The 57671-nt window shown below is 53.0% G+C and carries 47 protein-coding genes and 2 tRNA genes (1 of these 49 running past the window's edge); 32 read left to right on the top strand and 17 right to left on the bottom strand.

Annotation, left to right across the window (positions count from 1 at the left end; all coding sequences use genetic code 11):
- The 4 genes from feoB to BLW97_RS11180 form a co-directional block, all read right to left on the bottom strand.
- Window positions 1–1353 carry the 5' portion of a Fe(2+) transporter permease subunit FeoB gene (feoB, locus tag BLW97_RS11195; RefSeq protein ID WP_075323193.1) on the bottom strand. 996 nt of this gene lie to the left of the window's left edge, so only the first 1353 of its 2349 coding nucleotides appear in the window; the start codon lies at window positions 1351–1353; its stop codon lies off the left edge, out of view.
- Complete coding sequence (locus BLW97_RS11190; RefSeq protein WP_031573216.1) at window positions 1350–1613, bottom strand: FeoA family protein; 264 nt, start codon at window positions 1611–1613, stop codon at window positions 1350–1352. The genes feoB and BLW97_RS11190 overlap by 4 nt, the downstream gene beginning before the upstream one ends.
- Before the next feature lie 27 nt (window positions 1614–1640).
- Complete coding sequence (locus BLW97_RS11185; protein ID WP_075323192.1) at window positions 1641–2891, bottom strand: carbohydrate porin; 1251 nt, start codon at window positions 2889–2891, stop codon at window positions 1641–1643.
- A 216-nt stretch (window positions 2892–3107) separates the two neighbouring features.
- Entirely contained in the window at window positions 3108–3740 is a 633-nt protein-coding gene (locus BLW97_RS11180) for a thioredoxin fold domain-containing protein (protein WP_077218391.1), read from the bottom strand.
- A 438-nt stretch (window positions 3741–4178) separates the two neighbouring features.
- On the opposite strand from BLW97_RS11180, the gene BLW97_RS11175 reads away from it, so the two are divergent.
- Complete coding sequence (locus BLW97_RS11175; RefSeq protein WP_075323190.1) at window positions 4179–5279, top strand: C40 family peptidase; 1101 nt, start codon at window positions 4179–4181, stop codon at window positions 5277–5279.
- 124 nt (window positions 5280–5403) lie between these two features.
- Here BLW97_RS11175 and ccsB read toward each other — a convergent pair whose 3' ends face one another.
- On the bottom strand, window positions 5404–6573 hold the full coding sequence (gene ccsB, locus BLW97_RS11170; protein WP_077218389.1) for a c-type cytochrome biogenesis protein CcsB: 1170 nt from the start codon (window positions 6571–6573) through the stop codon (window positions 5404–5406).
- 226 nt (window positions 6574–6799) lie between these two features.
- Window positions 6800–7123, bottom strand: a complete 324-nt coding sequence (locus tag BLW97_RS11165) for a hypothetical protein (protein ID WP_075323189.1) — start codon at window positions 7121–7123, stop codon at window positions 6800–6802.
- A gap of 84 nt (window positions 7124–7207) precedes the next feature.
- Between BLW97_RS11165 and yoaA the strand changes: the two genes are divergently transcribed.
- The 6 genes from yoaA to katG all read left to right on the top strand — a co-directional run bounded on the left by yoaA (window position 7208) and on the right by katG (window position 14854).
- Window positions 7208–9121 (top strand): DNA repair helicase YoaA, encoded by a 1914-nt coding sequence (yoaA, locus tag BLW97_RS11160; RefSeq protein WP_077218387.1) that lies wholly within the window; start codon window positions 7208–7210, stop codon window positions 9119–9121.
- Entirely contained in the window at window positions 9118–9783 is a 666-nt protein-coding gene (tsaB, locus tag BLW97_RS11155; protein ID WP_075323188.1) for a tRNA (adenosine(37)-N6)-threonylcarbamoyltransferase complex dimerization subunit type 1 TsaB, read from the top strand. Before yoaA ends, tsaB begins: the two co-directional genes overlap by 4 nt.
- Window positions 9780–10250, top strand: coding sequence for a ribosomal protein S18-alanine N-acetyltransferase (rimI, locus tag BLW97_RS11150; RefSeq protein WP_075323187.1), 471 nt, complete (start codon window positions 9780–9782; stop codon window positions 10248–10250). The genes tsaB and rimI overlap by 4 nt, the downstream gene beginning before the upstream one ends.
- 8 nt (window positions 10251–10258) lie before the next feature.
- Window positions 10259–11881 carry a peptide chain release factor 3 gene (locus tag BLW97_RS11145; RefSeq protein ID WP_051690695.1) on the top strand — a complete coding sequence of 541 codons (1623 nt, stop codon included), beginning with the start codon at window positions 10259–10261 and terminating at the stop codon, window positions 11879–11881.
- A 27-nt stretch (window positions 11882–11908) separates the two neighbouring features.
- Window positions 11909–12352 (top strand): SEL1-like repeat protein, encoded by a 444-nt coding sequence (locus tag BLW97_RS11140; RefSeq protein WP_031574014.1) that lies wholly within the window; start codon window positions 11909–11911, stop codon window positions 12350–12352.
- 312 nt (window positions 12353–12664) lie between these two features.
- Window positions 12665–14854, top strand: a complete 2190-nt coding sequence (gene katG, locus BLW97_RS11130) for a catalase/peroxidase HPI (RefSeq protein WP_075323185.1) — start codon at window positions 12665–12667, stop codon at window positions 14852–14854.
- Between the two features lie 26 nt (window positions 14855–14880).
- Here katG and BLW97_RS11125 read toward each other — a convergent pair whose 3' ends face one another.
- The 4 genes from BLW97_RS11125 to BLW97_RS11110 are packed head-to-tail and all read right to left on the bottom strand — an operon-like array spanning window position 14881 to window position 19076.
- Window positions 14881–16392, bottom strand: a complete 1512-nt coding sequence (locus BLW97_RS11125) for a YifB family Mg chelatase-like AAA ATPase (protein WP_075323184.1) — start codon at window positions 16390–16392, stop codon at window positions 14881–14883.
- Window positions 16393–16395: 3 nt separating this feature from the next.
- On the bottom strand, window positions 16396–16659 hold the full coding sequence (locus BLW97_RS11120) for an accessory factor UbiK family protein (RefSeq protein ID WP_010637786.1): 264 nt from the start codon (window positions 16657–16659) through the stop codon (window positions 16396–16398).
- Window positions 16660–16669: 10 nt separating this feature from the next.
- Window positions 16670–17857 (bottom strand): FAD-dependent monooxygenase, encoded by a 1188-nt coding sequence (locus BLW97_RS11115; RefSeq protein ID WP_075323183.1) that lies wholly within the window; start codon window positions 17855–17857, stop codon window positions 16670–16672.
- Entirely contained in the window at window positions 17847–19076 is a 1230-nt protein-coding gene (locus tag BLW97_RS11110; protein WP_075323182.1) for an FAD-dependent monooxygenase, read from the bottom strand. The genes BLW97_RS11115 and BLW97_RS11110 overlap by 11 nt, the downstream gene beginning before the upstream one ends.
- A 140-nt stretch (window positions 19077–19216) precedes the next feature.
- On the opposite strand from BLW97_RS11110, the gene BLW97_RS11105 reads away from it, so the two are divergent.
- From BLW97_RS11105 to ubiD, 5 genes are all read left to right on the top strand, one after another.
- Entirely contained in the window at window positions 19217–20026 is an 810-nt protein-coding gene (locus BLW97_RS11105; protein ID WP_077218384.1) for a TatD family hydrolase, read from the top strand.
- A complete protein-coding gene (locus tag BLW97_RS11100; RefSeq protein ID WP_075323181.1) occupies window positions 20027–20773 on the top strand; it encodes a tRNA threonylcarbamoyladenosine dehydratase in 747 nt (248 codons plus the stop codon). It begins immediately after the preceding gene.
- An 84-nt stretch (window positions 20774–20857) separates the two neighbouring features.
- Window positions 20858–21247, top strand: coding sequence for an SCP2 sterol-binding domain-containing protein (locus BLW97_RS11095; protein WP_010637778.1), 390 nt, complete (start codon window positions 20858–20860; stop codon window positions 21245–21247).
- A 13-nt stretch (window positions 21248–21260) separates the two neighbouring features.
- The gene (locus BLW97_RS11090; RefSeq protein ID WP_010637777.1) at window positions 21261–22133 is read left to right on the top strand and encodes a phosphate/phosphite/phosphonate ABC transporter substrate-binding protein; all 873 of its coding nucleotides are present in this window, start codon (window positions 21261–21263) and stop codon (window positions 22131–22133) included.
- Window positions 22134–22157: 24 nt separating this feature from the next.
- The gene (gene ubiD / locus BLW97_RS11085; RefSeq protein ID WP_075323180.1) at window positions 22158–23630 is read left to right on the top strand and encodes a 4-hydroxy-3-polyprenylbenzoate decarboxylase; all 1473 of its coding nucleotides are present in this window, start codon (window positions 22158–22160) and stop codon (window positions 23628–23630) included.
- A gap of 58 nt (window positions 23631–23688) precedes the next feature.
- Here the strand turns inward: ubiD and BLW97_RS11080 are convergent.
- A tRNA-Gly gene (locus BLW97_RS11080) sits at window positions 23689–23762 on the bottom strand.
- Between the two features lie 114 nt (window positions 23763–23876).
- Here BLW97_RS11080 and BLW97_RS11075 point away from each other — a divergent pair.
- From BLW97_RS11075 to BLW97_RS11025, 11 genes are all read left to right on the top strand, one after another.
- The gene (locus BLW97_RS11075; RefSeq protein ID WP_024893036.1) at window positions 23877–24179 is read left to right on the top strand and encodes an ArsR/SmtB family transcription factor; all 303 of its coding nucleotides are present in this window, start codon (window positions 23877–23879) and stop codon (window positions 24177–24179) included.
- A gap of 199 nt (window positions 24180–24378) precedes the next feature.
- Window positions 24379–25806 carry a TolC family protein gene (locus BLW97_RS11070; RefSeq protein WP_075323179.1) on the top strand — a complete coding sequence of 476 codons (1428 nt, stop codon included), beginning with the start codon at window positions 24379–24381 and terminating at the stop codon, window positions 25804–25806.
- Window positions 25806–26885: an efflux RND transporter periplasmic adaptor subunit gene (locus BLW97_RS11065; RefSeq protein WP_075323178.1), complete on the top strand. Its 1080-nt coding sequence runs from the start codon at window positions 25806–25808 to the stop codon at window positions 26883–26885. Before BLW97_RS11070 ends, BLW97_RS11065 begins: the two co-directional genes overlap by 1 nt.
- Window positions 26878–30180 carry an efflux RND transporter permease subunit gene (locus BLW97_RS11060; protein WP_075323177.1) on the top strand — a complete coding sequence of 1101 codons (3303 nt, stop codon included), beginning with the start codon at window positions 26878–26880 and terminating at the stop codon, window positions 30178–30180. Before BLW97_RS11065 ends, BLW97_RS11060 begins: the two co-directional genes overlap by 8 nt.
- 6 nt (window positions 30181–30186) lie before the next feature.
- Window positions 30187–30408, top strand: coding sequence for a YgaP family membrane protein (locus BLW97_RS11055; protein ID WP_010637351.1), 222 nt, complete (start codon window positions 30187–30189; stop codon window positions 30406–30408).
- Window positions 30409–30411: 3 nt separating this feature from the next.
- Window positions 30412–30837 carry a rhodanese-like domain-containing protein gene (locus BLW97_RS11050; RefSeq protein ID WP_075323176.1) on the top strand — a complete coding sequence of 142 codons (426 nt, stop codon included), beginning with the start codon at window positions 30412–30414 and terminating at the stop codon, window positions 30835–30837.
- Entirely contained in the window at window positions 30834–31112 is a 279-nt protein-coding gene (gene grxC, locus BLW97_RS11045) for a glutaredoxin 3 (RefSeq protein WP_010637355.1), read from the top strand. Before BLW97_RS11050 ends, grxC begins: the two co-directional genes overlap by 4 nt.
- Before the next feature lie 26 nt (window positions 31113–31138).
- Window positions 31139–31573 carry a thioredoxin TrxC gene (trxC, locus tag BLW97_RS11040; protein WP_031572233.1) on the top strand — a complete coding sequence of 145 codons (435 nt, stop codon included), beginning with the start codon at window positions 31139–31141 and terminating at the stop codon, window positions 31571–31573.
- A 113-nt stretch (window positions 31574–31686) separates the two neighbouring features.
- Complete coding sequence (locus BLW97_RS11035; protein WP_029315977.1) at window positions 31687–32673, top strand: N-acetylmuramoyl-L-alanine amidase family protein; 987 nt, start codon at window positions 31687–31689, stop codon at window positions 32671–32673.
- Between the two features lie 72 nt (window positions 32674–32745).
- Window positions 32746–33405 (top strand): PAQR family membrane homeostasis protein TrhA, encoded by a 660-nt coding sequence (trhA, locus tag BLW97_RS11030; protein WP_075323175.1) that lies wholly within the window; start codon window positions 32746–32748, stop codon window positions 33403–33405.
- A gap of 49 nt (window positions 33406–33454) precedes the next feature.
- A tRNA-Glu gene (locus BLW97_RS11025) sits at window positions 33455–33530 on the top strand.
- 40 nt (window positions 33531–33570) lie between these two features.
- Here BLW97_RS11025 and BLW97_RS11020 read toward each other — a convergent pair.
- A complete protein-coding gene (locus BLW97_RS11020) occupies window positions 33571–34812 on the bottom strand; it encodes an HD-GYP domain-containing protein (protein ID WP_207650591.1) in 1242 nt (413 codons plus the stop codon).
- A 316-nt stretch (window positions 34813–35128) separates the two neighbouring features.
- On the opposite strand from BLW97_RS11020, the gene dapA reads away from it, so the two are divergent.
- From dapA to purL, 5 genes are read left to right on the top strand one after another with little or no spacing between them, the layout of a single operon-like run.
- A complete protein-coding gene (dapA, locus tag BLW97_RS11015; protein WP_024893042.1) occupies window positions 35129–36004 on the top strand; it encodes a 4-hydroxy-tetrahydrodipicolinate synthase in 876 nt (291 codons plus the stop codon).
- Between the two features lie 37 nt (window positions 36005–36041).
- Window positions 36042–37166 (top strand): outer membrane protein assembly factor BamC, encoded by a 1125-nt coding sequence (locus tag BLW97_RS11010; protein WP_075323173.1) that lies wholly within the window; start codon window positions 36042–36044, stop codon window positions 37164–37166.
- Window positions 37163–38470: an adenylosuccinate lyase gene (purB, locus tag BLW97_RS11005; RefSeq protein ID WP_024893043.1), complete on the top strand. Its 1308-nt coding sequence runs from the start codon at window positions 37163–37165 to the stop codon at window positions 38468–38470. Before BLW97_RS11010 ends, purB begins: the two co-directional genes overlap by 4 nt.
- Window positions 38467–39177, top strand: a complete 711-nt coding sequence (gene purC, locus BLW97_RS11000) for a phosphoribosylaminoimidazolesuccinocarboxamide synthase (RefSeq protein ID WP_075323172.1) — start codon at window positions 38467–38469, stop codon at window positions 39175–39177. Before purB ends, purC begins: the two co-directional genes overlap by 4 nt.
- A gap of 46 nt (window positions 39178–39223) precedes the next feature.
- On the top strand, window positions 39224–43084 hold the full coding sequence (gene purL, locus BLW97_RS10995) for a phosphoribosylformylglycinamidine synthase (protein WP_075323171.1): 3861 nt from the start codon (window positions 39224–39226) through the stop codon (window positions 43082–43084).
- Between the two features lie 352 nt (window positions 43085–43436).
- Here purL and BLW97_RS19460 read toward each other — a convergent pair whose 3' ends face one another.
- The 5 genes from BLW97_RS19460 to BLW97_RS10970 all read right to left on the bottom strand — a co-directional run bounded on the left by BLW97_RS19460 (window position 43437) and on the right by BLW97_RS10970 (window position 49371).
- Window positions 43437–43595, bottom strand: coding sequence for a transposase (locus BLW97_RS19460; protein WP_075323170.1), 159 nt, complete (start codon window positions 43593–43595; stop codon window positions 43437–43439).
- Between the two features lie 413 nt (window positions 43596–44008).
- Window positions 44009–45265 carry a TolC family protein gene (locus BLW97_RS10985; protein WP_235179986.1) on the bottom strand — a complete coding sequence of 419 codons (1257 nt, stop codon included), beginning with the start codon at window positions 45263–45265 and terminating at the stop codon, window positions 44009–44011.
- Window positions 45266–45480: 215 nt separating this feature from the next.
- Window positions 45481–47679, bottom strand: coding sequence for a peptidase domain-containing ABC transporter (locus BLW97_RS10980; protein WP_024893047.1), 2199 nt, complete (start codon window positions 47677–47679; stop codon window positions 45481–45483).
- Window positions 47676–48965 (bottom strand): HlyD family secretion protein, encoded by a 1290-nt coding sequence (locus BLW97_RS10975; RefSeq protein ID WP_024893048.1) that lies wholly within the window; start codon window positions 48963–48965, stop codon window positions 47676–47678. The genes BLW97_RS10980 and BLW97_RS10975 overlap by 4 nt, the downstream gene beginning before the upstream one ends.
- Window positions 48966–49179: 214 nt before the next feature.
- Complete coding sequence (locus BLW97_RS10970) at window positions 49180–49371, bottom strand: hypothetical protein (protein ID WP_024893049.1); 192 nt, start codon at window positions 49369–49371, stop codon at window positions 49180–49182.
- Between the two features lie 679 nt (window positions 49372–50050).
- On the opposite strand from BLW97_RS10970, the gene galU reads away from it, so the two are divergent.
- The 4 genes from galU to BLW97_RS10950 form a co-directional block, all read left to right on the top strand.
- Complete coding sequence (gene galU / locus BLW97_RS10965) at window positions 50051–51034, top strand: UTP--glucose-1-phosphate uridylyltransferase GalU (protein ID WP_065975280.1); 984 nt, start codon at window positions 50051–50053, stop codon at window positions 51032–51034.
- A gap of 45 nt (window positions 51035–51079) precedes the next feature.
- Entirely contained in the window at window positions 51080–53362 is a 2283-nt protein-coding gene (gene bcsA, locus BLW97_RS10960; RefSeq protein ID WP_024895217.1) for a UDP-forming cellulose synthase catalytic subunit, read from the top strand.
- A 14-nt stretch (window positions 53363–53376) separates the two neighbouring features.
- Window positions 53377–55455, top strand: a complete 2079-nt coding sequence (locus BLW97_RS10955; protein WP_065958177.1) for a cellulose biosynthesis cyclic di-GMP-binding regulatory protein BcsB — start codon at window positions 53377–53379, stop codon at window positions 55453–55455.
- A partial coding sequence (locus tag BLW97_RS10950) for a hypothetical protein (protein WP_207650590.1) occupies window positions 55452–57671 on the top strand: 2220 nt, incomplete at its 3' end. The genes BLW97_RS10955 and BLW97_RS10950, both read left to right, overlap by 4 nt.

The raw sequence follows: 57671 nt of genomic DNA, 5'->3' as shown, positions 1-57671 counted from the left end.
GTAGATGGTGAGACGCGCCGAGCAGGACATGAAGGGTTGCATCAACACGGTCAAAATGCGTCCACGCGGATCCTCGATAATACGCGCACCCATAATGGCCGGAACATTGCAGCCAAAACCAATGACCATGGGCACCAGCGCGTTGCCGGGTAAGCCCATGCGTCGCATCAGGCGATCCATGGCATAGGCGGCGCGCGCCATATAGCCGGAGTCATCCAGAAACGCCAGAAAGAGAAAAGTAAGACCAATGGGGGGAATAAAGGAAATCACCAGATTGAGACCGCCGCCAACCCCGCCGGCAATCACCGAAATCAGCCAGTCCGGTAACCCCGCCAGCAACAGGAGATGACCGGTTCCATGGATGAGCAGGGCCGCAGAAGCTTGATCAAAAAAATCCAGGAAAATATTGCCGCCACTGAAACTCACGACAAATACCAGATAAAGAACCAGCAAAAATATCGGTACACCCAGCCATTCATTGAGAACAATGTGATCCAGATGGTGATTGATTTTTTCACGCAGCCCCTTTTTTCCATGAGCTTGCAGGGCAATACCCGCCATGTCGTGAGCCCAGGAAAAACGCCGGTCCATGACCAGGTCAGCGGGATCCTCATCACTGATCAACTCAATATGCCGGCGCAAGTCTTTCAGGATTTTCGCGTTCTGCTCTGAAGAGGGTTGCGCAGAGCCATCCAGCAGACGCAGAGCGTCCACCCTGGTTTTGGCCGTATTTGGTCCGCTTATTGCTGTCCCCAGTGTTTGCAGTGCTTCTTCCACAGGGACCGGATAAACGATTGGATGACCCTGCGGCTTTTTTTGCAAGGCCTCAATCATCCTCTGGAGTAAATAGTCTCGACCTTTGTTTTTTCGCGCTACCATAGGCACTACGGGAATTCCCAAAGCATTTTCCAGCTCAGCACAATGTAACTTCCAGCCTCTGGCTTCTGCCTCGTCCGTCATATTCATGATGAGCAGCATGGGGTGGCCGGTTTCCAGCAATTCGGCGGTCAAGGCGAGATGGCGTTCCAGATTGGAAGCATCAACAATGTTGACAATCAGGTCTACCGGGGTATCCAGCAGAAAATCCCGGGCGACCCGTTGATCCTCTCCGCCACCACCCATCAGGCTGTAAACGCCGGGAAGATCGATAACCGAAACTTTCTTCTTGGCAAGCTGCAGGCTGCCGCTGCGTTTTTCTACCGTGACCCCCGGCCAGTTGCCGACCTGCTGGTGAGCGCCGGTGAGCAGGTTGAACACCGTGGTCTTGCCACAGTTGGGATTACCCGCAAGAACAATGCTTTGTTCGGACAGGACTGGGGCTGCTCTTCCCTGATTTTCATGACAGGCGCTCATGCGGATAGCTCCGTAACCCATATTTTCTGAACCATGCTGTTGCCGATGGCAAAACGCGCCCCGTTGATTTGAATGACTACCCCACGTTTGTTGGGGCCGTGGACAATATGCAGTGCGACGCCCGGACGAATACCCAGCATTTGCAGACGTTGCTGCATGGTCCGATCACCAGCAATTCGGTCAATGCGCGCGGAGGCAGCGCCGGGTAACTGATCGAGGCTGCGTGAAGGATTTTCAGAAGTAAGATTGTGCATGTTCATGGATGAATAGGCTTCCTGATTCAACATTCAAAAAAATTCGAGGTGCAGACGCAAAATACCGACCAGAGCATCCGGGTAATAACCGGAAGGATGCTGGATGTATTGCAAATCCGGCTGAATATTGATGTGCTCCGTTACTTTTGCCAGATAAGTGAGTTCATAGCTGGTTTCAGCGGGATGGATGCTGGCTGGTTCCACATCCAGTCCCGCAGCGACGGCCTCAGGGCGTAACCAGGCTCTGGCCATACCAATGGAAATGCTGTCGTCCGGGCGGTCTGCAAAGGGATGCCCGAGCCGCAAGCCCACGCCCAGGTACCAGGGGACGGGATTGAAGTTTTGCGGCGCTGCCCCGGCCTGCACAAATGCGCCGAGCTGGCGTTCACCCGGCAGTGTCCAGTTTCCTTCGACGATGCCATAGGCACCGGCGGTGCTGGGTGATAAGCCATAAAGTTCGGGATTAGCCTGCTGGTAGTGCCAGGCACCGATTTTTAATTCATATTGGCCATATTCATCGGTATTGTCCTCCATGTCTTCGTCGGCTTTGTGACCCCAGTGCAGAGCGCCTTCCCACAGGGCCATGTAGCCTCGTTCAAAAGCAGAAGTCTGATGCTGTGGGTCACCCTGAAAAATTGCTAATTTGTTACTCACATTTTGCGTGTGTGTGCTGACCAGTAGGCCGAGGCCGGAATAGGGATAGGTGGCAGTGCCGGGGACGTTGACCGTGATGGTGGGCGACATGCCAAAGGAGCTGTTGATCAATTGCAGGGCATTGGCGGCAACATCAAAATAATAGTTGACGTCCATGTAACCGACCCGGGTGTTGAGCCAGTCATTCCAGCGTTGCCGATAGGCGGCATCGTAAAAACGGACGGCATTGGGCGCCCAGATATTACTGGCAGTCTGAATATCACCACTATAGTTTTGCTGAATGCCACTACTGTAAATGCCCATCAGGGAGAGGGTGAATTTGCCACCCTTCCAGAGACCAGCTTTGTCGGTGTCATATTCAGCCCCGATTTGTCCGACAATATTGCCTTCACTGCCCTGCTTGATTCCTCCCGAAAAGTTGGAAAAAATCTCGCTGTCCAGATGTCCCGCCCAGGATAGCCCGTTGCCGATATGGGTGTAAGCAGGTAAGTACTTGGCAGAAAGTCCGGGGGTGTTGGGTATGGAGGATTCCGGGTTGCTGTCAGCAGCATCAGCGCAACCTATTGCAGGACAGCCCAGAAAAGACGCCGCACAAAGTGCAGTCGCCACGGAAAAAGTCAGGCGAGACATTGCAGATACGCTCCGTTATTAGAATATTAACGATAATGATTCTTAATATTATAGAGACTGTTAGCAATGTCAATATTTTCGGATTATTTTTTGCGGGAAGCTGGAGCCGATGCCGGGCCGGGAAGCTTTGCCGCGACTTTGGGCCGCGCCTTAGAACAACAGGCAAGGGACGTTGGAGCAAAAAGCTTCCCGGCCCGGCATCGGCTCCAGATTTGGCTAGTGAAGTCCCTTTAGGGTCTGGGCGAGATTTTTAGCATCCAGAACCTGCCAGACAATTTGTGGCTGATTGTGGCTATCCATGTAAAGCATGGTAGGGACAGTTTTCTGGCCGGTGGCTTCGAGTATGCTCAGGTTGTTTTTCAGTGCTTTTTCAGTTGCCGTACTGGGCAGAATTTCCTGGATGGCACCATCATGACCTTTTTCCGTAAACCCTTTTTCATTTTCCCATAGGGCCTTCAGTGGGTTTTTCGCCTCCAGAATCGCGGCAGCCTTGCCGGTACTGGAAGGTTCCAGAAAGCCCACGGGAACATAGCGTATGCTGAGTTGATCGGGTTTGATCAGGGATTGCAGTTCCTGGATGAGAAGATGGCAATAGGGACAGTTCGGATCAAATATCAGATAAATGATGTGTGGCCCCGAACCTTGGACGAACCAGCGGGCATGATTGAGCCGCTGCCAGATCTGTGCAGAGCTGGCCACTGTGCGCTTTGGGGCAAAACTGGCTGCCATCTGGCCCAGCGTCGAGGCTTGGCCAGACGGGCTGAAGCCGCTGGTCATGAGGGTCATGGAAAACGCTAAGCCTATAGAATAAAGCCAACTTTTTTTGCTCATTAAGACAGAAGAGAACATGCATGCGCTCCTTGATTTTTGCTATCTTCTTGTATTAAAGCAATACTCAGGCCAGTTTTAAGTATTTTTCGGAAATCAGAAAAAAAATTGCTTTTCAGACCTTGCCTGTCCCGGCAATTCCACCTATATTCCCAAATACGGACTATGGAGCATCGATTTTACTAATGGCTAATATTCGAATTGATTCGGGAGAAGACTGTCTGGTTATTTGGGGCTTGGCGCCCCAAGCTGCCGGCAGTTTTGATTCGGTGTCGGCCCGCGTGTTCCGTTGTCCGGGTAATTCTCATCGAGCCGAACCAACGTTCGGCTTTTTTATTGGGTTCAGGGGGTAGCCTCGAAGTTTCTCTTTCAACTTTATGAGAAATGGCAATGTCTCTGCATAATCAGCCCTTGGGCAGATTACGCAGCGGCGATTCCCAGGTGATTCTGGAGATAAGAATGAAGAAGAAGCATCGCTGGCAGATTGCTTTGGCGGTATGTTTGTGTACAGGAGGTGTTGCTGTGGCTCAGGCCGCGCCACATCATGTTAAGACGGCAGCTCATCGAGTGGATGCGCATCGGTATCACCGGGAGACCTCTTCCAGGCATCCCTATTCGAGACATTATCATGCCGTCAAATCGGTCCGAAAAGTTTCGCATAGGCATAAGGCTTTACCAGTCGAAGCAGCCGATTATACGGCTTTGACGCCAACGGCCCTGCAGTTGATGCATCTTTCCCCGGTGGAATTTGCGGGAGTGGGTGCAGCACCTCAGCCGGTAACAAATTACCAATTTCCTGTTCATTCGTTTCCGGATACCCCTGACAATTCGGTCACCAGCCCCGACTTTGTGGATCAATCCCTGGTGCTGGTGAAAACCGGTCTCGCAGCCAGCACGATGACTACAGATTCTCCGGCCAAGCCAGCGGCAGCCCCGGTGGATGCAGTGGTCGCCACTTCCGCGCCGGAACAGTCACATCTGCGCATTGCCCTGGAAATGTTCGCCAGTCAGGCCTATCACTGGGCCCGTCATCCGCTGCAGGCTTTAGAGTCCAGCGGCGACGCCGCCAGCGGGCCTCAGGCTGCTGCTGAATTGGCAGACGATATGGCCCAACAACAGGCGGATCAAACTAATACCGGGAGCAATGCTTCGTCGTCCTCGGGCGATTCCTGGCTTTCGCCCCGGGCCATGGTGGTTTCGGCCTTGAAGTTTATTGGTGCCCCCTATCGCTGGGGCGGGATGAGTCCGGCTTCAGGTTTTGATTGCAGTGGCTTCGTGAAATACATACTGGCCAAATTTGACATTCAGGTGCCGCGCACTTCTTATGCCCAGGCTGCGGAGTTGCACAAGGTGTCCCGGGAAAACCTCAAGCCCGGAGATCTGGTGTTTTTTGATACCATGCATCGGGCTTATTCTCACGTAGGTATATACATCGGTCACCAGCGTTTCGTCAGCGCCCAGACACCCAGCACTGGCGTCCAGATTGGCAGCCTGAATGATCCTTATTGGGCAGCGCATTATGACGGCGCGCGCAGCTTGCCGGTAGCCAACTCTTATTAAGGTTGCTTTACCGACAGAGCATTGCACAAAAAAACCCGCAGACTTGAAGCTGCGGGTTGTGCTTTTTTGATGTTTGGCTTTACGGTTCACCGTAAAGGCGGCCGTGGGCCGTCTGTCTGACAATTCAGAGTTTGCCGTAGGAGTGCAGCCCACCTAGGAACAAGTCGACGCCGATGAAACAGAAGGTAACGACGATCAGACTGATAAATGCCCACCAGGCCATGGGGCGTCCTTCCCAGTTGCGCTGACTACGGGCGTGCAGGAAGCCGGCATAATTCAGCCAGACAATCAGTGCCCAGGTTTCCTTGGGGTCCCAGGACCAGAATCCCCCCCAGGCCTTGGCAGCCCAGACTGCACCGAGAATGGTGCCGACCGTAAAAAACAAAAATCCGAAGGCGATGGTTCCGGAAAAGGTCTTGTCCAGTAATTCCAGGCTGGGCAGGCGATCACGCAGAAAGTTGCCGCTGCTGATGGCGCGTTCTTTCAGCAAATAGGCCAAACCGGCCATGGCTGAAATATAAAAATTAGCGTAGGCAATGAACATGGAGGGTACATGGATTTTCATCCAGAAACTCTGCAGTGCCGGAATCAGTGGTTGAATACGGTTCAAATGATAAGCCGCACCCACCCAGATCAGAAAAATATCAGCGACCAGCACCAAAGGCAGAACAAAAGCCCCCAATCCCCGGTTTTCTGTGCGATTTTCGTGAAACAAGTAAAACAGGATGGTGGTCGCACAAAACAACACCATCACATCAAATATATTGCTGACGGGAATATGTCCCCAGGATGGGTGGCCGATATAGGTTTCTCGCCAGCGAATGGCCAGACCGGCAAAGCCCAGAACAACGGCAATCCAGGCCAGGCGATGCCCCCAGTTGCCCGCATTCTGGTTACCGGCAAACAAATACAAATAGTAGCCGGCGGCACTGAGCAGAATCGCGCCACTCATCCAGTAAAACATTGCATTACTGTGGAAAAAATAACGTATTGCGAGGCTGTTGTGCGTTGTGAAACCCCATTGATAAAGCCCTACCCCGGTGCCGGCAATGGCCATGACGACCAGAAACAAAGCCCGGAAAGCCGGCCATTTCAGACCAAACCACATAAGCCCGGCATACCACATACCGAGGATGAGGAATTGCCACATCCAGAATTCGGCACGAAATACGGCCCAGGTGGCAACGGCGCCGACGCTCAGAAAAATGGCCCAGGCAATACGCTGAGCTTTGGAGTTTTCTATGGATGCGGGCTCTTTGAGTGAAAAATAGGGTGATTGGAGTTGCGCTGACATCTTGTTGGCTCCTGTTTCGCGGTAGTGTTTGGCATCTGTTTACAATTTTATAAGGGCTTTAAGCAATAATTAAGCCCGAACAGTCAGGGCTTTTTATCTATCCGCAAGGGTCAAGATGCTCGCTTTCAGAATGCGCTAACTTACACATAATTTTAAACTTTTGGGCCTAATCGAACAATCGGGACAATACGCCTGGTTCCGAAAGGGCCAGCTTGTTCACCCGGGCTCAGGCTTGCGGCGGTGTACTTTGATCCAGTCTGGCCAGTAAGCGAAAACCGCCGATGACACCCAGAATGCGTTCTCGCAGGTTATTTTCAGGATCCGTGGAGGAAACTGGCCAGAATTTGCATTGGGTATGAGTTGCCCGTTCCAGATCAGGGATCCCATCACAGTCCAGCGCAATAATCAGATCGGGCCATAAGTATTCTGCCGAATTGGCTTTGGCGATCAGCCACTCACCGCCAAGTTCAGCAGCTAACTGGGCAGCAAGTTGGGCCTTTTCAGGTTGGCTCGGATGCCAAAAGAGTATGTGTGCACGTCGTTTATACATGAATGCCCTATTTATGGCGGAATTGTGTAAAAATAGCAGGACAGAGCGCGCAGCGGGAGTAGGCATGAAATTCAGGCGTTGTCAGTGACAATAACAGACTGGTCAGAAAATCTGGGACAAAATGGGGCCTTGGCACAACGCTTGCCGCAGTTTCGGGCGCGTGCCCAGCAGCAGACCATGGCCGCGCAGGTTGCCCAAACCTTGCAGCAGGGTGGGGTGGCATTGATTGAAGCGGGTACGGGTACAGGTAAAACGTTTGCCTACTTGTTGCCCGCCATGCTTTCCGGACGCAAGGTGCTGGTTTCCACCGGGAGCAAGGCGCTGCAAGACCAGATTCTCGAAAAAGATATTCCCTTGCTCACGGATGTGGTGGGTAAGCCGATGCGCGTCAGCCGTCTCAAGGGGCGGTCCAATTATCTTTGTCTGCACCGTCTCCAGCGTTTCAGCAGTGAGGGCGTCGCGCCATTGCTGGCGGCTCCTCTCGCCAAAATTGTGGATTGGGCGGGGCGCACCCGGGAGGGAGATATTGCGGAAGTCAGTGGGGTTTCGGAAGACTCGGCGGTGTGGCCGCTGGTGACTTCAACCCGGGATAATTGTCTGGGTAGTGAATGTCCTGATTACCAGCGCTGTCATGTCGTGGAAGCGCGGCGCAAGGCCCAGGAAGCCGATCTGCTGGTGGTGAACCACCACCTGCTTTTTTCCGATCTGGCACTCAAGGCCAATGGTATGGGAGACCTGCTGCCCCGGGTGGAAGCGATGGTGCTGGATGAGGCCCATCAGGTTTTTGACCTGGCGGGGCGCTACTTTGGGCGGCAACTCAGCAGTCACCAGTTGTGGGATTGGGCCAGGGACAGTCGTGCGGAAGCCCTTGGCGAAGCGGCAGATGATGCGCCTTTACTGCTGGCCGCAGCCGGGGTGGAGACGGCGACCAGTGCCTGGCGCACTGCCCTTGGGGCGGGTGAGGACCGGACTCAGTGGGCACTGACACCAGGGTCTCCCCAAGAGGCGGCTTTTATCCATTTGCGTCAGGCTGGACTTACGTTGCTGCAAGCCCTTCAGCAGGCCTCCGCCCGAGGCAAGGGACTGGAACAATGTGCGGAACGGGGCGCGGCGCTGTTGGCCAGCGTCGAGTTTTTTCTGCTGCATAATGCCCCGGAAATGGTGTTCTGGCAGGAGAAGAGAACGCGTACCGTGCAGTTACACGCCACCCCCCTGGATGTGGCGGGACCGCTGCAAAAATATCTGCTGGAGCCTATCGAGGCATTGGTGTTGACCAGTGCAACCTTGCGGGTGGGAGACAGTTTTACGGTCATTGAGCGGGCGCTGGGTCTTAGTGGCGCACAGACTTTCAATGCCGCCTCACCCTTTGATTATGCCCGCCAATCTTTACTGTATTTACCCTCTGGCCTGCCTGAGCCCAGTCATCCAGGTTATACGTCGGCGTGTTTGCAGGCTGCCATACCAGTGATTGAGGCCAGTGCCGGGCGGACTTTTATCCTGTTTACCAGTCATCGCGCCCTGCAGGAGGCTGCATCCTTTCTGCCCCGCCAACTGGGGTTTCCCGTGCTGGTACAGGGCAGCATGCCGCGTTCGCGCTTGCTGGACCGGTTCCGCAGTCTGGGCAATGCCGTGTTGCTGGGCGCGGCGAGTTTCTGGGAAGGTGTTGATGTGCAGGGAGAGGCCTTGTCCTCGGTCATAATTGATAAACTGCCTTTTGCCAACCCATCTGATCCGATTTTGCGTGCGCGTACCGAACAATGTCAGGCAGCGGGCGGCGACCCCTTTCGCGAACTGCAAATACCCCAGGCCGTCATTGCCTTGCGCCAGGGCGTAGGGCGCCTGATACGCTCAGAAACTGATCGTGGTGTGCTCATGCTCTGCGATCCGCGTCTGCGCAGCAAAGCTTATGGCAAGATTTTTCTGGAAAGTTTGCCACCCATGCGGCGCGTGAGCGATCTGGAGGCCGTGCAGCAATTCTGGAAGGCATCGCTGTCATGAGTGATCCGATTATTCTCGCGATAGATACGGCTACCGAAGCCTGCTCGGTCGCCGTGAATGGCGTTGCGGAGTGTCAGGTGGCGGCAAACGCCCACAGCCAGATCTTGTTGCCGATGATCAGCAGGGTATTGCAGCGTGCCGGACTGGTTCTTGCCGATCTGGATGCGATCGCCTGCGGAGTAGGACCCGGCGGCTTTACTGGTGTCCGTATTGGGGTCAGTACCGCCCAGGCTCTGGCGATGGCGCGGGGGTTGCCCGTATATCCGGTTTCCAGTTTGCAGGCGTTGGCGGCAGCGACCGTCCAGCCATCAGTTTTGACGGCCCTTGATGCGCGTAAAGGCGAGGTCTATGCCGCCGTCTATGTGCAGGATGAGCGTACCGGGCTGCCAGTATTGCAGGGCGAGGAGCGCGTTTGCCCGCCCGGGGCAGTGGCCTGGCCCCATGAGGGCGGGTATTGGGGGCTGGGTAGCGCTTGGCCCCTGTATCATTCTGAATGGCAGCAGGATAACGTCCTGGGATGGACGGAAGACGCCTATCCGCAGGCAGAAGCGGTTCTGCGTCTGGCACTGGCCCGTCATCTCAGAGGCGAAGACGGTTGTCGTCCTGACCAGCTCGAACCCCATTACATCCGGCCCTTTCTGCCCCAGGACCAACAAAAATGAAGTTGCGACCGATGCAGGCGGAAGATCTGGATGCGGTGGCGGCACTGGAGTCGCACATTTCCCCTGGACCCTGGACGCGGGGCATATTCCGGGATTGTATGCAGGCCGGATATGATGCCTGGGTGCTGAAGGATGAAACGGATCTCCTGACTGCCTTTGGTGTCCTGTCTACCGGAGCCGCTGAAGCGCATGTGCTGAATCTGGGGGTGAGTCCGGCACAGCGTCGACGTGGTTATGGGCGTAAAATGCTCATGCACCTTTTGTCGCGTGCCGGGCAACTGGGTGCAGAACGCGCCTTTCTGGAGGTCCGGGTATCCAATACGGCCGCCCAGCAGTTGTACCGCTCGGCGGGTTTTCATGAAATCGGGGTGCGCTTGAATTATTATCGAAATACCGAGGGTCGCGAAGATGCTCTGGTTTTGTCCATGTCTTTGGTTCGTGATGTGCATTTTTTCAAAGAAGGTTAAAAAAGCTTATGTCTTCCTCACCTGAAGCACTGGTTCCGTCAGTGGATGCCTTTCTGGAGGCTATTCAACGGCGCCGGACTTTTGCGATTATTTCCCATCCTGATGCGGGTAAAACTACCCTGACGGAAAAACTGTTGTTGTTTGGCGGTGCCATTCAACTGGCAGGGACCGTCAAGGCGCGTAAAAGTAGCCGCCATGCTACCAGTGACTGGATGGCTATTGAAAAAAATCGCGGTATTTCCGTGGCGAGTTCGGTGATGCAGTTTGAATATGCGGATCATGTGATCAATCTGCTGGATACGCCCGGTCACCAGGACTTCTCCGAAGATACTTATCGGGTGCTGACGGCCGTGGATTCAGCCCTGATGGTCATTGACGGCGGTAATGGTGTGGAAGCCCAGACCATCAAATTGCTGGAAGTGTGCCGGTTGCGCGATACGCCCATCATCACCTTCATGAACAAGTTTGACCGCGAAAGCCGGGATCCTACGGAACTGATGGATGAAGTGGAGTCGGTGCTGGGCATTCAATGCGCCCCCGTCACCTGGCCGATTGGTATGGGCAAGCGTTTTCGAGGGGTCTACCACCTGTTGCGGGATGAAGTATTGGTGTTCGCCCCTGGTGAGGAAACCCGTGAGCATCAGCTGGAATGTATAGCTGGCCTGGATAATCCGGAGCTGGACCGGCGCTTTCCTGAGGAAATGCCCGAGTTGCGGGAACAGGTGGAGCTGCTGCGGGCCGCTTCCAACCCGTTTTCACTGGAAGATTTTCTGGCGGGACAGCAGACCCCGGTATTTTTCGGCTCCGCCATCAACAATTTCGGCGTCCGGGAATTACTCGGAGCCCTGATTGACTGGGCACCCTCGCCGCGTCCAAGACCAACGACTGGCCGTGCGGTGCAACCCGATGAACAGGCTTTCAGCGGCTTTGTATTCAAAATACAGGCCAATATGGATCCCCAGCATCGCGATCGGGTAGCGTTTTTGCGGGTTTGTTCCGGTCATTTTCAGCGTGGCATGAAAATCAAGCATCTGCGTATAGGGCGTGATATTCAGGTGCACAATCCCATCACTTTTCTGGCCCAGGAAAGAGAGCTGGTGGAAGACGCCTATGCCGGAGACATCATCGGCCTGCATAACCATGGCAGCATTCAGATTGGTGACAGCTTCAGCCAGGGCGAGGCGCTGCAATTTACGGGAATACCCTATTTTGCGCCGGAATTGTTCCGGCGGGTGCGGCTGCGCAATCCGCTCAAGGCCAAGCAACTGCAAAAAGGCCTGCAGCAGTTGGCAGAGGAGGGCGCGACCCAGGTTTTCAAGCCACTGCAGGGTGGCGATATGATTCTGGGGGCAGTGGGCGTGCTGCAATTTGATGTGGTGGCAGAGCGCCTGAAAACTGAATACGCGGTGGAAGCCATTTTTGATCCGGTTACCGTCCAGACGGCCCGCTGGATTCAATGTGAGGATGCCAAAATCCTCGCAGAATTCACCCGTAAGCATGAAGATCATTTGGCTGAAGATGCGGGGGGGCGCCTTGCCTATCTGGCCCCCTCGCGGGTGAATCTGGATTTGACCATGGAACGCTGGCCGCAGGTCATCTTCCATGCCACCCGGGAGCATGCGGATACCTGAGATTATAGACAAAAGGAGATTGCACGGATGAAAAAATCCACCCTGATGGTCCTGATGCTGCTGATTTGGCCCCTGGCAGCGGCCGCCCAGGACCTGGAGTCATTGCGCAATCAGGCCGAGTCTGATCCGGCCACTTTAGCACAGTTGCAGGCGCTCGCCCGTGGGCATGATGCCAAGGCGGCATTTTATCTGGGGACCCTGTATTCACCGCTGATCACCCGTAAGGAAGTCACCGTCCATAAAGGCTGGCCAGAAACCCTCCATTGGTACCGTAAAGCTGCAGGATTGGGTCTGGCTCGTGCTGATTTTGACCTGGGTCTTGCTTACGAAGAAGGCCTGGGTGTGCGCAAAAATCCGCAACAGGCCAAGGCCTATTTTGCGCGCATGGCCCATATTGCCCAGCTTGAAACAGCCCTGCCAGCCGCTGCCCAGGTTCCCGCAAACCCGCAGGAGTCAGCGCGGCAGGATTGATGGTTGTTGTGACTGGTCGTATCGCTCATTTGCGCGTCAACAGAAAAACCACTATCCCGAAAAATACCAAGCCTCCTGATAAAGCCAGTAATATTAAAGGATTGCTTAAGCCTGCGAAGGGACTGGCACCGTACATGATCGCTCCTCTGATAGTAAATGCGGAAACTGACCTATACTGAATTTTATCACAGAAGCGCAAAGCATTTGACAACGATTTATAATTAGTCTAAATATATATTTAGTTTCATTTGTGATCTGGGTAATGTGTCGAGGTTCGTGGCTGTCTGTCTATATCAATAAGGAGGATGTGATATGTCTGAAGAAATGACTTGTCCGTTTCGTAAAACCATGGCTACCGGTGATGTACAGTCAATTCGCGATTGGTGGCCAGAGCGCTTGAATCTTGGGCTCCTGCGTCAAAATTCGGCTTTATCCAACCCCATGCCAAGCGATTTTGACTACGTCAAAGCGTTTCAGGCGTTGGATCTGGAAGCAGTCAAGGCAGATCTCCGTACTTTAATGACAGAATCCCAGGATTGGTGGCCAGCCGATTTTGGTCATTACGGACCTTTTTTCATACGCATGGCCTGGCATTCAGCGGGTACTTATCGTACGGGTGACGGGCGGGGTGGTGCGGGTGCTGCCCAGCAGCGTTTTGCCCCCATCAATAGCTGGCCGGACAATGTCAACCTGGACAAGGCCCGGCGTTTACTTTGGCCGGTCAAACAAAAATATGGGCACAGCATTTCCTGGGGTGATCTCATGATGCTGACCGGCAATGTGGCTCTGGAATCCATGGGCTTTAAGGTATTTGGTTTCGGCGGTGGACGTCGGGACGTTTGGGAGCCTGATGAATCGGTTTACTGGGGTGCAGAAAATACCTGGTTGGGCGATCAGGATCGTTACACCGGCAAGCGAGACCTGGAAAATCCTCTGGCAGCGGTGCAAATGGGCTTGATTTATGTGAATCCGGAAGGCCCGGGAGGCAATCCAGATCCGGTGGCAGCCATTGAAGACGTCCGTGAGACCTTTGCACGCATGGCCATGAACGATGAAGAGACTGTAGCATTAATTGCCGGCGGGCATTCTTTTGGGAAGACACATGGGGCCGGACCGGCCACCCATGTTGGTCCGGAACCAGAAGCCGCACCCATTGAAAATCAGGGTTTGGGCTGGAAAAGCAGCTTTCGCAGTGGCAAGGGAGAAGATCAGATTGGTAGTGGTCTGGAAGTCACCTGGACGAAAACCCCCACGCAGTGGAGTAATAATTTTTTCGAAAATCTGTTTGGCTTCGAGTGGGAACTGGAAAAAAGTCCAGCGGGGGCCCATCAGTGGGTTGCCAAAAATGCTCCCGAAATCATTCCCGATGCCCATGATCCATCAAAATTTCATCGTCCAACCATGTTGACGACGGATCTCGTCCTGCGCTTCGATCCCGTTTACGAGAAAATTTCGCGGCACTTTTACGAGCATCCGGAAGCTTTTGCCGATGCTTTTGCGCGCGCCTGGTTTAAGCTGACGCACCGGGACATGGGACCTAAAAGCCGGTATTTGGGGCCTGATGTGCCGCAAGAAGATTTGCTTTGGCAGGATCCCATACCGGATGTGAATCATCCATTGGTGGATGATCAGGATCTAGTTGCTCTGAAGAGCAAAATCATGGATTCAGATTTGACGGTTTCGGAAATGGTGACAACCGCCTGGGCATCTGCCTCAACTTTTCGTGGGTCTGACAAACGTGGTGGTGTAAATGGAGCGCGTATTTGTCTGGAACCGCAAAAGCAATGGGAAGTCAACCAGCCCGCGCAATTGATCAAGGTATTAAATACACTTGAAGGTATTCGTGCCGACTTCAATGCCAAGCAAAGCGGGGGCAAACAAATATCCATGGCAGATCTGCTTGTTCTTGCAGGTAATGCAGCGATAGAAGACGCAGCCCGCCAGGCTGGTCACCAGATAACGGTGTCGTTTACTCCGGGACGCATGGACGCTACCCAGGAGCAGACGGATGTGGTCTCCTTTGCCGTATTGGAGCCAGTCGCAGACGGTTTCCGTAACTACCGCAGTGCCCGTTGTTCCAACATCCCAGCAGAGGCTCTGTTGCTGGACAAAGCTCAATTATTGACCTTAACTGTTCCGGAAATGACGGTTCTGTTAGCTGGTTTGCGTGTATTGGGCGGGAATTTTGCCGCAGCCGAACACGGTGTGTTTACAGACAGGCCCGGTGTTCTCAGTAATGACTTTTTTGTGCAGCTTCTGGATATGCGGACAGAATGGAAAGCAGATGCGGAGGAGGCTGAAACCTTCACCGGCTATGATCGTAAAACGGGGGCTCGCAAGTGGTCTGCGACCCGGGTGGATCTGGTTTTTGGATCGCATTCCGAGTTGCGGGCAGTGGCTGAAGTGTATGCCAGCGCCGATGGGCAAGCTCAATTTGTGGAGGATTTTGTAAAAGCCTGGACCAAGGTCATGAATCTCGATCGTTTTGATTTGGCTGGATAAAAACTGGCAGGCAGGCTCAGGTCAGATTAATGAATGAACCTTTGCGCCAGCCGCCGATACTGGATGGCCTCGGACAGATGCTGCAGGCTGATCGTGGCGCTTTCTTCCAGATCGGCAATGCTGCGGGCCAGACGCAAAATGCGGTGATAGCCACGGGCGGAAAGATGCAGGGTGTCAGCGGCGCGCGTCAGTAAGCGGGCGCCCTCGGGCTGTAGTGCACAATGCTGGTCCAACGCTTCGCCCTGAAGTTGGGCATTACGGCAGGACTGTCGTTGCCACTGTCGGTTTATGGCCGCGCTGATCCGCTCGCGCCAGTAGGCAGAACTTTCGCCTTCTGGCGCTTTTTGCAGGAGTTCTACCGGAAGACTCGGTACTTCTATTTGGATATCCATACGATCCAGCAGGGGGCCGGAAAGACGGCTGCGATACTGGGAAATTTGGGTTGGGGTGCATACACAGGCCTGGTGGGGGTTACCGAGATTGCCGCAGGGGCAGGGATTCATGGCGGCAATCAACTGAAAACGCGCCGGGAAGGTGCTTTGCCGGGCGGCTCTGGAAATATGGATTTCGCCGGACTCCAGAGGCTCCCGAAGCACTTCGAGAACACTCCGCGAGAATTCCGGCATTTCATCCAGAAAAAGAATGCCATGATGCGCAAGACTGATTTCTCCGGGGCGGGGGCGCGATCCCCCACCCACCAGTGCTGCCGAAGAGGCACTATGATGAGGGGAACGAAAGGGACGTTGTCCCCAGCGTTGCACATCAAATCCACCGCTTTGCAAACTATGGATGGCGGCCACTTCCAGGGCTTCGCTGCGGCGCAGGGGCGGAAGCAATCCGGGCAAACGCGCGGCCAACATGCTTTTTCCGGTCCCGGGAGGCCCGGACAGGAGAATATGATGACCTCCGACGGCCGCAATAATCAGTGCCCGTTTGACGGTTTCCTGACCGCGCACATCCCGCAAGTCCGGATAGGGGATGGCGTTTATGCCGATCTCGTCATGAGGCACCGTTTCCGGCAGTGGTTGGGTGCCGCGCAGGTGGGCCACTGCTTCCGCGAGATTGCGGCAGGCCAATACGGGTGCCGTGCGAGCTAAAGCGGCTTCCACGGCATTGCCTTCCGGGAGCAGTAAAGCATGTCCGGCCTGACCGGCAGCCAGACTGCTGGAGAGGGCTCCGGTCACCGGACGCAAACTGCCATCCAGCGCCAGTTCCCCGATCATTTCCAGATTTTCCAAGGCTTTCAGAGGAATCTGACCACTGGCGGCGAGAATGCCAATGGCAATAGGCAGGTCAAAGCGCCCCCCATCCTTGGGGAGATCGGCGGGCGCCAGATTGACGACCATGCGCCGGGCCGGAAACTCGAAGCCACTGTTCTGAATGGCGGAGCGGACGCGATCCCGGGATTCCTTGACGGCAGTCTCGGCCAACCCCACCACAGCAAAAGTGGGTAGACCCGGCCCCAGATCGCATTCTACGGCGACTGCAGCAGCATGCACCCCCGTGAGCGCACGACTCTGGACAATCGCCAGAGGCAAGGTTCAGTCCTTGTCGGTATTTTCGTCGAGGGCTGCTTTGGGAGCCAGGGCGTCCAGGCGCGCTTCCAAGGCTGCCACGCGCGAGGCCAGTCGGGATACCAGATCCTGCTGGACATCAAATTCGTCGCGGGTAACCAGATCCAGACGATCCAAGGCATTGGAGAGAATGGCCTTAACCTGTTTGTCCACATCTTCTTTGACGGTGCCCAGGCGCGCAAATGCGTCACCAAGAGTGGCAGCAATATCATCAGCAATACGGTGTTGCATGGCAGTCTCCTTAAAGGCCCATGGCCTGACGAATCAGAAAGCGCTTGACCGGTGGCAGCATTGCCGTTCCCAGCATGCCAATATCGCGCAGGCGGGCAAGGCCACGACTGCGATTGGAAAACAGATGGCTCAGTGCCCCGCAGGTCATCACATTGAGAAGATTATCAGGGCGTCGCGCCCTTTGATAGCGGCGCAGCACAAGATCATCTCCCCAGTCCTCATGTTGGGCTTGCGCGTCGCGAATGGTGCTGATCAATGCCTGCGCATCGCGAAAGCCCAGATTGACCCCCAGTCCGGCCAATGGATGCGCCCCATGGGCACTATCTCCCAGAACTACGCAACGGTCACCTAGGTAACGGCTGCTGTGCAGACCGGAAAGCGGGTAACTGCTGCGCTGGCCGATACGCACAAAGTGCCCCAATTGTGGTCCGAATGCCTGATACAGAGCGGTCAAAAATGTGCTGTCGTCCATGGTCATCAAACGCCGCGCCAAGGCGTGTTTGGCGCTCCAGACGATGGATGCACGGGGATGATTTTCGGCATCAGCGCTGAAGGGCAGGACGGCCAGGGGGCCAGTCGCCAGAAAACGCTGATAGGCGATCCCGCGATGGGGTTTTTCCATCCATACGGTGGCGGTGATGGCATCCTGGCCGTAGTCTTCCTGAAAAACCGGCGCCTGAATAAGTTGTTTGCGCAGGCTTGATTGGCGGCCTTCGGCAATGGCCAGGAGGGTGGTTTTGTATCCGGTTCCATCTCTCGTAGTAAGTTGCATGTGTTGCTGATCAGTCCGGGCCTGAGCGATTTCCTGGGCGTAAAGCACAGTGACTCCCGCTTCGGCCAGAGCGGCATGGAGCTGCTGCTCCAAACGCCGGTTTTCAACAATATGACCGAGAAAGGTTTCGCCGGCTTCTTCGGCGTCCAGATGAATGCTGCCGGAATTTTCAGCATCCCAGACCCGCATTCTCTCGACTTTACTGCCAAGCGTGGCCAGGTCGATACCGAGTTCCTGTAAAAAGCGCTGCGAACCATTGGCAACCAGGCTTGCTCGCTCCGAGGGATCGGCCAGGGCGCAGACCGATTGCGGACGTTTTTCAAAAAGTGCGACCCGGAGACCGCTTTGCCGGGCAGCCAGCGCCAGGCTGGCACCCACCATGCCGGCTCCGGAAATGATCAGGTCGTAATGTGCGTCAGTGGACATGGACAGACTCCCACATCAGGTCTGGGATGCTGCTCCCGGCAGGCAGGCGAATTCCCGCCAGACGGGCAGCGAGTTCGCGTTTCCCGAACGTGCTTTGTTCGAGCAGGGCAAGGGCTGCAGCGCGGGCGAAACGCAATGGCAGGCGCGGACTGCTGAACAGGCGATTCATGGCTTCGGTGAAGGCGATGGTTTCCAGGCGGTCCCGGCGGCGAATCCGGCTGTAATCTTCCAGCAAGCGTCTGGCCCCGGGATCCTGCCCGGCAGCGGCAGCCTCCCGAAGCAAGGCGGCCAGGGTGATGACATCGCGCAAGCCCAGATTGTAACCTTGGCCAGCCAGGGGATGGAGCGTTTGCGCCGCATTTCCCACCAGTGCCAGGCGTTGACTGGGCTGAGCCCATAAGCGCTGGAAAAACAGCGGATATACGCTACGCGGACCAACGCCGGTCAGTAGAGGAAGATGGGGAGGCCGTTGGCGGTTCAGGGCTTCCAGAAAAGCGAAATCACTTAAATCCAGCATCTGGCTGGCGGCACTGGGACGCAGGCTCCAGACAATGGAAAATTGCTGTTGACCAATAGGCAAAAAAGCCAGTGGCCCGCTCTCTTGAAAATGTTCAAAGGCAATGCCCGGTAAGGCTTCTCGCGCTGTTACCGTGGCGACAATAGCATGGCGGTTATGATCCCAGCCCATGCGCTGCAAAGCCGCCAGACGGGCAAGACCCCCATGTCCGCCGTCGGCCACGACCGCCAGCGCCGTGTCCACGCGCAGATCCGGCCAATCCAGCTGGAGACGATCGGGAAACCACTGCATACCTTCCAGAGGCCCCGCCCCTTCCTGCCGCAGCGTACTACATTGCGCCAGCGGCAGTGCCAGCGCTGCTTGCAAGGTGTTCAGTCCGGCTACTTCTCCCAGGCGTTGTTCCGGCGCTTCCAGAAGCTGCTGCTCCAGGCGGACCCGTCCGCTGAGTCCCTGCTGGGTGATCTGGACGGTTTCAATGGCGGCAGCATCATGCAGCGGCATTTGGACGCCGAGATGGCTGAGAAGACGACGACTCCCCAGTGCCAGGGCAACCGTCCGCTCACTATGCGCAGGGCGGGGCTGCTGCAGCGGAAAGGTGTCCACCATGAGTATGTTGAGGGATGTCTGTTTCAGGGCCAGCACCAGACTGTGCGCCACAGGCCCATTGCCGAGGATGGTGATATCGGCGGTCAGGCTACGCATAATTTCTCCGGTACTTGAGCATATACTGCCATTTAAGACCAAGATGCTCCTTGCAGCAAGTCATGAAGCTGCAAATCCGGCGGAGCATGCGGACACAAGCCATCAGAAAGTCCTAGAATGGCTGGATGGAGATTCGCTCAGTGAACCATAACGGCAACTCAGCTGGCACGCCGCAAAACCCTTTGCTGCAGGGTTTGATTGACAGTCATTGTCATCTGGATGACGAGGCCTTTGCTCCAGACCGTAGCGCCGTCATACAAAGGGCCAAAAATGCTGGCGTCGATAAAATTCTGGTGCCTGCTTACAGCCCGGCATTTTGGCCGCGTCTGCACCATCTCTGCGCGCAACAGTCCATGCTTTATCCGGCTTACGGAGTGCACCCTTTGTATCTCAATGCGTGTGCTTCCGACTGGCTTGAACAACTGCGAAGCCTGCTGGATCAGGCGGTGGCGGTCGGCGAAATTGGACTCGATCTTTCGGAAAGCGCGCCTGATTATGGGTCGCAAGTGGCCTGCCTGAAAATGCAGTTGCATCTGGCCCAAGAGCTGAATTTGCCCGTGATTCTCCACGCGCGTCGCACCCTGGAAGATCTATCACTCATTCTCAGGGATTTTTCGGGGCTGCGCGGGGTGGTGCACAGTTTTTCCGGGAGTCTGGTACAGGCCCAACGACTGGTGGACAGGGGATTTTATCTGGGGTTAGGTGGGGCTTTTACCCATGCGCGGGCGCTGCGCCTGCGGGCCACTATCCAGTCCCTGCCGCTGGAGCGGATTCTGGTGGAAACGGACGCTCCCTGGCAATCTGCCGAAAGTTACCGGGGGCAGCGCAACGAACCCGCCTTTCTGCTGGAAACCGTGCATGCGCTTGCAGGTCTGCTCCAGATGGCGCCGCAAGCGTTGGCAGGGCAGCTCACCCGTAATACTCTGACTCTTTTTCAGGAAAAATTATAAATGCAAGATCCCTTTATTCGTAGCGAAATTCTTTTGGGTGCTGGGGCAGTAGCCGATTTGCGCCACCGCCATGTGCTTATTGCCGGGGTGGGAGGCGTGGGGGGATATGTAGCAGAAAACCTGGCCCGGGCGGGGGTCGGTAAAATCACCCTGGTTGATCACGATGTAGTCTCCTCATCCAATATTAACCGCCAGTTGGTGGCTTTGCACTCGACGCTGGACCAGCCCAAGGTGGCCGTGATGGCGGCAAGGATTCAGGATATTTCTCCAGATTGTGAAGTGGACGCCCGACAGGAATTTATTACCGTCGACAATGCCGAGCAGATCCTGCGTGACAGTGGCGCGGAAGTGGTAGCGGATTGTATTGATGCCATTGCCTGGAAAGCGGTGCTTATTCAATCAGCCCAGCATTTGGGTCTGGAAGTGTTTTCGAGTATGGGCGCAGGGAATCGTCTGGATCCCCGGCGGGTGCGAGTAGCCAAATTGAATCAGACGGAGACATGTCCGCTGGCCCGTGAAGTCCGGGCGTTACTCCGTAAAAACGGCGCCAGCCTCGATTTTCTGACTGTATTTTCCGATGAGGCACCGCGACCTGCCGCTCCCCAGGAGCCGGTTAGCGGCCCGCAGGGACGGCCCAAAACGGTCAATGGAACCATTTCCTATATGCCCGCGATATTTGGTGTGTTGCTTTCTGGAATGATTGTGCAATATTTTCTTACGGCTGGCGAAAACGAAAAAAACAACTAACTATAAGTTTATATTGGGAAGATAAGAAGCATATAACCAAATTATTATATTATTGGGTTCGGTAGCGTAGAGGCGCTTCAAGTTATGGCAAAATTCATGAGTACGGAGTGGATTCGTCTGGTGGGTAAACAATGGGACACCCATCCGGAAATCCAGAAAGATCTGAAAAATTTTAATGCGACCTGGGAATACTATATTGAGGATCGTCCCGATATCCCCCATGTCATGCTTTTCTGCAAAGCCGGAAAAGTCATCTATGCGGGCCCTTCTGATGGTCGTCGTCGTGATTTCATCATGTGGACCTCCATGGACAACTGGAAAAAAATTCTTTCCGGCGAGCTGTCTGGAAAAGCCGCGCTGATGACGCGTAAGCTGAAATTTAAAGGGTCCATGATGACCGCCATGAAATATATGACCCCATTCAATATTCACCTGAGTATTCTGGGTGAAATACCCGTCGATTTTGATATTTAGGGCGGATGCATTGATGACAGAAGAAGTTTTGCCTTCCAAAACCATACTGAACTTTACGGTTGACCCGAATTATTCCGGGAAAAATCTGCCAGGCTGGTTTTTGATGAATACTTTTTTGCAGCGTCACCTGGGTCGGGTAATGCATTTTCAACCGCAGGATGATTTTGACAGCGGTCGGGCGGCAGTGCTGTCCGGAAATTATGATCTGGTATATGCCAATCCTTTTGATTGGGTGCAGTATCAGCAAAAGCTGGGTTTTCTGCCCATCGTCAAGCCGCTAAACCATTTTGATGAAGTGTACTTGTGCGCACCAGCAGCAGGTTCTATTCATCATGCTGAGGATTTTCCGGAGCGTATCCGGATTGCTTCGGCGCATCCCTCAACGCTGGTCCATATGGTGGGATTATTCCTCATGGATAAAGCTGACATTGATCGAGCGCGTCTGGATTTTGTGTTTACCGGCAGCTATCAAGGGGTGCTCAAGGCCTTACTGCAGGGCCAGGCGGATTTGGGTTTTCTTTTTAATGAAGTTTACAGCAGTGCCAGTAAACTGATCCGTGAACGTTTAAGAGTGATTGATCAGTCTGATGATGCCTTTGCTTTTCATGCTTTTTGCGTGGGCCCACGCTTACTGTCACAACGTGAATTACTGACTGACTTGTTGATAAACATGGATCAGGATCCTCGTGGGAAAAGCCTGTTGGAAGATTTGGGTTTTTCCGGATTTGAGGCGGTTACGGAAGATGAAATCGCCTGCCTTGCCACCCTTGCCGATGAATACATCAGCGGTCACGAAGCCATTGATATTCGTGCGACCTCCAGCCTGGCCGTGGCAGACAGCGCCTTTGTCGTCGCCCGTGAAGATCCCGAAGGCGGGACAAATTAGCCGTGCTGCGGTTACAATGCGCCCATGAGCTATCGTGACCTGCGTGCCTTTATTGCCGACCTTGAAAAACGTGACCTGCTGCGCACTCTGAATGTGCCGGTTTCTCCGCAGCTGGAGATGACGGAAATTTGTGATCGTACCCTGCGGGCAGGTGGCCCAGCGGTGTTATTCAAAAAGCCCAGCGGGTTCGATATACCGGTGCTGGGCAATCTTTTTGGAACCACGGAAAGAGTCGCTCTGGGTATGGGTGCAGAGTCTCTGGCTGATCTGCGCCAGATTGGTCAATTGCTGTCCTATCTCAAGGAGCCGGATCCGCCCCGGGGACTGAAGGACCTGTGGAGCAAATTGCCGACCTTGCGCAAGGTGCTGTATATGGCTCCGACAAATGTTGCGCGCCCGGTTTGTCAGGAAGTGATCATGCGCGGCGACGATGTGGATTTATCCACCTTGCCGGTGCAGACCTGTTGGCCCGAAGACGTAGCACCACTCATGACCTGGGGGCTGACCATTACCAAAGGTCCGCACAAGCGCCGTGCCAATATGGGAATTTACCGACAACAGGTCATTGGCCGTAATCGGGTGATCATGCGTTGGCTGGCGCACCGGGGTGGGGCGCAGGATTTACGTGAATTTCAAAAATTACATCCGGGTGAAGCTTTCCCGGTTGCTGTGGCCTATGGTGCTGACCCGGCCACTATTCTCGCCGCCGTTATTCCCATTCCCGATACGGTTTCCGAACATCAATTTGCGGGATTACTACGGGGCGGGCGGACGGAACTGGCCAAAGCGTTGACCGTACCCCTGCAAGTTCCGGCGCGCGCGGAAATAGTCCTGGAAGGGCACATATATCCCGATGATATGGCTGAAGAGGGACCTTTTGGCGACCACACCGGATATTACAACGAAACCCAGAAATTCCCCGTTTTTACGGTCGAAGCCGTCACCCACCGCGAAAACCCCATTTATCATAGTACCTATACCGGACGCCCTCCGGACGAGCCAGCCATTCTTGGTGCGGCCCTGAATGAGGTTTTTGTGCCTCTTCTGCAAAAGCAGTTTCCGGAAATTGTTGATTTTTATCTGCCTCCCGAAGGCTGCTCCTATCGCCTGGCTGTAGTCAGTATCCGCAAGGGATATCCAGGACATGCCAAACGTGTCATGTTTGGTATTTGGGGATTTTTACGGCAGTTCATGTACACCAAATTTATTATTGTCGTGGACGACGACATCAATGTGCGCAGTTGGGAGGATGTCATCTGGGCGATGACAACGCGCATGGACCCGGTACGGGACATTACGCTGATAGACAATACGCCCATCGATTACCTCGATTTTGCTTCGCCGGTGGCTGGTCTGGGCGGTAAAACGGGTTTTGATGCCACCAACAAGATGCCGGGCGAAACCAGTCGGGAATGGGGGCGTCCCATCCAGATGACCAGTGCCGTGCGGGACAGCGTGGATGCTATACTGAGTAGTCTGGATCGACCGCTTTTCTAATCGGGTATGGTTGGGGTTTCTAAAATTGTTGTATGGGGTTATTCTCATTCGCTGATGGTGGAGCGGGTGATGGGAATCGAACCCACGTCATGAGCTTGGGAAGCTCAGGTTCTACCATTGAACTACACCCGCATGCGCTGGATTCTAAGCGTTTGCAGATGAAAACGCAAGGCAGCAAAACAGGCATTTTTTTAAGAATTTTCAATTAAAGTCAATAAGATGGTTAATAGACCAAGAGGCAAGAATATGGAAGAGTTACCAACCCGGGAAGAGGATATCGAGCAGGCTTCGCGTTCTCTGAAAGCCATGGCCCACCCCCTGCGCCTCAAGGTGCTTTGTGTTTTGGGTTCAGAAGAAATGAGTGTTCAGGACATTGTCTCCGCAGTGGGTACCACACAAAGTAATATTTCTCAGCATCTCGCCATTTTGCGGGAAAAAGATATCCTTCGCGCTCGCAAGGACGCTAACAAGGTTTATTATCGAGTGGGTGATCCGCGCACTTTGCGCCTGATTTCCATGATGAGTGATGTGTTCTGCAGTATCCACTGAAACTCTGGATAGATCTGAATCATCGGCTAGCAAAGGCAATGGCAGCAAGAACCGGTGCCTGATGCGCATTTGTGGAATATGATGATATTCTGATATACTCCGCCGCCTGTGCCTGCTGGTTTTCAGAAAACGCAAGGAAAAGCAATTGGTAATGGCTGCGTGACCTGATTTGTGGCGGCTTTGTTTGGCGGAGAAATCAATGCATTACAGTCCCTATAAAAAATCCCTGGCGCTCGTTGCCATAGCTGTCTCAGGAACTTTTTTTGCCCTATCTGCTCAGGCAGTGGATTTTAACCAGTGTGTGGCCATGGCACTCAAACAGAATCCGCAGATGATGGCCGCCAAGGCGGAGCAGGCGGAAGCCAAGGGGGCGGTGTCCCAGGCGCGTGGCCACCTGCTGCCGAAACTGAAAGCTTCGTTTTCTGCCAGCCAGTCCAATAATGCCTTGACCGTTTTCGGGATGAAGTTGTCCCAACGCCAGGCAACTTTCAATGATTTTGGCGCGAATCAGTTTAATCCCAGTAATCCCAACAGCCTCAATGTGGCACCGGCTGGTCTCAATTTGCCGGGTAGTTATCATAACTACGGTACCAAACTCCAGTTGGAAATTCCGATCTGGAATGGTGGTGAAATCTGGGGGCGCCTGAGCCAGGCCCACGCCATGCTGGAAGCCGCCCAAAGCGGAAATGTCATGGCCCGGCAAAAGCTGACTTTTGCGGTTTTGCAGGCCTACGACAGCGTCATTGCGGCTGAAAGCGCCATTCAGGTTGCCCATAAAGCCCAGAAGGCCGCTGAGTCCTATGTCAAAACCAGCAAGTTGCTTCTGGATAAAGGGGTGCTGGTCAAAAGCGATTGGCTGGCAGCTGAGGTGAATCTGGAAAAAGCTCAGCTGGCAGTGCAGACCGCAGAAAATGACCATGCTAATGCTCTGGAAAATCTGTCTATTCTGATTGGATGGCCGGAAGAAAAAACATTATCCGTGGGGAAACCCGTACAACCCGCCTTACCTGATCACTCCCTTCTGGATTTGCAGCGCCAGGCGATGACAGAAAATGCGGGCATTGTCGCGTTACGCCACAAGCTGAAAGCTGCTCAGGATGGTATCCAGGTCGCTCGTGCAGCCTATCTGCCCCATGTGAACGCCATGGCCAATCAGGAATGGAACGGTACATCCTTGGGTAATGCTGCTCCTTCCTATACCGTTGGCGGCGAAGTCACCTGGAATGTGCTGGATTTTTCCCGGGGCGGGGGCATGGATCGGGCGCAGGCCGAACGTGAGCAGGCCATGGCCGCCTTGCAGGAAGCGCAGGACAAGCTGCGCTTGCAGGTGGCAGAAGTCTGGCGCGGTGCGCGTGAGGCGGCACTGCGCGTCAAAATGCGCCGTCTGGCTGTTCAGCAAATGGAAGAATCCCAGCGTCTGGTGCGACTGCGTTATGAAAATGGCGTTGAAACCATTACCGGCTTGTTACATGGGCAAGCCGAGCTGGATCAATCCCGGGCTGAACTGGTATCGGCCGATTATGCCGAGGCTGTCCAGCGTGCCGCACTGCTGCTGGCCATTGGTAAACTGAATCCGCAAGAAATCGTCGACGTGGCCCCGGTGTCCGTCGTGGAAGGAGCTTCCTGATGTTGACCTTGAAACGCACCGTCATGCTATCAGCCATTGTTTTGGCCAGTGCCGGCTTGGCTGCCTGCAGTAAATCCCCTCCCCAGACCCCTGCTGTGCATCACAGTGTGAGTGCTCCGGTCATGCAGATTGGAGGGAAGAACATGGCCGCCTTTAGCCAGGTCCCGGGCACGGTGACTGCGGCCCGGCAGGTGCAAATCAGCTCGCGACTCAGTGGTTATATTCGTCATCTGGATCTACGCGAAGGTCAGGCGGTGAAAGCTGGGCAGCTCCTCTTTGAGGTCGATCCAACGGATGTGCAGGCCCAGGTCCAGCAGGCCCAGGCGGGTCTTGCCGAGGCACAGTCCAGTCTGATTGATGCCCGGTCCAATTATGAGCGCTTCAAGGCCCTGTATGCCCAGCAGGCGATTCCCGAAAAGCAGTGGGATCAGGTGAAGTCGGCCTATGCCATGGCCCAGGCGCGTGCCGCTGCCGCGCGTGCGGGTATTGCCAGTGCTGAGGCCCAGATGCGTTATGCTCGAGTAACTGCACCGTTTTCCGGAACCATTATCAATAAACAGGCCCAAAATGGCGATATGGCCTCGCCGGGGCAACCGGTGCTTACTTTGGCCAATACCAGTCAACTGGAAGTGCGCTTTGCCGCCGGCAGTGCTTTATACCGCAGCCTGAAAATTGGTCAGACGCTCAGCGTGCTTGCAGACGGCCAGCGGATACCCGCGACGGTGCTGGATATGGTCAACGCGGCAGATGCCATGACCCATGCCCACACCGTCAAGCTGAGTCTGCCCGCCGATAGTCATCTCCAGGCAGGAGATTATGTGACCGTTGCGGCCCCGCTGGCGGCCCGCAAGATTATTGCAGTGCCTGCCAGCGCTTTGCTGGATCGTGCCGGCATCCCCGGCGTGTTTGTTGTAGACGCCCACGGCATCGCCCATTACCGGATGGTGCGTCCCGGCCCGGAAACACCGGATGGTGTAGAAATTCTGGCCGGCCTGAGTACTGGAGAAACCGTGGTGACGGGTAATCTTGCTGCAGTCAACAATGGCGATCAGATCAAGGCCGGAGCAGCCCATGGCTGATCAGCAGCACAAAATGAATCTGGCCGGACGGCTGGCCCAGTCTTTTTACCAATCCAAAATTACCGTGCTCATCATGATTGCCATCGCCCTGTTCGGGCTCCTGGCGGTTACGGTGACCCCGCGTCTTTACAATCCCGAGATTGTGGTTCCGGCAGCAGAAATTTTCGTCATGCGCCCCGGTTCCAACAGTGAGGAAATCCACAATTTAGTCATCCGCCCGTTGGAAGCGCTGATGGCTTCTCTGCCGGGAGTGCATCATACCTTCGGTTACTCCGTGAATGACATGGGCATTGTCACTGTGGAATTCCAGGTGGGAGCCAATGAAGAAAAAAGCCTGCTGGAGGTGTATAACCAGCTCAGCCGCAATATGGACAAAATGCCGCCGGGGACGGAACAGCCTCTGGTCAAGTCCATAGGGATCAATGATGTTCCCATCATGACGGTGACTTTAAGTACATCACAGTTGACGCCGGTGGCCTTGCGTCAGGTGGGTACCCGCTTGATGGATCAATTGCAGAATGTGCCCGATGTGGCTAATGCTACCCTTATTGGTGGAGGCAGGCAGGCGGTCAATGTCTGGCTCAACCCCGCCAAACTCGCGAGTGCCGGTCTCAGTCTGAAAAATATCCAGCAGTCCCTGCAGGGCAACAATGTGATTTTGCCGGGTGGTCATCTGGTCAATGACAATCACGAAATTCCTCTGCGCATCAATGGCGCACTGGGTTCCGCGCAAGATGTCGGTAATGTGATTATCGGCAGCCATGATGGCCAACCCATTTTTCTGAAAAATGTAGCACGTATTGAGGAAGGCGCAGCGGAAGGGCACACTGCAATCAGCAATACGGCAGGATTGGCCAATCGCATGCAGCTGCCGGCCGGAACAAATATGCCGGCAGTAACCATTACCCTGGCCAAGCGCCCGGGAACCAATGCGGTCACTGTCGCTGATGCCATCAAGGCCAAGCTGGGGCGCCTGGAACAGGAGGCACTGCCCGAGGGCGTGCACGTCACCATTACCCGGGATTACGGTGCCCGGGCTGATGATGCCGTCAGTACCCTGTTTGAGCATCTCAGCATCGCTGTCGGCGTGGTGGCCATCATCTTGATGATTTTCCTGGGTTGGCGGGAAGCCGGTATTGTCATTTTGACGGTGCCCCTGACTCTGGGAGCGGTACTGGGCATTGGCTGGTTGCTGGGCCAGACCATCAACCGCATCACCCTGTTTGCCCTGATTTTATCGTTGGGCTTATTGGTCGATGGCGGCATTGTGGTGATTGAAAATATCCACCGTCATTTGCATGGATGTGCCAAAGGTGGTTTTGCCAACTGCGTGATTCATGCCACCAATGAAATTGGTAATCCTACCAATATCGCTACGTTAGCGGTCATTCTGGCTTTTGTGCCGATGGCTTTTGTGACCGGCATGATGGGTCCTTTCATGTTGCCGATCCCCATTTTTGTGCCCATTGCCATGATTGCTTCGGTGCTGTTGGCTTATACGGTAGTTCCCTGGGGTGCGTATCGTTTTCTGCGCAAGAAGGCTGCCAAGGCGGCAGATACCCATTCCCATGCGGGACATGAAACAGAGCATGAGGATGGGACCCAAGCTCCCCAAGATGCGTTACAAAGGGGTTATTTGCGTGTGGTAACCCCCCTGCTCAAGTCTTCTGGAAGGCGCAATATATTCTTCCTGATTGTCGTGGTATTGCTGTTGTTGGCCATGTTGATGCCCCTATGGCAGTTTGTCCGTCCTCAGGGTATGAATGGCCCCCTCAGTGCCTTGGGCGTCAATTTGAAGATGCTCCCGGAAGGTAATGTCAGTGATTTCATGATTCAGGTGGATACGCCTGCAGGTACTGCATTGGATGCCACCGGTCAGGTGACGCAAGCGGTAGGGGATGTCCTCAGTCATAATCATTACATAGAAAACTTCCAGACGTATTTGGGACGTTCTGCTCCGGTGGATTTTGCGGGACTGGTACGTGGTGACATGATGCGCGAAGGCAGTAATTACGCCCAGATACAAATCAATCTGGTACCGCGTGATGAGCGCCCCATGTCGCATACGGTGGCGGTGGAGGTGTATAAAGCCCTGCAGAGTGTGCGCAGTCGTTATCCCCAGGCCGTCATCAAGATTTTTGAGGTTCCGCCGGGGCCCCCCGTGCGTGCCCAGGTGGTGGCAGAGCTTTATGGCCCGAATTACCAAAAATTGCGGGAACTGGCGGGGACGGTAGAGCAGCACTTCCGGAAAGTGTACGACATGATTAACGTGGATGATTCGGTCACGGCGACTGTGCCCGAATACCGGATTCACGTAGATCGGCAAAAGGCCATGCTCGCAGGGGTGGCTCCGGCACAAGTGGCTGAGCTGGTACATGACTATGTTGCGGGCACCAAGCTCGGTGCCTTGCATGATCCTTCAGCGCGGGAACCGGTAGACATCATTTTGCGGGTCCCCCCCCAGGATCGTGCCTGGCGTCAGCAGATTCTTGATCTGCATATTCGCAACAGTCAGGGGCAAGAGGTGGCCTTGTCCAGTATTGTCCAGATCCAGAAAACCACTCTGGCCAAACCGATTTATGATCGGGACCAACATCCGGTGGTCTATGTGACCGGCGATCTGATTGGTTCAAGCCCGGTGTACGCCGTCCTGAGCCTGAATCACTGGCTGGATGATCAGCACATTGACGGTGTCCATCTGACCACTGGCAATCTCGGCTTCACGCCTGCCCAGCCCGATGATATTACCCACTACCAGATTCTCTGGGGGGGAGATATGCGCCTGACTCTGGATGTGTTTCGCGATCTGGGTGCCGCTTTCATTGTGGCTCTGGTGTTCATCTATCTGATGTTGGTGGCTTATTATCAGTCTTTTATGATGCCGGTCATTGTCATGGGCGCCATTCCCATGACCCTGATTGGTGTGTTTCCCGGGCACTGGTTGTTGAATACGCCCTTTAACGCAACTTCCATGATTGGTGTCATTGCATTGGCCGGTGTAGTGGTGCGTAACTCACTACTGTTAATTGATTTTATTATTGATTATCGGCGTCAGGGCTACGCGCTTGAAGAGGCCGTGTTGCAGGCGGGGGCAGTGCGGTTTCGCCCGATTTTGCTGACGGCTCTGGCTATCATGTTCGGCTCGGCCATTATGGTGACCGATCCGGTATTTGGTGGTCTGGCGGTTTCCTTGATTTTTGGTACCTTCGCCTCCACACTGCTGACGTTAGTGGTGATTCCGCTTTTATACTTTTTGTGGGAGCGGCGCCTTGAAAAGCAGACGCAGAGGATTTAACAGAAAATGAATACAGAACGTTGGGTACGTGTGGTTGCTGGTTTTTTTGTTCTGGTGAGTGTGGTTTTGGGTGCGCCCGCCAGCCCGATTTTCGTCAGTGAGTGGTTCCTGGCATTTACGCTCTTTGTCGGTTTCAATTTGTTGCAGAGCGGTTTCACTTGTTTCTGCCCTCTGGACAAAATTTTACTGAAGCTTGGCGTACCGGGTTCAGGGTCCTGCGGGAGATAATTCATGGAAGCCAAAATTCTCACCTTTGTCCAGGCGCAATGGCCGCTTTTACTGGCAGCAGTAGCCTTGATCATCATGATTTTTAAAGGCCCACTGACGCGCAAAGCAGCAGGAATCAGTGAGGTGGATGCGAAAACGGCGGTTCAGTTGATTAACCACGAAGAAGCTGTAGTCATTGATGTGCGCGAACAAAAGGAATGGGCTCAGGGGCATCTCCCCGGCGCCCGTCATATTCCCCTCGGGGATCTTCCCAAGTACATGAAAGATTTGGAAAAACATCGTGGTCATCATGTCATTTGCCAGTGTGCCAGCGGAATGCGTTCGGCGCGGGCTGCTGCGAGCCTGAAAAAAGCGGGCTTTGATAAAATCTACAGCCTCAAGGGTGGTATTGGCGCCTGGAGGGGTGCTGGATTACCGGTCGAAAAATGAAAGTAGCAGCCGAAGTGTTGATGTATGCTACGGGGACTTGCCCCTATTGCCATCGCGCAGAGGCCCTGCTGCGGAGTAAGGGCGTCAATCCACAAATTATTCGGGTGGACCACAACCCGGCTTTACGTCGGGAAATGCAGCAGCGCGCCCACGGAAGGCACACCGTACCGCAGATTTTCATTAATGGTCAGCATGTGGGTGGTTCTGATGATCTGGCGGCCCTGAATCATCGTGGGGCTCTGGACGCTCTCCTGCAGTCTGCACCCCAGGAATAGCCGGCAAGGCGGATTTGGAGGAGAAAATGAAGGGATTGATGGTAGTTTGTCCTTCCTGTGGAAGCCTGAATCGGGTGCCGCAGGAGCGTCTGGGTGACAAAGCCAAATGCGGCAAGTGTCATGCTGAAATCTTGCCCGACCACCCGGTTAATCTGGCTGCTGCAAGCTTCAATACCTACATCCAGAAAAATGAATTACCCGTATTGGTAGATTTTTGGGCCCCCTGGTGTGGTCCATGCCGCAGTATGGCCCCGCAGTTTGAGCAGGCTGGACGAACTTTGCGTGGTCGCGTGCTTTTTGCCAAGGTCAATACGGAAGAAGAACAGTCCTTGGGGGCGCGCTTCCAGATCCGCTCTATTCCCAGCATGGTTCTTTTCAAAATTGGTAAGGAATACGCGCGGGTCAGTGGTGCCATGGGCGCTGCGGATATTCAGCGCTGGCTTGCTGCTCAGGGTGTCTAGATCAGAATTCTTTCAGTAAAGGTGCAAGCCATCATTATCTGTCTTGACTTCTTTCGAATAAACACTAAATTACCTCTATAACTTGAGATTTTAAAATAAGTTGGGGGCGTGTTGTGTGTGATTCATCCAGAACTTATTCCAATCGGCGTCAATTTCTTCGGCAGTTAGTTCTGGGTGGAGCTCTGCTCGGAACCTGGAAAATGGCGGATGCGGGCAATTTCCTGCGCAGCCGATCGAAAGAACGTCCCATTGTGGTTTGCCTGGATCCCGGTCACGGGGGCCACGACCCTGGTGCGGTTGGTTTGCGTGGCACCCGGGAAAAAGACGTGGTGCTCGACGTCGGCCTTACTCTGGCCCAACGTTTGCGCGAAACTCCGGGGATACAGGTCGTCATGACCCGGCATACGGATCAATATATTCCGCTGATGTCGCGTATGCATCTGGGTTCACAACATCGGGCTGATCTGTTTATTTCCATTCATGCGGATGCTTTTCCTGACCCCGACGTACGGGGTTCCACGGTCTGGGCGTTGTCAGGGAAGGGCGCCAGTAATGCCGCAGCGCGCTGGCTGGCGAAAACCCAAAATGCAGCAGACCCCTTACTGAGCAAGTTGCCTGCAGGCAGCCCGAATCCCATGCTCAATGAAGTATTAATCAATATGACCCAGACGGCCGCCATGAATGCAGCGGCAGCGGCAGCAGATGTGATGATTCGCGGGCTGGTGGGGGTGGAAGGGCTACATAATGCGGCCGTGCAACATGCTAATTTTGTGGTGTTGCGTGCGCCCGATGTGCCTTCCATGTTGGTCGAGACCGCCTTTATTTCCAACCCGCAGGAAGAACAGCGACTGCGTGACCCGGAATTTCGTCAGACCCTTGCGCGCAGTATGCACGATGCTATTGTTGCCCACTTTGTGAAGGCACCACCTGCTGATAGCTGTTGGTCATCGGCTAATCATATTCTGGGTCATCATGAAACTCTCTCGGAAGTCGCGCGACGGTATGGCCTCAGTGTTGAAGCGCTCCGCCTCGCCAATAATCTCCCCCATGGTGAAGAGCCAGCAGGCACCCATCTGCGTGTTCCGATCATGAGTGCCTGAGATCAGGTTCTGTGCAGTTTTACGGGCAAGTGATATAACTAAGCAGTTGGCCGACAGAACTATAGGTGGACATTGCAGTATTCTCAAGCGGAACTCCGGACAGAAAGAAATCAGACGCGGCTAGAAGAGTGGATTAATGGACTCTTGCACGGCGCTGGAGCCATGGGTGCGCTGCTGATATTTATTATCTGGTTGCTGGGAGCGGCGTTGCACAGTAAAGCGCTGGCCATTGTCAGTGTTTCGGTATTTGTGACTACCATCCTGATTTTATATGCGGCATCCACCATTTATCATTTGCTGCCACAGGGACCCGCCAAACTGTTTTTTCAATGGGTGGATCGTTCGGCCATTTACCTGTTGATTGCCGGCACCTATACGCCCGTGACCCTGATGGTTTTGCACGATGTCTGGGGGATGATTCTTCTGGTGCTGGAATGGGTGCTGGCGTTGGTGGGTATTTTACTGTTGGTGTTCACCGGAAAGCGCTTTTATACCCTGTCTTTGATGCTCTATTTGCTGATGGGTTGGATGGCAGTGTTTGCGGTGCTGCCTTTGTATCGCGCCTCTCCAGGCTGGTTTTTGTGGCTGTTGCTGGGTGGTGGTGCCGCTTATACGCTGGGAGTTGTTTTCTTTCTGTTGGACCAACGTAAATACTTCCATTCGATCTGGCATATTTTTGTCATTGCCGGTACGGCTCTGCAATTCTGGGCTATCCTGCAGTTTGCGGGTTGACCTGATTATACTTGCTATTATTCGGTGGATCCTTATAATCTGTGGCCCTGCTCCCATCGTCTAGCGGTCTAGGACACTGGCCTCTCACGTCGGTAACAGGGGTTCGAACCCCCTTGGGAGCACCAGTTACCGTCTCAGTGAAAATTATACTGGCTGATCTGCTGACTATTGTTGCAGAAATGACCATGAAGGCAGACAGCTTCGTAATGCCATTAAACAATTTTGGTCAATGGCTTTTCCCACTTCCTGTTCCATGATTTCCAGAGTGCGGGCAACAGGTACTGCGTCGCGATAGGGTCTTTTGGCAGTGATTGCATCAAAAATGTCAGCGGTGGTGATGATTTTGGTTTCAAGGGAAATATCCTTTGCAAGCAAGCCTAAGGGATATCCCATTCCATCCAGGCGTTCATGATGGGCGCCAGCAATAGCAGCTATATCCTGAAAATGAAAAATTCTTTGCAGAACATCCTTGGTTAATCCGGCATGAATCCGAACCGCTTCCCATTCCTGATCATCCAGTTTGCCGGGTTTGTCGAGGATATGATTACTGACGCCAAGCTTTCCCACATCGTGCAATAACGCACCACGTCGCAACCAGCGTCGATGCTCTGGAGTGAACCCCATTTGTTCCGCAATTCCGTCAGTGTAAAGGCTTACCCGACGACTATGATCATGTGTATAGGGGCTTTTTATATCGACTATGGAAGCAAAAACCTCTGCAATATGATCTAATCTGTCCTCGTCAATAAAGGTTCTGCAGGATACGGGTTCCAGGGCGCTGACGCGTGACTCAATCCCTTCATCCTTGAGTCCTTCCCAAAACCCATCGGTCTGATAAAGTGCCTGAAAAGCTTTTACTATCTCAGGATTAAACCATGTTCCCTGACGTCGACGCAGCTCTTTATGGACGTCATGGCGTGATCCTGTCTTGTAGAAAATATCTATGACCTGAGAGATCAGGGCTATTTGTGAAAACAATGGAATCTGGTTGCCTTTTAAGCCTTCCGGACGCCCTTTACCGTTCCAGTGCTCGTCAAGACTCTTGATGCTTTCGGCAACCTTTGCGTTGAAACCTAATTTTAGCGCTATATTGGATCCACGTTCACAGCGGGTTTGAACCAGTTCTGTCGCCAGTTCTTCTCCTTTGCTGCCAAGATGCACAACACGACGCATTTTTCCCAGAATATCCTCATGTTGACCAACGTGACGAAACACAAATTTGGCTAGCTGCAAAAAATTCTGATTGTCTACCAGCTTGTAGTCTTTTTTGACCAGTCTTTCATCGGTGCCATAAAGCTCCCACAGACGCGCGGCGTTACTGCTGCAACCGGCGTCTTTCAGTAATACCGAGTAGTACAGGTCGGTTAAGGCAGTATCGTCAAGCCGTAATTCACGACCGATATGCATGGCAATCCAGGTGCAGCGCAAAGAATGGCCGGCTGGCTGCCCCTCGGTTAGATCCAATGCGAAGCTTATGGCACCCACAATTTCTGCGAGTGAGGCGGTTGATTCATATTGAGCAAAGTTTTTCATAAGCTTTGTATTTTAACGGGCATCCATACTGAGGTACAGATGCATCAAGACTGTCTGGAATAGAGTGTTATGGAGTTGGTTATGACGCGGGGTCAGCCAGCCAATTGATCCCTTTGCCTTGCCAGCCCTCTGTCGGGCAAGTACCATCCCATGCAGAAATGGAACGCGTAAGAGCGGGAGCATAAAAATCATGTTTCACGGCAGTATGGTAGCTTTGGTGACGCCCATGCGCGCAGATGGCGCTGTGGACGATAAGGCATTGCGGGATTTAGTGGAGTGGCATATCAGTGAAGGCACGCATGCGCTGGTAGCTGTGGGTACCACCGGTGAATCTGCCACCTTGGAAATGAAAGAACATGTTACGGTGATTCGAAGCGTCGTTGAGCAGGTCAAGGGGCGGATACCCGTCATTGCCGGAACCGGTGCCAATGCCACCCATGAAGCCATCAGTCTGACCAAAGCGGCCATGGAAGCCAAGGCGGATGCGGCGCTTCTGGTTTCTCCATACTATAACAAACCGACTCAGGAAGGGCTTTTTCAGCATTATACGGCTATTGCCGAGGCCTGCCATTTTCCCATGATCCTTTATAATGTGCCCGGCCGTACGGCGGGAGACATTCTCCCGGAAACTGTGGCCCGCCTGGCGCCGCGCGCCTGTGTGGTGGGTATCAAGGAAGCCAGTGGTAAAGTCGAGCGGGTGGCCGAAATCCTCCATCAGTGTGGTGATCAGGTTGAAGTGTATACCGGAGATGATGCGGCGGCCTTGGCGGCCATGTCTTTGGGGGCCAGAGGGGTCATTTCTGTGACGGCCAATGTCGCCCCGCGCCTCATGGCAGAAATGTGCAATCTGGCGCTGGCAGGGGACGTTGCGGCCGCCAGGGCTGTCAACGCGCAGTTGGTGGGTTTACATCGTGACTTGTTCGTAGAGTCCAATCCCATCCCGGTGAAATGGGCCTTGCAGGAAATGGGAAGAGTGGGACCGGCGTTGCGATTGCCCCTGACTCCGTTGTCCGAAATGTATCACGAGCGTCTGCGCAGCAGTTTGCACGCAGCGCATTGTCTTTGATTTTTTTCGCGCTCTGTCGCGTTTAGTGGGGTTTTGCATGCGCCGTTATGTTGCTCTTGCCGTGGTTGCCAGTCTGGGTTTGGGAGGGTGTTCGTATATTCCTTTCCTGCATACAAGTACGGGTCCGAAGTATGAAGATTCGCAGGTGATGAAACCCTTGGCCGTTCCGCCGGACCTGCTGGCGCAGGTCCCGGCGCCGGGGGTGACTATTCCAGGTGGACCTGTAAATCCTGCTAGCGTGTCGGATAGCACCATGGGCGGATATGGGGTTTTCCAGCCGCGTGAAGCGCCCGGCCAAAAGCCCATAGAAGAAAAACCGTTGGCCGGGGTCAGTTCGCAAATTGTCGGTAGCGGTGCAGATCTGAGCCTGACGACGCAGGCCAAACCTGAGCAGATATGGGCTGCAGTCAAGGAAACCCTGGCAGCCAGCAAGACCCCTATCGAAAAATTTGCGCCGGAGCAGGGTGAACTGGTGACTGGCTGGCATAATTTCCGTACCGGTATTTCGGCCTTTTTCGGCAATACCCTGGCGCCTTCACATCGTGAACGCTACGCTTTTCATTTGCAGACCGCTACCGATGGTAATCAGGTTTTAAGTATCCAGCAGGAGCGTTACTGGAATAACCCTCAGGGCAGTTCGGTGGAATGGAAAAAAGTCCCTGCCGATGCTGATCATAATCGCGACTTGCTGCAGGCTGTGCAGAAGCGTCTGAGCCAGTCGGTGCTGCTGGCAGAAATGCCCAAAATCAAGGTGACGCGCTATCGGGATGATGGTGGTCCTTATCTGGTTCTGAATGCGGTTCCTGCCAAAGCCCAGCCAGCCGTTGAGGTGGCCCTGCAAGGCCTGGGTTATCCGGTCCGCAGCGAAGGAATGGGTGATTGGTCGGTGATGATTCATGAAGGCGGTAAGCAGGCCCGGCAAAAGCAGGGTTTTGTGGGCGGGATTCTGAACCGTACCTGGGACAGCATCAAGGCTATCTGGAGCAGCCCGAAAGATCAGGAGCCGGTTTCGGTGCGAGTCCGCCTGCTGGCCATGAAAGACAACTCCGGTAGCGTTCTGGAAACCGAGCCGGGGGTGGGTAAAACAGCGCCCAAGTGGTCGGTGGAACTGCTCAACAAGTTGCAGACGGCCCTGACCCCGCAATCCGGGGGTAATGCATGATTGAGCGTTATACGCGCCCGGAAATGGGTGCCTTATGGACTCAGGACGCTAAATATCAGGCGTGGCTGGATGTCGAGCTGGCCGCCTGTCGCGCTCTGGCTGCGCGTGGCGAGATCCCGGCCGAGGCCCTGGCAGAAATTGCAGCAAAGGCGGCTTTTGACAGTGCCCGCATTGCTGAAATCGAGCTGGAAGTGAAGCATGACGTCATTGCATTTTTGACCTCTGTGGCAGAATTTGTGGGGCCTTCCAGTCGCTTTATTCACGTGGGACTCACATCCTCAGATGTGGTGGATACGGGGTTCGGCTTGCAGCTCAAGCGCTCCGGTGAACTGCTCCTGAAAGGCATGGAGCGGGTTTGTGCGGCGCTGGAGCAACTCGCCTGGAAATACAAGGATACGGTCATGATGGGCCGTTCTCACGGCATTCATGCCGAGCCCATTACTTTTGGTCTGAAAGTGGCGGTCTGGTATGCCGAGGCGCAGCGTAATCACCAGCGTCTGCAGCGTGCCATTGCGGCAGTTTCGGCGGGAATGCTGTCCGGAGCGGTGGGTACTTTTGCCAATATCGACCCGGACATAGAAGAAGCGGTTTGCCGGGAGTTGGGCCTCAGCCCGGAGCTGGCCAGCACCCAGGTGATCTCCCGTGATCGTCATGCCGAGTTTTTCAATACTCTCGCCATCATCGCCGGTTCCATCGAGAAAATCGCGGTGGAAATCCGGCATCTGCAGCGTACGGAAGTCCTGGAAGCCGAAGAACCGTTTACAGCAGGGCAGAAGGGCAGTTCCGCCATGCCGCACAAGCGCAATCCCATTCTTTCCGAAAATCTTACCGGCTTGGCGCGCCTGCTGCGCGGCTATGCCAGCATGGCGCTGGAAGACATTGCCCTCTGGCATGAGCGGGATATTTCCCATTCCAGTGTGGAGCGGGTTATTGGCCCGGATGCCTGCATTGTCATGGATTTCATGTTCCACCGGGCCAGTGGGTTGCTGGAAAAACTGGTGGTTTATCCTCAGCATATGATGGATAACCTGAATAAAATGCATGGTCTGATTTTCTCTCAACGGGTATTGCTGGCTTTGACGGCCAAGGGCATGTTGCGGGAAAACGCTTACCGTGTCGTCCAGCGCAATGCCATGCAGGTTTGGGAAAATAATGCGGATTTCAAGGCGCTGCTGGCTGCGGATCCAGATGTTTCGCAGTATCTGCAGGAAAAGGACCTGGCAGAATTGTTTGATCTTGCTTACCACACCCGCAACATTGATCGCATATTTGCGCGGGTCTTCCCGAAAGGACAGCCGCAATGAGTGAACGTCAGGCATTGTACGAAGGCAAGGCCAAAATTGTTTATGCCAGCAGCGTGGAAGATGAGCTGATCCTGCACTTCAAGGATGACACTTCGGCTTTTGATGGAGAAAAAGTCGAGCAGCTTGCCCGCAAGGGCGAGGTCAATAATGCTTTCAATGCTTTTATCATGGAGTACCTGCAATCCGAGGGCGTACCGACCCATTTTATCCGGCGTCTGGATGCGCGCGAAAGTCTGGTGCGCCGCCTGGAAATGATTCCGGTGGAATGTGTGGTTCGCAATCGTGCTGCAGGCTCTTTAACGAAGCGACTGGGTATTGAGGAAGGACGGATACTGGAACCCCCGACTCTGGAGTTTTTTCTGAAAAATGACGCCTTGCATGATCCCATGATCAACACCGCACATATTCGTACCTTTGGCTGGGCCAGTGCAGAAGAGGTGGAAGCCATGCGGCGCTGGACCATGCGCGTAAATACGTTATTGAAGGCTTTGTTTGCCAAAGCCAACCTGATTCTGGTGGATTTCAAGCTGGAATTTGGACGTTTTCACGGCGAATTATATCTGGGTGATGAATTCAGCCCCGACGGTTGTCGATTATGGGATGCCCAAAGTCTGGAAAAAATGGATAAGGATCGCTTCCGGCGTAATCTCGGCGGGGTGGTGGAAGCCTATCTGGAAGTAGCCCAACGTCTGGGTGTGCCCCTTTAAGTTTATTATCGGTTCCAGGTCTGATTTTTAAGCGAGGAAACACTTCATGCTGCTGCTGCGCGGCTCTGCGGCCCTTTCTGCCTTTCGTCTGCAACATCTGCTGAAACTCCTGCAAGAAGCCGACCTTCCGGTTGCTTATCTGAATGCGCGCTTTGTGCATCTGCTTGACCTGAGTGAAGCCCTCAACGCCGAACAAACTGGTGTGGTCACCGCTCTGCTGCACTATGGAACGCCATTTACCGAAGAGTCCCAGGATGGAATTCAGGAAATTTGCGTATTGCCGCGCCTGGGTACCATTTCTCCCTGGTCGAGCAAAGCCAGCGAAATTTTCCGGCATTGCGGGCTTGCCAACGTCCGCAGGGTCGAGCGCGGTGTGTCCTATACGCTGATGCGTGCCGGAGCAGGTACTTTCAGCACCACAGAAATGGAGCAAATCCGCCGGCAGCTTCATGACCCCATGACCGAATCTGTGCTTTCTGACTGGGATGCAGCCGAGGCCATTTTCAACCATCCCGAACCGGCGCATTTGCGGCGGGTGGCTCTGCAGGCAGAAGGCATGACGGCCTTGACTGAAGCCAATCGCAGCATGGGACTGGCGTTGACTCCTGCTGAACTGGATTACCTGAAGGATTATTTTTCAGATTTGGGCCGAGATCCCAGTGATGCCGAACTGATGATGTTTGCCCAGGCGAATTCCGAGCATTGTCGCCATAAGGTATTTAACGCCCACTACTGTCTGGATGGCGAAAATCAGTCCAAGAGTCTGTTTGGCATGATCCGTGAAACCCATCGCCTGAATCCGCAAGGCACTTTATCTGCCTACAAGGACAACGCAGCAGTCATGGCGAGCATCATGACCAGTCAGCCCTTTGCCGTGGCTGCCGACGGTCAGTATCGGCCAACGGAAGAAAACACCGCCATTTTGATGAAGGTGGAAACCCACAATCATCCAACGGCCATTTCTCCCTTTCCGGGCGCGGCCACGGGCAGTGGTGGGGAAATTCGGGATGAAGGGGCCACGGGGCGGGGCGGCAAACCCAAGGCGGGTCTGACCGGGTTCTCGGTATCTCATCTGCGTATTCCGGGTTATACCCAGTCCTGGGAACAGCCTTTTTATGGAAAGCCGGCGCGTATTCGTTCCGCTCTGGAAATCATGCGCGATGGACCGCTGGGTGCGGCTGCTTTCAACAATGAATTTGGACGTCCGGCCATTGCCGGTTATTTCCGGGTTTTTGAGTGTGATCACGATGGGGTGCATCGCGGTTACCACAAGCCCATCATGCTGGCCGGAGGGTTGGGGCAAATCCGCCCGCAGATGGTGGAAAAACAGCCTTTGCCGATCGGCGCGAAAGTCCTGGTGATTGGTGGTCCGGCCATGCTCATCGGTCTGGGTGGCGGTGCAGCTTCCAGTGTGGCCAGCGGATCGGGCGATGAACAACTGGATTTTGCCTCGGTGCAACGGGGTAATCCCGAAATGCAACGGCGGGCCCAGGAAGTGATTGAACGCTGCGTGGCTCTGGGCCAGGATTCCCCCATCCTCTCCATTCATGATGTGGGCGCTGGTGGTTTATCCAATGCGGTTCCCGAGTTGTTACATGATGGGGGTCGTGGCGGGCGCCTGCAGTTGCGCATGGTACCTAATGAAGAACCCGCCATGTCGCCCATGCAAATCTGGAGTAATGAAGCGCAGGAGCGCTATGTGTTGGCGGTTACTCCGGAGGATTTATCGCGCTTTGAGGCCATTTGTCAGCGTGAGCGTTGCCCCTACGCCGTACTGGGTGAGGCTGTGGAAGAAGATGTCCTTCTGGTCGAAGATTCGCTCCTGCAAGATACTCCTGTAGATATGGCACTCAGCGCGCTACTGGGTTGTCCGCCGCGCATGGAAAGAAATAGCCGGCATCAAATGGTTCAGACCCAATCTCTGGACCTGTCTGGAACGGTTTTGCGCGATGCTGCCTATGCGGTGCTCCGTCATCCCTCGGTAGCCAGTAAGGAGTTTCTGATTACCATTGGCGACCGGAGCGTGGGGGGCCTGATTCACCGCGATCAGATGGTCGGTCCCTGGCAGGTGCCGGTTGCTGACTGTGGAGTGACTGCAGCAGATTTCTGGAATACCCACGGTGAGGCGATGGCCATTGGCGAAAGGGCGCCAGTGGCAGTTCTGAACCCTGTGGCCAGCGCGCGCCTGGCCATTGCTGAAGCACTGACCAATCTCTGGGCGGCAGATGTGCGGGTACTGGATAACATCAAGCTCTCGGCCAACTGGATGGCGGCAGTGGATCATCCCGGCGAAGATGCAGCTCTCTTTGATGCCGTCAAGGCAGCAGCCCTGGAGGTCTGTCCTGCCCTGGATCTGGCCATTCCGGTGGGAAAAGACTCCTTGTCCATGCGCACGCTCTGGCAGGAAGAAGGGCAGGACAAAGCGGTCGTCTCTCCTCTTTCCCTGATTATTACGGCTTTTACGCCCGTGCAGGATCTGCGCAAGACCTGGACGCCCCAGTGGGCGGCCCAGGAAGAGACGGATTTATGGCTGGTCGATTTAGGACAGGGCCGTCTGGGGGCTTCCATCCTCGCTCAGACAATGGGGCAAATGGGCGCGGAAACGCCGGACATGGATCAGCCCGAACTGTTGCGTAAACTTTTTGCGGCGCTCTGCAGCTTGCGTGAACAGGAACTCGTGCTCGCCTATCATGACCGTGCCGATGGCGGGCTGTGGGCTACGCTGTGTGAAATGTCATTTGCGAGTCGTTGCGGAGCGGATATTGTGCTGCCTGCCGGGGCCGATGTCTGGTCTTTCCTGTTTGCGGAGGAGCTGGGCGTGTTACTTCAGGTAGCGGCCAAAGATCGGGAAACCGTGCGGGGCATTTTTGCGGAAATGGATCTGGACACCCGGGTGCAGTGCCTTGGTGCCGTGCATGTCGGGCATTGGCAGCTGCGGGTACTCCAGGGTGAACAGGTTTTACTGGACGAAGCCGTTGCGGAATTGCTGCAGGCATGGACTGAAAACAGCTATCAGATGGCGTTGTTGCGTGACGATCCGCAATGCGCCAAAGAAGCATTTGCCGCTGCGACCGCAATGGAAGCTCCGCTTTTCTCCCGTGTTCCCTTCAGTCCGCAGATGCCCATGATTCAGCAGGGTGTGCAGCCCAAAGTGGCCATTTTGCGTGAGCAGGGCGTCAATGGTCAGGTTGAAATGGCGGCCGCTTTTCACCGTGCCGGATTTACGGCTGTGGATGTCCACATGAGTGATCTGGCTAATGGACGTTATCGCCTCAATGATTTTCAGGCATTGGCAGCTTGTGGCGGCTTTTCTTATGGCGATGTGCTGGGTGCCGGGGCTGGCTGGGCCAAGTCCATCCTGTTTCATTCGGCATTGCTGGACCAGTTTGCGGCGTTTTTTGCAGATGAATCGCGCCTGGCCCTGGGTGTCTGCAATGGCTGCCAGATGATGGCTGAATTGCGGGAAATCATTCCCGGAGCCGGGCATTGGCCATTATTTACCCGCAATCGTTCTGAGCAATTTGAAGCCCGCCTGGCCATGGTGGAAGTGCTGGACTCTCCTTCCCTGTGGTTTAGCGGGATGGCCGGAACCTATGCACCGATTGTCATCGCCCATGGTGAAGGCCGTGCCCACTTTGACAGTACCACCGAAGGGTCTCCTGCACCGGTCACCATGCGTTACGTGGACGCCATGGGGCAAGTGGCACGTCATTATCCGGCCAACCCCAACGGATCGCCGGGAGGGATCACCGGGCTCTGCAATGAAGATGGTCGGGTTGCCATTTTGATGCCGCATCCCGAGCGGGTCGTGCGTAGCCTGCAAATGAGCTGGGCACCAGCAGATTGGGGCGAATTGACCCCGTGGATGCAGATATTCACCAATGCCCGCAAAGTGCTGGGATCCTGATGTAAATAAAAACAAAGGCACTTGGCCGCATGTGCCAAGTGCCTGTTCCATTTGGTCGGGGCGATAGGATTCGAACCTACGACATCCTGCTCCCAAATCTGACTCGCAAGCTCCAGTAACAGGATGATAGAAAACTGAAAAACATTTTTTCAGTTTTCTAAAACTCGCTTGTCAAAGATGGCTTAACTTACTGATTTTGCGTTGTCCGAATAATGCGATTTAGAAGCTTAATGCTTGTATACCGTGAGCCACCTACGCAGTTATGCGTTCCTCATGCTCTCTGAGACGAGAGAGGCTCTGGGGTGGTTGCACTTCTGGTGGCCGCTGTAGATCTGCCGCCATCTCGGCATCCTCAGGTAATGGCTGCCGAGGACCCAGCCAGCCAGTTCCTTTGTGCAGCTTGCTGCCACAAAAACCTCAATTTATTACGGCCCATGATTCCAGCACCGGCAATGCTGCGGTCAGTTTTGCCTTGGCGCATCCATACCAAAATCTGACGAATCGTAAACATCTCAAATCTCCTGTTGCTCATGGTTCCCTCCAAAAGCGAGGAAGGTAACCGGTTCAATAGAAGTTGAGATTAAGATAATTAAGCGGCAGGTGGTACCATTACGTCGCCCCCAAGGCGGCTCTATTATGGTGACCCTGCAATGACGCAATATTGCCGACCCGCGACGCCACCTCTTCCCCTAATTATTCATTAGTGAAAGGTGATTCCTCTCAAATCGATAATGTCATTTCAGCGGAAGTAACTGCCGAATTTAGGTTTGTTGACCGCAGCGTGCGCGCCAGATACCTTGGCGAATTCCTTCACGCTTATCCCCAACTGTTTGCGCAGAAGAATCCCCATCCGGCGAAGCACCTATCGTCCTTCCATCGTCAAGCTGCGCCCATTAATCCTTTCATGCCCTATGTAGTATTGCACTATGGTCGGGTGTTTAATGGCCTTGTTAGTAACGCAACTCCGGCATAACGATAAAGCTCAGCCTGAAACTGGTAATATGCCGCTAATTGCTCGGATTTTGTGACTCTAGCATTGATAAGATTTTCTTCTGCTGTCACGAGGTCGAGGATATTCGCCAGACCAATCCGATATTGGGTACGTATACCCGATAAGGCTTTCTGCGCATTTTGAACTTGTGACTGTGCAGCCTTATAGGCGCGGTAGCTGCTTTGCCACTGAAAATAAGCCTTCCATACCTGTAGAAAAATATTTTGAATTGCCTGCTGGGCTTGCGCGCGGGCTTCTTGATATAAGGCGCGAGCCTTCTGTACTTGATATTGCGCCTGAAAATTGGTGTCAAGTGGTACATTTAATTGCAGCCCTACCGAGAAGCTTTCCTGGTCTGGGTTCTGCTGAAAAAAATTCTTGCCAAGACTGCCCACCAGAGATAGTGATGGAAGCCCTTGGCTTTTGGCCACGGAAATGTTGTGTCGCGCGGCCGCCATGGTTTCCAGGTCAGCCCGAATGGCTTGGTTTTGATGGTACGCTAGATGCAACCAATTAGAGACGATCGGTGCATGTGGAACTTTAGGGGGCCTAAGGCGGTGTATGTGAACCCTCACGGAGATCGGCAAACCAACGCTCTCAGCAAGTTGTCCCTGGCTAGCCTGTAGCGACCCCTGTGCTGAAGCGAGGTCTTCCTGTGCCTGTGCGAGTTCCGTCTTGGCTTGATATACATCCGTGATCGCCTTGAGGTGAGCACGGTATTGGGTGCGTGTTGACTGATAAATCATTCGAGCCTCTCGTACCCCTCGTTGATAAGTTTCCACAATGGCTTTGGATTCTGCCAGACCATAATATGCATCGGCGACATCTAAAGCGACCGTCTGCAGGGTTTCATTTGCACTGTAGCGGGCTGCCAAGGCGGTAGCATGTGCTGCACTGACATTGGCTTGGCGGTAACCGAAATTAAACAGCACCTCACTTAAACTGAGGGAACTATATAGACCATTCTGGGCTGGCGTATTGGGGAGTGATGTACTATAAAGCGTTTCGCTACGTTGTCCTTGTACCTGTGCGCTGATTGTCGGCAACCAGAGTCCTTTGGTGTACCCCAGAGCTGCGGCCTGTGCCTCAAGATTCGCCCAAGCGCCAGATGTTTGGGGATTGTGGGCCAATGCCCAAGCGGTGAGTTCTGGGAGGGTTTTTAGGTGTTCCAACACCTTTGACGATGGCATCTGAACCGCAGGTAGATGCACCACTGGACCTGATGCGGCACGGTATTGTCCCACCGGAGGAACCAGTGCGCGCGTGTCCCAAGGGTCGGCAAAAAAGCCTTTGGCGGGATAAATCATGGACGCCGATGCCGGAAGAATACAAAGCAAAAGCCAAAAACCGCACACGGATACGGTCGCCTGGATCGTCCATTTCGGAAAAATATATCTTCGGGCCTTCATGCTCTACCAGTGGGCGGGGTCACAACCGGATTCTTTATGACAGGTTGTTGGCTATTCCAAAGAGCCAAACGATATTCTTCCCGATCAATTTCCGTAAGATGCCCTTCTCCCAAATGATAGATGCGGTCACATTGCATGACAGTATCTGGTCGATGGGCGATAACAATCCGGGTAATCTGTAGATCGCGGATATGAGCATTGACTTGCTTTTCTGTGGCCGGATCCAGGTGACTTGTGGCTTCATCAAGGATCAGAATACGTGGTTTAGCTAGCAGGGCACGAGCCAGAAATATCCGTTGTTGTTGGCCCCCAGACAAGGTGGATCCCATGTCCCCTACCAATGTCTCGTAGCCCATGGTCATTGCGCTGATTTCTGCGTGAATGCCAGCCAAACACGCCGCTTCAATAATTTTCTCCAGCGGCGTATCAGGATTTGCGAAAGCGATGTTGTTTGCGATGCTTCCCGCAAACAGCCGGTCGGATTGCATGACGGCGCTAATATAGCCTCGATAGCGCTGCAAACCTAGGTGCCTCAGGTCCACACCACCATAGCAAATCGTGCCTTGTTCGGGGGTTACTAGTCCTAAAAGAACTTTCACCAGCGTGGTCTTGCCATTTCCAGAGGGGCCGATGATGGCAATCGACGACCCTGCTTCAACGTGCAGGAACAGATTCTGTAAAATCCATTGATCAGTTTCGGCGTATCGGTAATGAATGCCTTCTAGATCAAGCTCCGCCTTGGGTTCTGCACCCAGGTAAGTGGCTTCGCGATGGGCTTCAGGTGGTGTCAAAGCGATATCTGCCAGGCGTTCTCCGTAAAGGCGTAACATGCGGAATTCAATCCAGGCATTGATTAGCCCATCGCCTCGGCTCATAAACTGGCTTGCATAGGTGGCATATGCTACTAACATACCCACTGTGAATTCTGTGTGCATCACCATCAGTGTGGCAATCCAGATAATTACAACGTGACCGATCCCGATCAGAAACTTTTGCGCGACATCAAAAAGCGAGGTCAATTGCTGAACGCGTATATTCTGATTGGTGGTTTCCACCAATAAATTGCTGAATATGGCACTTCGTTCCGTTTCTCGATTGAACAGCTTTAGGGTCTGAATTCCACGTATGGATTCCAGCAAGTAGGTTTGCTGTCGGGCTGCAGCGAAAATCCGACGCTCTGTCGCAGCCCGCAATGGATAGAACACCATCCAACGCAGTAGGAGATATAGCGCAAACACGACCAACACGATGGCAGTAAGTCGCAGACTGTAGATGGCAATGACTACCAGAATAGCCACACTTAGAAGACCATCCAGGCTGGCCGAAACCAATTTAGTCGTGATGGTGTTGCGAATTTCCTGAATCGCTCCATAACGAGAGACCAGATCACCAATTTGGCGTTTTTCGAAAAAATCCTGTGGCAGGCGCATCAGATGCGCGAACACATTGGCCGCCCACTGCACGCCTAGTGTGGCATTGATATGGATGACTACCCAGGAGCGCAGGCCAGAAAACAGCGCGGAAAATACGGTTACCGACAAATAGACAATACCGAGCAGAGTTAGCAAATGATAATCATTGATGACCAGCACCTCATCGATTATCCATTGCATGTAAAAAGGGCCGAGAATACCTAGCAGTTCCAAAATAAATGCTAAAATAAAAATGCGCATTAAAGCACCACGAAGGCCATGCACAGGTCCCGTTAGGGCTGGCAGGGAAATTGACACTTTTTGTTCAGCTGGCTGAAAATTGGCAGCAGGTGTCAATTCCATAGCCACTCCCGCAAAACCTTCGGTAAACTCTCCCTTGGTTAGCACACGCATACCCCGTGCCGGATCATGAATCACCACATGCTGTCGATGGACAGCCACCAGGACAACAAAGTGATTGCCCTGCCAATGCAGCAGGCAAGGCATTCTTAGTTTGGAAACATCTTGTGGTTCCAACCGTAATGCCCGGCATTCCAACCGTAGGGCTGCAGCCATCCGTATCAACTGGCTAAGATTGACGCCCTTGAGAGAGCTGCCGAAACGCCTGCGCAGGCTGGGAAGATCAATGGCATAGCCATGATAACCGGCAATCATGGCCAGGCATGCCAAGCCACATTCGGCAGTTTCGGATTGCTGGATCATGGGGACATTACGACGAAACCCGAAGCGCAGATCCGCAAGTATTTCCTGCGCAATTTTCATGATGGTGGCTCTGCCCTATGCGAATGAGGATGAACAATCTTGTGCTGAAAAAAGAAATTGCGCTGAAATCCGCGCAAGGGTTCGAAAACCCATTGAATCAACCGCAGGTGGCCTAAGGGAATTTCGGCGTGTACTAGCATGCCCGCCCGAAGAGGACTGTAATGACCATCGACACGCACCACAGAACGGTTCATGTGGACCAAAACCTGATACAGAGAGGCGGTGCTATGTTGCTGGGTTAATATGGCAATTTCGGCAGGTGTCAATGCACTTTCAGAAATTCTTTGTACAATCCCATGGAAGGCACCAAAACTGCTGTAGGGGAATGCAGCATAGTGCAGCAGGACAGGTGTTCCCCGATGCAGATAGGCCACAGCGCTACTGGGAACGAGAAACTGAGCAATGAGGGAATCGCCTTTAGGCATGATAGACAAGACTGGAGAGCCGGCAACAACCGCCTGACCAGAGGTTACAATCAAGGCCGATACCCTGCCGGACGACGGTGCACGCAGTACTACAGCGTGTCCTCCTGCCGTTTTAGCCAACTCCTGTCGGAGAGATGCTAATTTGGTCTTAATATCGCCTTCCTGGTTTTGGATGTTGAGAGGCAACTCCAATAGTTCCTGATGGGTATCATTGAGTTGCTGGGCCAAGACACTTTGTTTGGTTTGCAGGGCCGCCAACTGGCTGCGGGCATTATAAACAGACAGGCGTTGTTGCTGTAGCTCAGGGTCAGATACAAGACCTCGACTTTTCACGCTTAGGAACTCCTGCAACACTTTCTGAGTGCTGGTGATGTCTTCCTGCTGAATGTGAATCTCGGTACCCAGCTGGGCATATTCCTTCTGCAGATCGGCGAGTTTGATCGATAAAGTTGCTCGCTGCATATGAGAAAGAAGATTTTCAGAACTCAGGTTACGCTGAAGGATGGCCTCCTCCTCGTTAAGGGATTGCTCAATCAGCGTATTGACCATTCCCACTTTGGGACTGTCAAGGTTGCTCGTGATATCAAGGAGTGGCGTTCCCGCCTGCACAGATTGATTGGGGCGTACCAGTACTTTTGCGACGGTACCAGCTAGAGGGCTGGTCACAGACAATAAACCCTGGCTGGGCATTAGTGTTCCTGATACAGACAAATGTCTGGTATAGCGCCCAAATATGAGGATCAGAAAAACGCTAATGACTAAGATTAAGGCCGACCAAGCATAAATTCTGTGATGAACTGGAGAGCCCAACTGAATGGGGCCGAGCAAATCAACATTAGGCCTTTTATGGTGACCTGACATTGGAACACCCTTGGCATTGTATAATATTTTTCAAGTGTAGATAACAGGGATGAGCCTTTGTTTTTGTTATGTACAATATTTTTGCAGTTATTGATGTCATAATTATTGCTTTCATTATGGCACACTAAATCGCCATATTTTAAAAAATTTCTCTGATAATCCATGACCAGGACATTTTAAAAACGGCCTGGTCATGATGTCGAAGCTTAAAGTATCAAGCTTTTGATAACACGCCTCCTAGTGTGCTTCCGACTAATGAGAGAACAGGGGTTAGTATTGGCGAAGTTTGAACTTCGGCATCCAGGACGGGCAAACCTAACACGTCGACTCCAGCGCCAACAGCTAGACCGCCAGTTACTTGTGCTGCCTCTTCAAGGGTGATCTCGCGAATTGAGTTCTGTTCCATATAATTACTCCTTCGTAATAAATTTACCTGTGGCATAATAAAGCCATAAAACAAACCGGCAGAACAACCTGCCGAAACGTCATTAAACAACTGATGTGAACAGACGTCAAGATGCAACATTCTAACTTTATTGGTCTTATTTTTAAAATATTATTATAATACGTGATCGCCCGGCGATGGGTTCACGCTTACATAGGTAAGAGACTGGTATGCATTAATTGAGCGACATGTATCCCGGATTTTCAGATGCAGAGTAAAGATCACGCAAGATGTGCTCTGAGGAGATCTTGGGTAATTGCGAATTCCTCGCCACTCCATCCATCGGCATCAGACCACTGGTTCTACGAGGATCCAGCCACCTAGCCCACGGCCAATCAGCCTAATCGGACATTAAGCAATTACTTCGGTTAGCAGTAAACATCAAAGGGTGTGCGTTGCTAAATATAGACAGTGCAAATCCAAAGATTATTAGGTATATAAGAAGCTGCTACGTAGCAGTGTGGCTTTATGGCTACACATGAAATTTAATCTTGTGTTAAAAACGTTAGATATTGGTTCGAAATTCTTGTGAAAACAATGGTTGGCACAATGCTTGCTAAACACAGTTCGGGACTCTATTGGTTTGTCTGAGAAATCCGAATATATGCTGTCGATCGTGGATCATAAGGAGATTATGTCAATGAATAAGTTTTCTCATTTTGATAGTAGATCATCAAAATCAAGGATAAGAACAGCCGTGTTCCCCGTTGCAGGAATGGGTACTCGCTTTCTTCCCGCGACTAAAGCTACAGCTAAAGAAATGATGCCAATTGTTGACAAACCGCTGATCCAATATGCGGTTGAAGAAGCATTGGAGGCCGGTTGTGACAGGTTGGTTTTTATCACGGGTCGTGGAAAACGAGCTATAGCTGACCATTTTGATGTCGCCTACGAGCTTGAACATGAACTGGAGCGAAAGGGGAAGCAACAGCTTCTGGATGAGATAAGGCATATTGTGCCCAAAAAGGTCAGTACGGTTTTTTTGCGGCAGCCCTATCCATTGGGATTGGGTCACGCAGTGCTGATGGCACGGGATGTGATTGGAGAAAACCCATTTGCAGTGCTGCTGGCTGACGATCTGATTTTATCCAAAAAGCCTGTACTTGCACAAATGATTGAGCAATATGAGCGTTATCATGCCGCTATTCTAGCAATCCAAACGGTGCCACCAGAAGAGACGAATAAGTATGGAATCATACAATGCCAGTCTTGGGAGGATCGAATCTATCACATCTCAAATCTGGTTGAAAAACCCGAACCACAAAATGCGCCCTCTAATCTTGCGGTTATAGGACGTTATATATTTCCTGCACGGATTTTTTCCTACTTGGAGGATGTAGGTGTAGGAAGTGGAGGGGAGATTCAGCTGACAGATGCCATCGCCGCGTTGTTATGCGAGCGCCAGGTATTAGGATATGCGTTTGAAGGCGATAGATTTGACTGTGGGGATAAACTTGGATACCTGAAGGCGACGGTCGAATTTGCTCTACGACACAATGGAGTGGGTAAATCATTCGCCGAGTTTTTGCATGGCTTCGCGGCAGAAGGATTATGCTGTCGACTTAGTGAACATAATTCGGACAACCCCCCTCTGCAAACCATGAATAAGAAGCATGTCGCATAACTTCATGAAGCCAGATCGCTTATTTAACTAATAAGGATGCAACCCATGCATATCAAAAGAATACTAAGCACCCTAATGACCGCGATTATCTTTGCTATTATTGTAGTTGGAATGGTTGGCGTCTTTGTTTTGGCTGCAACGCCTGTTACGACTACGGCTCAAGGTTATGTAGGTGGGGTCATGTTGGCTTTGATGATCCTCGTTCTTTTTTGGGGACGTAAACTGAAGTTTCGTGGACCGCTAATTGCACCCTTACGCATAATCAGTATTTTTCTTGCAATCTTTCTGACCATGAGATACATGGTGTGGCGTGTAGAGTTTACTATCGGTGGTTACGGACTCATTAGCCTGATTGCCGGAATAACACTGTTTGCTGCTGAAATATACTCTGCTGGATTTGCCTTACTGGGATATTTTGTTAATGTAAATCCTCGACATCGTCAACCAGTCCCCCTGCCGACTGAAGAATCTACATTCCCTACTGTTGACGTTGTCGTGCCTAGCTATAATGAACCTGCTGATTTGCTTGAGGTGACTTTATTAGGGGCACTTAACATGGATTATCCTTCCAATCGCTTCCATGTACATTTGTTAGATGATGGAGGGACAGATGATCGTTGTCATCACCCGAAGACAGCAAAGCAGTCTCGTGAACGTCGTCAAAATCTGCAGCATCTTTGCAATAGACTAGGTGTAACGTACCATACAAGAATTAAAAATGAACATGCCAAAGCCGGTAACATTAATGCTGCTTTAAACTCTCTTGAATACGACCTTATGGTTATTCTTGATGCGGATCACGTGCCGACCAAAGACTTTCTGAAAAAAACCGTTGGATTCTTTATTCAGGATGATAAATGCTTTTTAGTGCAAACACCGCATTCTTTTATTAATCCAGATCCAATCGAGAAAAATCTGGGAACATATAATGATTCACCTCCGGAGACTGAATTATTCCACAACGTGATTCAGACCGGGTTGGATGGATGGAATGCTTCATTTTTTTGCGGGTCAGCTGCTGTCATGCGTCGAAGCATGCTCCTGGAGGTGGGTGGTATTCAGGGGGATACCATTACGGAAGATGCTGAAACAGCAATGATTCTGCATGCTAAAGGCTATCATAGTGTTTTTTTGAACGAATCCCTAAGCATTGGACTGCAGCCAGAAACAGTCATGAGCTTTATTGCCCAGCGCGTTCGTTGGGCACAAGGAGCATTACAGTTGCTGCATTTTAAGAACCCACTTTCATTGCCGGGACTTAAAATTACCCAACGTATTGCCTATCTGGCAAGTTTTTCATACTGGTTTTTCCCATTTTCACGCATTATTACCATTCTGGCACCTTCCATGTTTCTTCTTTTCGGCATCATGGTGTATAACGCGACAACGGAGCAGTATGCCATATATGGTGTTCCATATTTCCTGTCTACCATGTTGTTTTCTGATTTTATTTTTGGAAAAATTCGCTGGCCGCTTATCTCCGATGTCTACGAAATGGTACAAACACCGTTGGCAGCTCCTGCATTGGCTGCAACCATTCTTCGGCCAGGGAAACTTTCTTTCAAGGTAACTCCCAAAGGTGAGCAACTTGATCGTGATTTTTTAGCTCCGACAGTTTGGGTACAGTATTTCCTGCTGGCATTGGTTTTTGTTTCCTTAATCGCTGGTGGATGGCGTTGGCTGGATCATCCAGGAGAACGTCCGCAACTGGTTTTTACCATGATGTGGGAAGTGATCAATTTTATGATTGTGGCTGCGGCTGTTGGCGTAACGTTTGAGCGCAAACAACGTCGTAAAGACTTTCGTATAAAACCAACGACGCCCATTCCAGCCGTGCTCCATAGCGACTCTGGTTCTCAGATCTCGGTACGCATCGCTGATTTGTCAATGGGTGGTGCATCTCTTTACCCATCCCAATCGGGGGATGCTCTTGATGCCCTGCATGGAAAGGTCACGCTGTGGTTGCAAAGCTGCCAGAATAAGAAACGAGTTATTTATCTTCCCGCACGCGTGAAAGGAGAGGCTTCAGGGAAGATAGGAATACAGTTTGAGTACCAGAACACGCAGCAAAAATCAGAAATCGTGGATTTGATTTATGGTAACAGCTCGCAATTAGAAGAACGCCTTGAGCAACGTCGGAAACGGATTTCATTTTTTTCAGCTTATCTTTATATTGCGAAAAAGTCTGCGTCTGGATTGGTTTCAAACATCCAATTCGCTATAACCCTAGGCATGCGTTCTGTCGCACAGGCTGCTCATGAATTGTTTATGATCCGGACACATCATATATGGTCTTTGGTATTTTCTGACCGGTCTGATCGTAGATAAAAAAGGAATAATTTATGCTTCGATTTTATCTGACTAACGTTTTATGGGCTTCTGGAATCGGTGTCCTCTTATTGGGTACTGTTCCGGTATGTGCGCAAGCTGGAACTCTTCCTGTGGCGATGCCTCTCACTGCTTTGTCTCAGGGCAAAAAGGTTACAGTGCTTCGCCAGGGGCATGATATTGCCCAGTTAACCTGGAAGGTGCAACCTCACCACGAGGATGACAATCCCGCTATTCAAATTCGTTATCTGACTAGTCCAGATACCCCAGTGGGTTCCCAACTGGTCGTTTCTGTCGATCATAAAATCGTTGGGGCAGTGCGTTTGAACCCCAAGCTTCCAAGAGGCAGTTTTACTGTGCTTCTTGGGCATCGTGCTTTTACGGCGGGCTCATACCCGATAGCGATTCAAGCCATTCTTGGACCTGTTGTTTCTAAAACCTTGGCTGCAGAAGCCTGGACACAGGTTGATTACAGTTCTTCGCAAATCCGTTACACGCCGAAGCCCATTCCATGGAAACACCTTGATTTTGGACATATGCCCACTATTTTGAGTGAAGCGGCTACGGGAGGACATTTGCTTTTACCGGTTCGATTTTATGGCCCTAAAGACCCCGCAATGCTCACCGCCGCACAAGAAGCAGTAGCTGGGTTAGCCTTGCGAACTAAAAATGTGCTTCACGTTGACGTGCAAATGCCATCCTCTTCATCAGTCCTGGCAAAAAATACACCGGCAAAACTGTCAGTGGTCATTGGGAAAGCTTCAGACTTGCCTACAGATCTGCTGCCCCACAGGCCTGTAGAGACTCCAACCGTGTACCTCATTCCCGACCCGGCAAATCGTGTGGGAGCGGTTCTGGTTTTTACTGGTGCTAATAATGCCCAGATACTTGAAGCGGCAAGCGCTTTTGCTATGAATCGCAAGATGTTGCCTTTGGGGCATCGCTGGGACGTGACTAGCGGCGATCAGCTCGCGAGTATGCACCTGGGGCCAGAAAATGGACTATACCCCGACCAGTTGATGCCGATCAGTAACCTGCAGGGAATGCAGTCCACACTGAGTAAACCCCGAGGGACCGCTGTTATTCGGTTTTGGATGCCTGGTGGTCTGTTTGCCTCGCGGCAAAGTCGACTAAAAATGAAATTGACGATGGCGACTGAACCACTACGTGCGACTACAGACCACCCGATTATCACCGTCATGGCCAATCACCATTGGATATCAAGATGGAAACTTACGCCCGGAGTGGCTAACTACCAGACCACGATACCTTTTTCGGCGCTGGTTGGGGGCGAAAATCAAATTCGTTTTGATATTGCAGGGGGTAAGGTAGCAGTTTTCCCCGATTCCACTCTGGAGTTGCCTAGAACGCACCGATATGCCGTCCTGCCCAATCTCAGACTGTTTGCGCACACTGGGTTTCCACTGGTCGCGAATGGTGCCGCGCGCAACTTGGTCATATGGTATAGCCAAAGAACGGCTACAAATTGGTCTGCAGGGTTAACCTTGTTTAGTAAAATAGCTCAGGCGGCACACTCTCCGTTAGCTGGAGCTCAGGCAACATTCTCCATGCCCAACAAAAAGAATGCACTGGCTATCGGAACGGTAGAATCTATTCCAGCAACGTGGTTGGCCAATAGTGCCGTGCGTTTTATACAGAATCGCATCCAATGGCAGTTGGGGAGCCTTTCTGGCAAACAAAAAACATGGGTTGGAGCCAGCTTGTTTCCTTCCACCGCTTATTTAACAGAAGCGCGAACTCCCTACGAAAATGGAGTGGCTGTAACTTTTTTATCCACTAAATCTCAATACTTGAAGTCTGCTGCCTGGAATCTGGCCGATAGAGCCAGTTGGAATAGTTTGCATGGAGACTTTGCCAGGCAACAGCTTCATGGCACTTATCAATCCACCATGGTGGGTCGTCACTTCATATATGGCAATCGCCAAAATGACTGGTTTTGGATCTTCCTGTTTTCCAAGAAACCTTGGTTTTGGGTGCTGACGGGATTGTCAGCGGTTCTTTTAGCCACTTTCGCTGTTTGGATATTCACCCTGCGAAAAAAAGCGCAATGGCGCGCAGAGGATGCCCTATGAAAAAGAATAATCACCCGAAGACTTCCCGTATCCCTTATTGGGTGAGCCTGATCGTTGCAGGAAGCTTTCCCCTTGGGGTAACCAATGCTTATGCTATGCCTGCAGCGGGGCAGATCCAGAGGGGCGGCAATGTCTTGCAGACGCACCAGTCCAGCAATCTAATCAGCAACATCTATACGAAAAAAAATCATTCACTAGCCACTATTGGGGCCATAGAACAGAAGATTTGGACGGCTATCAACCATAATCACCTGCGGGCAGCGAATGGGTTGATTAAGCAAACTATCGCGCAATATCCCGGTTGGCATCCCCAACCCTCCATGAAATTTGTGCTGTTGGAAAAAACGATCTGGGCAGAAATTCGGCTTGGTCAAATAAGCCTCGCCAGGGTCAATATGCAGCATTTGCAAGAGCGCTTTGGACAGGGTGTCATGGCGCACCAGACCAATGTATCTCTCGTTTCCATGCGCAATGTTCTGGAAGAAAATCGGCTCTGGCACCTTTTGAGTGAAGGGCACCTGCGCACATTACAGACCGCCATCGTCCAAATTCAGAAAGAAGATCCCAGTTACCAGCCTCCGCAGAAGCTCTTAGCACTGATGCAGCAGGGACTTGCGGGTAGAAAAGTTAGCCAGTTGGCCCTTAGGAAAGAATGGTCACAAATAGTCGCGCTCCACGCGCAGACACCCAGCGTCTTCACGCTTGCTTATGCCGGAAACCGGCAGACCTGGGCCGAAGCGCTGGCGAAGACCGGGCATACACAGCATGCCACCCTTGTTTATCTTTCTTTATTGCAGGACAGCCACCATGCCCTGCAGGCGCAAAATATTTTAAACCAGGCTGCAACCAGCCGGATACCGTTCCAGGACCTGAAAGCACTCTATGCTCGGGCGCAGGCGCGTTTCCCATCTGCTCAGCAGAGCCTTGAACACCACTTTCTTCAAAATGTGCTGATGCTGGCAGCACGTGCGCACAACGCCCATCAAAATGCCCAAGCAGCAGCCCTGGTCACACCAGAATCCATGGCGATAGAACAGTTGCATAAAGCCCGTGATGCCGAACTTATGGGCGCCATATTTTCAGCCAATCACCAACCGCATAAAGCCTTGCAATGGTGGGTCAGGGCGGCCCAGTGGTCTGGGAAAGTGGGTGACTGGCAAATAGTTGGCAATCTTGCCATGGCTGAAAATGATCTGCCCATCGCTGACGAAGCCATAGCGCATTTACCGGCCGGCACACCTGCGTCGGAGCATTTCCGTCGCCACAATGACATCATGGCCGCACTGCGCGATTACAAAAATCGGGATTATCCAGGTACCCTCAGGGAATTGCATGCCGCGCAGCAGTTTGGTCCCTTATCCTCAGGCATGGAAACCATTAAAGCATGGTCTTTGGTGCATACCCGTCATTACCAAGCGGCCAGCACCCTGTTTACTCGCCTCTATCAAAAACATCCTTCCTCCGGGAATGCGGCTGGCGTGTTGATTACTGACCAGCAGACGCACAACCTGGCACACGCTTACCGGTTGGCGACCGTTAGCAAAGGCCCACTGGCATCCCATTTACCCATGGCGAGCATGCGTGACCACCTGAACGACATCAATATCATTCCCTGGCGTTTTATGCCTCCAGCTCAGATCGTGCCGCCGCCTACCCGTCAAAGTTATCTGGCATTGGGTGGTTCCTGGGAGGAGCGTGGCGGGAACGATAGCGGAATGACCCAGATGACTGAATACCTGCCTTCCTTGCAGGCACAGTGGGGGATCAATTGGCACATGGCAGCTTTTGCCCAGGTGTCCTCGCCCGATTTGTACGGAGGTCAGCCTTCCAGCGGACAATTGCCGACCTTGAATGTTGCCTCAACGACTTCGAGCCATGCGACCGGGCATGTCTGGCAAACTCCCCAATTCCTGCTGGGGGTGGATAACCGTGAACCCCACCAACACTGGCGCGCAGCTCTGGGTTGGACCTCACCTTCGGGCATTGGAGGGGGGACAGTACAAGGCTTGCTGCGGTATACCTTTATCCCCTCCAGCACCGGAAGCAACTGGAGCGTTCACCTGCTCCGTGACAGCGTGCGACAAACTCTTTTGTCCTACAACGGGGTGCAGGAAAATATTCAAACCACCGCCGCTGGCCATACCCTGGACCTTCCCTATACCTGGGGAGCAGCCATTCGCAACCAGGTTGGAGCCAGCGGATATCTGAGTGGCGGG

The sequence above is a fragment of the Acidithiobacillus albertensis genome (assembly GCF_001931655.1).
GTDB classification, from domain to species: Bacteria; Pseudomonadota; Gammaproteobacteria; order Acidithiobacillales; family Acidithiobacillaceae; genus Acidithiobacillus; species Acidithiobacillus thiooxidans.
Note: the sequence above shows the minus strand (reverse complement) of the source record. Positions and strands in the feature narration are given on the sequence as shown.

What these genes read in the sequence shown, in the direction of transcription:
- BLW97_RS11190 (WP_031573216.1), bottom strand. Translation starts at nt 1,613, where the DNA reads ATGAACATGCACAATCTTACTTCTGAAAATCCTTCACGCAGCCTCGAT.
- BLW97_RS11185 (WP_075323192.1), bottom strand. Translation starts at nt 2,891, where the DNA reads ATGTCTCGCCTGACTTTTTCCGTGGCGACTGCACTTTGTGCGGCGTCT.
- BLW97_RS11180 (WP_077218391.1), bottom strand. Translation starts at nt 3,740, where the DNA reads ATGTTCTCTTCTGTCTTAATGAGCAAAAAAAGTTGGCTTTATTCTATA.
- BLW97_RS11175 (WP_075323190.1), top strand. Translation starts at nt 4,179, where the DNA reads ATGAAGAAGAAGCATCGCTGGCAGATTGCTTTGGCGGTATGTTTGTGT.
- ccsB (WP_077218389.1), bottom strand. Translation starts at nt 6,573, where the DNA reads ATGTCAGCGCAACTCCAATCACCCTATTTTTCACTCAAAGAGCCCGCA.
- BLW97_RS11165 (WP_075323189.1), bottom strand. Translation starts at nt 7,123, where the DNA reads ATGTATAAACGACGTGCACACATACTCTTTTGGCATCCGAGCCAACCT.
- tsaB (WP_075323188.1), top strand. Translation starts at nt 9,118, where the DNA reads ATGAGTGATCCGATTATTCTCGCGATAGATACGGCTACCGAAGCCTGC.
- rimI (WP_075323187.1), top strand. Translation starts at nt 9,780, where the DNA reads ATGAAGTTGCGACCGATGCAGGCGGAAGATCTGGATGCGGTGGCGGCA.
- BLW97_RS11145 (WP_051690695.1), top strand. Translation starts at nt 10,259, where the DNA reads ATGTCTTCCTCACCTGAAGCACTGGTTCCGTCAGTGGATGCCTTTCTG.
- BLW97_RS11140 (WP_031574014.1), top strand. Translation starts at nt 11,909, where the DNA reads ATGAAAAAATCCACCCTGATGGTCCTGATGCTGCTGATTTGGCCCCTG.
- katG (WP_075323185.1), top strand. Translation starts at nt 12,665, where the DNA reads ATGTCTGAAGAAATGACTTGTCCGTTTCGTAAAACCATGGCTACCGGT.
- BLW97_RS11120 (WP_010637786.1), bottom strand. Translation starts at nt 16,659, where the DNA reads ATGCAACACCGTATTGCTGATGATATTGCTGCCACTCTTGGTGACGCA.
- BLW97_RS11115 (WP_075323183.1), bottom strand. Translation starts at nt 17,857, where the DNA reads ATGTCCACTGACGCACATTACGACCTGATCATTTCCGGAGCCGGCATG.
- BLW97_RS11110 (WP_075323182.1), bottom strand. Translation starts at nt 19,076, where the DNA reads ATGCGTAGCCTGACCGCCGATATCACCATCCTCGGCAATGGGCCTGTG.
- BLW97_RS11100 (WP_075323181.1), top strand. Translation starts at nt 20,027, where the DNA reads ATGCAAGATCCCTTTATTCGTAGCGAAATTCTTTTGGGTGCTGGGGCA.
- BLW97_RS11095 (WP_010637778.1), top strand. Translation starts at nt 20,858, where the DNA reads ATGGCAAAATTCATGAGTACGGAGTGGATTCGTCTGGTGGGTAAACAA.
- BLW97_RS11090 (WP_010637777.1), top strand. Translation starts at nt 21,261, where the DNA reads ATGACAGAAGAAGTTTTGCCTTCCAAAACCATACTGAACTTTACGGTT.
- ubiD (WP_075323180.1), top strand. Translation starts at nt 22,158, where the DNA reads ATGAGCTATCGTGACCTGCGTGCCTTTATTGCCGACCTTGAAAAACGT.
- BLW97_RS11075 (WP_024893036.1), top strand. Translation starts at nt 23,877, where the DNA reads ATGGAAGAGTTACCAACCCGGGAAGAGGATATCGAGCAGGCTTCGCGT.
- BLW97_RS11070 (WP_075323179.1), top strand. Translation starts at nt 24,379, where the DNA reads ATGCATTACAGTCCCTATAAAAAATCCCTGGCGCTCGTTGCCATAGCT.
- BLW97_RS11065 (WP_075323178.1), top strand. Translation starts at nt 25,806, where the DNA reads ATGTTGACCTTGAAACGCACCGTCATGCTATCAGCCATTGTTTTGGCC.
- BLW97_RS11060 (WP_075323177.1), top strand. Translation starts at nt 26,878, where the DNA reads ATGGCTGATCAGCAGCACAAAATGAATCTGGCCGGACGGCTGGCCCAG.
- BLW97_RS11055 (WP_010637351.1), top strand. Translation starts at nt 30,187, where the DNA reads ATGAATACAGAACGTTGGGTACGTGTGGTTGCTGGTTTTTTTGTTCTG.
- BLW97_RS11050 (WP_075323176.1), top strand. Translation starts at nt 30,412, where the DNA reads ATGGAAGCCAAAATTCTCACCTTTGTCCAGGCGCAATGGCCGCTTTTA.
- grxC (WP_010637355.1), top strand. Translation starts at nt 30,834, where the DNA reads ATGAAAGTAGCAGCCGAAGTGTTGATGTATGCTACGGGGACTTGCCCC.
- trxC (WP_031572233.1), top strand. Translation starts at nt 31,139, where the DNA reads ATGAAGGGATTGATGGTAGTTTGTCCTTCCTGTGGAAGCCTGAATCGG.
- BLW97_RS11020 (WP_207650591.1), bottom strand. Translation starts at nt 34,812, where the DNA reads ATGCATATCGGTCGTGAATTACGGCTTGACGATACTGCCTTAACCGAC.
- dapA (WP_024893042.1), top strand. Translation starts at nt 35,129, where the DNA reads ATGTTTCACGGCAGTATGGTAGCTTTGGTGACGCCCATGCGCGCAGAT.
- BLW97_RS11010 (WP_075323173.1), top strand. Translation starts at nt 36,042, where the DNA reads ATGCGCCGTTATGTTGCTCTTGCCGTGGTTGCCAGTCTGGGTTTGGGA.
- purB (WP_024893043.1), top strand. Translation starts at nt 37,163, where the DNA reads ATGATTGAGCGTTATACGCGCCCGGAAATGGGTGCCTTATGGACTCAG.
- purC (WP_075323172.1), top strand. Translation starts at nt 38,467, where the DNA reads ATGAGTGAACGTCAGGCATTGTACGAAGGCAAGGCCAAAATTGTTTAT.
- purL (WP_075323171.1), top strand. Translation starts at nt 39,224, where the DNA reads ATGCTGCTGCTGCGCGGCTCTGCGGCCCTTTCTGCCTTTCGTCTGCAA.
- BLW97_RS19460 (WP_075323170.1), bottom strand. Translation starts at nt 43,595, where the DNA reads ATGTTTACGATTCGTCAGATTTTGGTATGGATGCGCCAAGGCAAAACT.
- BLW97_RS10985 (WP_235179986.1), bottom strand. Translation starts at nt 45,265, where the DNA reads ATGCCATCGTCAAAGGTGTTGGAACACCTAAAAACCCTCCCAGAACTC.
- BLW97_RS10980 (WP_024893047.1), bottom strand. Translation starts at nt 47,679, where the DNA reads ATGAAAATTGCGCAGGAAATACTTGCGGATCTGCGCTTCGGGTTTCGT.
- BLW97_RS10975 (WP_024893048.1), bottom strand. Translation starts at nt 48,965, where the DNA reads ATGTCAGGTCACCATAAAAGGCCTAATGTTGATTTGCTCGGCCCCATT.
- BLW97_RS10970 (WP_024893049.1), bottom strand. Translation starts at nt 49,371, where the DNA reads ATGGAACAGAACTCAATTCGCGAGATCACCCTTGAAGAGGCAGCACAA.
- galU (WP_065975280.1), top strand. Translation starts at nt 50,051, where the DNA reads ATGAATAAGTTTTCTCATTTTGATAGTAGATCATCAAAATCAAGGATA.
- bcsA (WP_024895217.1), top strand. Translation starts at nt 51,080, where the DNA reads ATGCATATCAAAAGAATACTAAGCACCCTAATGACCGCGATTATCTTT.
- BLW97_RS10955 (WP_065958177.1), top strand. Translation starts at nt 53,377, where the DNA reads ATGCTTCGATTTTATCTGACTAACGTTTTATGGGCTTCTGGAATCGGT.